Origin of the sequence: Blautia marasmi, assembly GCF_900258535.1 — a bacterium.
GTDB classification, from domain to species: Bacteria; Bacillota; Clostridia; order Lachnospirales; family Lachnospiraceae; genus Blautia; species Blautia hominis.
Window position 1 is genome coordinate 922672 of the sequence record NZ_OIWX01000001.1, and the last position, 57671, is coordinate 980342.

The 57671-nt window shown below is 43.1% G+C and carries 58 protein-coding genes and 3 pseudogenes (2 of these 61 only partly in view); all 61 read right to left on the reverse strand.

Translation table 11 applies throughout. The features are described from left to right. A protein-coding gene (locus C6P39_RS04020) for a DEAD/DEAH box helicase family protein (protein WP_242986905.1) crosses the window boundary here: on the reverse strand, window positions 1-2424 show its beginning. It extends 2826 nt beyond the left edge of the window; the window shows 2424 of its 5250 coding nt (coding positions 1-2424); it begins with the start codon at window positions 2422-2424; the stop codon falls past the left edge of the window. 71 nt (window positions 2425-2495) lie between these two features. Next, the gene (locus tag C6P39_RS27860; RefSeq protein ID WP_242986906.1) at window positions 2496-2885 is read right to left on the reverse strand and encodes a TnpV protein; all 390 of its coding nucleotides are present in this window, start codon (window positions 2883-2885) and stop codon (window positions 2496-2498) included. A 725-nt stretch (window positions 2886-3610) separates the two neighbouring features. After that, window positions 3611-4144 carry a peptidase M14 gene (locus tag C6P39_RS04025; RefSeq protein ID WP_104802900.1) on the reverse strand — a complete coding sequence of 178 codons (534 nt, stop codon included), beginning with the start codon at window positions 4142-4144 and terminating at the stop codon, window positions 3611-3613. After that, complete coding sequence (locus tag C6P39_RS04030; protein WP_233458273.1) at window positions 4141-4698, reverse strand: DpnD/PcfM family protein; 558 nt, start codon at window positions 4696-4698, stop codon at window positions 4141-4143. Before C6P39_RS04030 ends, C6P39_RS04025 begins: the two co-directional genes overlap by 4 nt. A gap of 164 nt (window positions 4699-4862) precedes the next feature. Then, window positions 4863-6896: a C40 family peptidase gene (locus C6P39_RS04035; protein WP_242986908.1), complete on the reverse strand. Its 2034-nt coding sequence runs from the start codon at window positions 6894-6896 to the stop codon at window positions 4863-4865. A gap of 172 nt (window positions 6897-7068) precedes the next feature. Next, complete coding sequence (locus C6P39_RS04040) at window positions 7069-7569, reverse strand: hypothetical protein (protein ID WP_242986910.1); 501 nt, start codon at window positions 7567-7569, stop codon at window positions 7069-7071. Between the two features lie 177 nt (window positions 7570-7746). Next, window positions 7747-8145 carry a HEPN domain-containing protein gene (locus C6P39_RS04045; protein ID WP_104802902.1) on the reverse strand — a complete coding sequence of 133 codons (399 nt, stop codon included), beginning with the start codon at window positions 8143-8145 and terminating at the stop codon, window positions 7747-7749. Continuing rightward, window positions 8133-8462, reverse strand: a complete 330-nt coding sequence (locus C6P39_RS04050; protein ID WP_006567782.1) for a nucleotidyltransferase domain-containing protein — start codon at window positions 8460-8462, stop codon at window positions 8133-8135. Before C6P39_RS04050 ends, C6P39_RS04045 begins: the two co-directional genes overlap by 13 nt. A gap of 81 nt (window positions 8463-8543) precedes the next feature. Beyond that, the gene (locus tag C6P39_RS04055; RefSeq protein ID WP_242986911.1) at window positions 8544-9413 is read right to left on the reverse strand and encodes a JAB domain-containing protein; all 870 of its coding nucleotides are present in this window, start codon (window positions 9411-9413) and stop codon (window positions 8544-8546) included. A 112-nt stretch (window positions 9414-9525) separates the two neighbouring features. Further along, window positions 9526-10215, reverse strand: coding sequence for a hypothetical protein (locus C6P39_RS04060; RefSeq protein ID WP_104802903.1), 690 nt, complete (start codon window positions 10213-10215; stop codon window positions 9526-9528). Between the two features lie 5 nt (window positions 10216-10220). Continuing rightward, on the reverse strand, window positions 10221-10988 hold the full coding sequence (locus C6P39_RS04065) for a DUF6674 family protein (protein WP_104802904.1): 768 nt from the start codon (window positions 10986-10988) through the stop codon (window positions 10221-10223). Window positions 10989-11000: 12 nt separating this feature from the next. Beyond that, window positions 11001-11783 (reverse strand): hypothetical protein, encoded by a 783-nt coding sequence (locus C6P39_RS04070; protein WP_242986913.1) that lies wholly within the window; start codon window positions 11781-11783, stop codon window positions 11001-11003. Between the two features lie 19 nt (window positions 11784-11802). Beyond that, window positions 11803-12228: a DUF4313 domain-containing protein gene (locus C6P39_RS04075; protein WP_242986915.1), complete on the reverse strand. Its 426-nt coding sequence runs from the start codon at window positions 12226-12228 to the stop codon at window positions 11803-11805. Window positions 12229-12245: 17 nt separating this feature from the next. Then, entirely contained in the window at window positions 12246-14642 is a 2397-nt protein-coding gene (locus C6P39_RS04080; RefSeq protein WP_104802906.1) for a VirB4-like conjugal transfer ATPase, CD1110 family, read from the reverse strand. Between the two features lie 111 nt (window positions 14643-14753). Further along, on the reverse strand, window positions 14754-15248 hold the full coding sequence (locus C6P39_RS04085) for a PrgI family protein (protein ID WP_104802907.1): 495 nt from the start codon (window positions 15246-15248) through the stop codon (window positions 14754-14756). Next, the gene (locus tag C6P39_RS04090; RefSeq protein ID WP_104802908.1) at window positions 15249-16217 is read right to left on the reverse strand and encodes a DNA-methyltransferase; all 969 of its coding nucleotides are present in this window, start codon (window positions 16215-16217) and stop codon (window positions 15249-15251) included. An 18-nt stretch (window positions 16218-16235) separates the two neighbouring features. Next, window positions 16236-17078, reverse strand: coding sequence for a hypothetical protein (locus C6P39_RS04095; RefSeq protein WP_104802909.1), 843 nt, complete (start codon window positions 17076-17078; stop codon window positions 16236-16238). Between the two features lie 101 nt (window positions 17079-17179). Continuing rightward, on the reverse strand, window positions 17180-17848 hold the full coding sequence (locus C6P39_RS04100) for a hypothetical protein (RefSeq protein WP_104802910.1): 669 nt from the start codon (window positions 17846-17848) through the stop codon (window positions 17180-17182). A 35-nt stretch (window positions 17849-17883) separates the two neighbouring features. Beyond that, window positions 17884-18183: a hypothetical protein gene (locus tag C6P39_RS04105; protein ID WP_025531137.1), complete on the reverse strand. Its 300-nt coding sequence runs from the start codon at window positions 18181-18183 to the stop codon at window positions 17884-17886. Between the two features lie 619 nt (window positions 18184-18802). Further along, window positions 18803-19223: pseudogene (locus C6P39_RS28680) on the reverse strand (type IV secretory system conjugative DNA transfer family protein); the annotation flags it as partial. Between the two features lie 802 nt (window positions 19224-20025). Next, window positions 20026-20556: pseudogene (locus C6P39_RS04115) on the reverse strand (type IV secretory system conjugative DNA transfer family protein); the annotation flags it as partial. Window positions 20557-20683: 127 nt separating this feature from the next. After that, the gene (gene ltrA, locus C6P39_RS04120) at window positions 20684-22591 is read right to left on the reverse strand and encodes a group II intron reverse transcriptase/maturase (protein ID WP_104802913.1); all 1908 of its coding nucleotides are present in this window, start codon (window positions 22589-22591) and stop codon (window positions 20684-20686) included. 700 nt (window positions 22592-23291) lie between these two features. After that, window positions 23292-24005: pseudogene (locus tag C6P39_RS04125) on the reverse strand (type IV secretory system conjugative DNA transfer family protein); the annotation flags it as partial. Continuing rightward, complete coding sequence (locus tag C6P39_RS04130) at window positions 24005-25210, reverse strand: PcfB family protein (protein WP_242986918.1); 1206 nt, start codon at window positions 25208-25210, stop codon at window positions 24005-24007. The pseudogene C6P39_RS04125 and the gene C6P39_RS04130, both read right to left, overlap by 1 nt. A gap of 5 nt (window positions 25211-25215) precedes the next feature. Then, a complete protein-coding gene (locus C6P39_RS04135; RefSeq protein WP_104802915.1) occupies window positions 25216-25665 on the reverse strand; it encodes a hypothetical protein in 450 nt (149 codons plus the stop codon). Then, window positions 25658-26629, reverse strand: a complete 972-nt coding sequence (locus tag C6P39_RS04140) for a hypothetical protein (RefSeq protein ID WP_008724737.1) — start codon at window positions 26627-26629, stop codon at window positions 25658-25660. Before C6P39_RS04140 ends, C6P39_RS04135 begins: the two co-directional genes overlap by 8 nt. A gap of 56 nt (window positions 26630-26685) precedes the next feature. Beyond that, window positions 26686-27093: a hypothetical protein gene (locus C6P39_RS04145; protein WP_104802916.1), complete on the reverse strand. Its 408-nt coding sequence runs from the start codon at window positions 27091-27093 to the stop codon at window positions 26686-26688. 29 nt (window positions 27094-27122) lie between these two features. Next, window positions 27123-27689 carry a hypothetical protein gene (locus C6P39_RS04150; protein WP_104802917.1) on the reverse strand — a complete coding sequence of 189 codons (567 nt, stop codon included), beginning with the start codon at window positions 27687-27689 and terminating at the stop codon, window positions 27123-27125. Then, window positions 27679-29133 carry a relaxase/mobilization nuclease domain-containing protein gene (locus tag C6P39_RS04155; protein WP_104802918.1) on the reverse strand — a complete coding sequence of 485 codons (1455 nt, stop codon included), beginning with the start codon at window positions 29131-29133 and terminating at the stop codon, window positions 27679-27681. The genes C6P39_RS04150 and C6P39_RS04155 overlap by 11 nt, the downstream gene beginning before the upstream one ends. Before the next feature lie 2 nt (window positions 29134-29135). Continuing rightward, window positions 29136-29459: a plasmid mobilization protein gene (locus C6P39_RS04160; RefSeq protein WP_006567803.1), complete on the reverse strand. Its 324-nt coding sequence runs from the start codon at window positions 29457-29459 to the stop codon at window positions 29136-29138. A gap of 112 nt (window positions 29460-29571) precedes the next feature. Continuing rightward, window positions 29572-30012, reverse strand: a complete 441-nt coding sequence (locus tag C6P39_RS04165) for a hypothetical protein (protein ID WP_242986920.1) — start codon at window positions 30010-30012, stop codon at window positions 29572-29574. A gap of 31 nt (window positions 30013-30043) precedes the next feature. Next, complete coding sequence (locus tag C6P39_RS04170) at window positions 30044-30460, reverse strand: pepsin/retropepsin-like aspartic protease family protein (protein WP_104802919.1); 417 nt, start codon at window positions 30458-30460, stop codon at window positions 30044-30046. Between the two features lie 23 nt (window positions 30461-30483). After that, window positions 30484-31398 (reverse strand): hypothetical protein, encoded by a 915-nt coding sequence (locus C6P39_RS04175; RefSeq protein WP_104802920.1) that lies wholly within the window; start codon window positions 31396-31398, stop codon window positions 30484-30486. Window positions 31399-31421: 23 nt separating this feature from the next. After that, the gene (locus tag C6P39_RS04180; RefSeq protein WP_104802921.1) at window positions 31422-32246 is read right to left on the reverse strand and encodes a hypothetical protein; all 825 of its coding nucleotides are present in this window, start codon (window positions 32244-32246) and stop codon (window positions 31422-31424) included. A 91-nt stretch (window positions 32247-32337) separates the two neighbouring features. After that, complete coding sequence (locus tag C6P39_RS04185; RefSeq protein ID WP_104802922.1) at window positions 32338-33390, reverse strand: hypothetical protein; 1053 nt, start codon at window positions 33388-33390, stop codon at window positions 32338-32340. A 25-nt stretch (window positions 33391-33415) separates the two neighbouring features. Continuing rightward, complete coding sequence (locus C6P39_RS04190; RefSeq protein WP_104802923.1) at window positions 33416-33640, reverse strand: DUF5049 domain-containing protein; 225 nt, start codon at window positions 33638-33640, stop codon at window positions 33416-33418. A gap of 509 nt (window positions 33641-34149) precedes the next feature. Next, window positions 34150-35664, reverse strand: coding sequence for a DNA (cytosine-5-)-methyltransferase (gene dcm, locus C6P39_RS04195; RefSeq protein ID WP_104802924.1), 1515 nt, complete (start codon window positions 35662-35664; stop codon window positions 34150-34152). 181 nt (window positions 35665-35845) lie between these two features. Next, on the reverse strand, window positions 35846-36742 hold the full coding sequence (locus C6P39_RS04200; protein WP_104802925.1) for a DUF5688 family protein: 897 nt from the start codon (window positions 36740-36742) through the stop codon (window positions 35846-35848). Then, complete coding sequence (locus tag C6P39_RS04205) at window positions 36739-37674, reverse strand: DUF5688 family protein (protein ID WP_242986922.1); 936 nt, start codon at window positions 37672-37674, stop codon at window positions 36739-36741. The genes C6P39_RS04200 and C6P39_RS04205 overlap by 4 nt, the downstream gene beginning before the upstream one ends. Before the next feature lie 62 nt (window positions 37675-37736). Further along, entirely contained in the window at window positions 37737-38675 is a 939-nt protein-coding gene (locus tag C6P39_RS04210; RefSeq protein ID WP_104805849.1) for a DUF5688 family protein, read from the reverse strand. Between the two features lie 9 nt (window positions 38676-38684). Beyond that, window positions 38685-39590, reverse strand: coding sequence for a DUF5688 family protein (locus C6P39_RS04215; protein ID WP_104802927.1), 906 nt, complete (start codon window positions 39588-39590; stop codon window positions 38685-38687). 23 nt (window positions 39591-39613) lie between these two features. Further along, the gene (locus C6P39_RS04220; RefSeq protein ID WP_104802928.1) at window positions 39614-40576 is read right to left on the reverse strand and encodes a DUF5688 family protein; all 963 of its coding nucleotides are present in this window, start codon (window positions 40574-40576) and stop codon (window positions 39614-39616) included. Between the two features lie 20 nt (window positions 40577-40596). Further along, window positions 40597-41541, reverse strand: coding sequence for a DUF5688 family protein (locus C6P39_RS04225; RefSeq protein ID WP_104802929.1), 945 nt, complete (start codon window positions 41539-41541; stop codon window positions 40597-40599). A 50-nt stretch (window positions 41542-41591) separates the two neighbouring features. After that, window positions 41592-42485: a DUF5688 family protein gene (locus C6P39_RS04230; RefSeq protein WP_104802930.1), complete on the reverse strand. Its 894-nt coding sequence runs from the start codon at window positions 42483-42485 to the stop codon at window positions 41592-41594. 60 nt (window positions 42486-42545) lie between these two features. After that, window positions 42546-43466, reverse strand: a complete 921-nt coding sequence (locus tag C6P39_RS04235; protein ID WP_104802931.1) for a DUF5688 family protein — start codon at window positions 43464-43466, stop codon at window positions 42546-42548. 23 nt (window positions 43467-43489) lie between these two features. Beyond that, window positions 43490-44494, reverse strand: coding sequence for a DUF3991 and toprim domain-containing protein (locus tag C6P39_RS04240; RefSeq protein WP_104802932.1), 1005 nt, complete (start codon window positions 44492-44494; stop codon window positions 43490-43492). 23 nt (window positions 44495-44517) lie between these two features. Beyond that, window positions 44518-45552 (reverse strand): hypothetical protein, encoded by a 1035-nt coding sequence (locus C6P39_RS04245; protein ID WP_104802933.1) that lies wholly within the window; start codon window positions 45550-45552, stop codon window positions 44518-44520. Window positions 45553-45618: 66 nt separating this feature from the next. Next, window positions 45619-46062 carry an XF1762 family protein gene (locus tag C6P39_RS04250; protein WP_104802934.1) on the reverse strand — a complete coding sequence of 148 codons (444 nt, stop codon included), beginning with the start codon at window positions 46060-46062 and terminating at the stop codon, window positions 45619-45621. Window positions 46063-46124: 62 nt separating this feature from the next. After that, complete coding sequence (locus C6P39_RS04255; RefSeq protein WP_278277993.1) at window positions 46125-46622, reverse strand: phosphoadenosine phosphosulfate reductase domain-containing protein; 498 nt, start codon at window positions 46620-46622, stop codon at window positions 46125-46127. Window positions 46623-46765: 143 nt separating this feature from the next. Beyond that, complete coding sequence (locus C6P39_RS04260) at window positions 46766-47791, reverse strand: tyrosine-type recombinase/integrase (RefSeq protein ID WP_104802935.1); 1026 nt, start codon at window positions 47789-47791, stop codon at window positions 46766-46768. Then, a complete protein-coding gene (locus tag C6P39_RS04265; RefSeq protein WP_104802936.1) occupies window positions 47775-48773 on the reverse strand; it encodes a tyrosine-type recombinase/integrase in 999 nt (332 codons plus the stop codon). The genes C6P39_RS04260 and C6P39_RS04265 overlap by 17 nt, the downstream gene beginning before the upstream one ends. Further along, window positions 48773-50008, reverse strand: a complete 1236-nt coding sequence (locus tag C6P39_RS04270; protein WP_104802937.1) for a site-specific integrase — start codon at window positions 50006-50008, stop codon at window positions 48773-48775. Before C6P39_RS04270 ends, C6P39_RS04265 begins: the two co-directional genes overlap by 1 nt. Window positions 50009-50667: 659 nt before the next feature. Beyond that, the gene (locus tag C6P39_RS04280) at window positions 50668-50997 is read right to left on the reverse strand and encodes a hypothetical protein (RefSeq protein ID WP_104802939.1); all 330 of its coding nucleotides are present in this window, start codon (window positions 50995-50997) and stop codon (window positions 50668-50670) included. Window positions 50998-51025: 28 nt separating this feature from the next. Beyond that, window positions 51026-51670 (reverse strand): phage-shock protein, encoded by a 645-nt coding sequence (locus tag C6P39_RS04285; RefSeq protein ID WP_104802940.1) that lies wholly within the window; start codon window positions 51668-51670, stop codon window positions 51026-51028. Between the two features lie 87 nt (window positions 51671-51757). Then, window positions 51758-53413 (reverse strand): hypothetical protein, encoded by a 1656-nt coding sequence (locus C6P39_RS04290; protein WP_006567825.1) that lies wholly within the window; start codon window positions 53411-53413, stop codon window positions 51758-51760. Window positions 53414-53630: 217 nt separating this feature from the next. Further along, window positions 53631-54221, reverse strand: coding sequence for a DUF6550 family protein (locus C6P39_RS04295; RefSeq protein ID WP_104802941.1), 591 nt, complete (start codon window positions 54219-54221; stop codon window positions 53631-53633). 72 nt (window positions 54222-54293) lie between these two features. Next, the gene (locus C6P39_RS04300) at window positions 54294-54677 is read right to left on the reverse strand and encodes a hypothetical protein (protein WP_330367881.1); all 384 of its coding nucleotides are present in this window, start codon (window positions 54675-54677) and stop codon (window positions 54294-54296) included. Between the two features lie 158 nt (window positions 54678-54835). Continuing rightward, window positions 54836-55231 (reverse strand): DUF4320 family protein, encoded by a 396-nt coding sequence (locus tag C6P39_RS04305; RefSeq protein WP_008724714.1) that lies wholly within the window; start codon window positions 55229-55231, stop codon window positions 54836-54838. A gap of 26 nt (window positions 55232-55257) precedes the next feature. Beyond that, window positions 55258-56133, reverse strand: a complete 876-nt coding sequence (locus C6P39_RS04310; RefSeq protein WP_104802942.1) for a secretion protein F — start codon at window positions 56131-56133, stop codon at window positions 55258-55260. A gap of 4 nt (window positions 56134-56137) precedes the next feature. Next, window positions 56138-57067: a type II secretion system F family protein gene (locus tag C6P39_RS04315; protein ID WP_104802943.1), complete on the reverse strand. Its 930-nt coding sequence runs from the start codon at window positions 57065-57067 to the stop codon at window positions 56138-56140. Next, window positions 57064-57671, reverse strand: partial view of an ATPase, T2SS/T4P/T4SS family gene (locus C6P39_RS04320; protein ID WP_006567832.1) — the 3' end only. It continues 886 nt past the right edge of the window; only the last 608 of its 1494 coding nucleotides appear in the window; its start codon lies off the right edge, out of view; its stop codon occupies window positions 57064-57066. Before C6P39_RS04320 ends, C6P39_RS04315 begins: the two co-directional genes overlap by 4 nt.

The following is a 57671-nucleotide window of genomic DNA, read 5'->3' on the forward strand; positions in this document are numbered from 1 at the left end:
CATGGTATTGGGAAGTTCTTCCTTGCTGTTTACATCAGGGAGCAGCGTTTTTTCCTCTACCGGACAATAATCGGCTGATAGAAAAGAAATAGCATGATTCAAATCTTCTTCAAGATTAAAATTTTCCTCATCTTCTACGATCAGTTCTGTATAATTAGAGTTTTGACCATAGGTATGCCTGTCAAAAGCCATCTTTCCCAGCATCATTTCCGGATGGTTCATATAATACTCATTGACCGGCACCCCATCATCGGTATAGGTGATGTTCATCCATTCCTCTGATTTATTTGTGGACAGTACACTTCCCTTCTTTTGAAGGAAGATAATGTCAGATGTCACTTCTGCTCCCGCGTCCTTTTTGAAGGCAATCCCTGGCAGACGTACCGCGCCGATAAAGTCTGCACGCTCCGCCAAGTATTTTCGTATCGTGGAATTGGCTTTATCCATGGTGAATTTTGTTGTGACAACCGCAATGATTCCTCCAGGGCGAAGCAGGTCCATGGATTTTGCCAAAAAATAATCGTGAATACGGAAACCATACTTTTTATATTCAGGATCAAAAATTTTGTACGCGCCGAAAGGAACATTTCCCACGATGACATCAAAGCTGTCCTTTTCAAACTTTGTCTTTTCAAATCCTTTGACTTCAATTGCGGCATGAGGGTGAAGCTGTTTTGCAATCCTTCCACTGATACTGTCCAATTCCACTCCATAAAGACGGGAATCCCGCATATCTTCCGGCAGGACACTATAAAAGTTCCCGACGCCCATACTGGGTTCCAAGATGGAACCATTTGTGAACCCAAACTGCTCCAATGCTTTATAGATTGACTTAGCGACAACGGGCGGCGTGTAAAATGCGGAATTAATACTTCCCCTGGCCTGCTCATATTCTTCCTCTGTCAACAGCGTCTGCAGTTCCTGATACTCGTTTGTCCAGTTTGGACTCTTAGGATTGAATACATTAGCAAGACCTCCCCATCCTATGTATTTGGCGAGGATATCCTGTTCCTCTGGTGTAGCCGGGCGGGAGGACTGTTCCAGTTCCTTTAACAGACGGATTGCTGCGACATTACTCTTATACTTTGTCTTGTCACCGGAAGGGAATTCCCATCCATCAGGATAAAAAAAATCCGAAACCTGAATGACGTTTTGGTTTCGGTTACTCATTTCCTTATATAATAGGAAGGTTTCTTCCGGACATAGGGCAAATTCTTCTTTGCGTGCCGCTTCATATTCCCCTGGCGGCAGATACTCTCCCACATCAATGGCAGCCTGGATTGCATGCGATACTTCCTGCATGGTAAAAGCCCCATGCCCTTCATTTTCTCCATTCACAAGGCGGAATTCAACGGCTCCACTTTCGCCATATGTGTAATGAATCAATCCCCAGCTTGTATTCAGCGCAGATTTTCCATAGTCCCGTTTAGACTGAACTTTCAAAATTTTTGAAAGAAATTCCTGCTTTTCTTTTTCCCCTGCCTGTTCAAAGAACCTTTGAATCAATGGTTTGGAGGGAATCAATGCCATGGAATGAAGGGCATATGCATTTGCAGCCTCTTCAAATACTGCCTTTAACCGTTCACTTCTTCCATCAGCCTGGGTCTCCTGTATTTCTTCTCCTGTATCCTCTGTTCTTTTGTCATCTTTCTCAATTACGGTATCCGCACTTAAATATGGTATTGTTACTGCCGGTGTCTCGCCGGCCTGTTCTAATAACCCCTGGTATTGGGACGCCAGATTTTGAAACCAGGGAATTCTTTTAATTTCCTCTACAGAGAAATCCTGGCTGGATTCAGGATATTGATCTAATTCGATTATCCGGGCCAGAATGTCCCGGATCACACGCCACGGATAGGTCTGCACCTCATTACCGTCAAAAGAACAAGTAACCTCTCCAGCATGGAAGGTCAGTGTTGAGGTAAATATCCAATCCACATCTGAACCAAGCAGGGAAAGGAAACTCTGCCGTATAAATTCGGTTTCCTGCTGGGGCAGTAAGTTTATGGTCATTACATCATAAATCATGTCAAATACTATCCTGCCATCTGCCGTTGCCAGAAAGTTTTCTACTGTTTCGGCCAATGATTCCGGTATTTCCGCGTCCTTTTTTATTGGCTGATAGTATTCCCCGCTTTCGATTAATAACAGGATTTCTTCTGCCGCTGTCTTAAATGTAAGATACCCGCTTAGATACTGTCCCTGCTCATGCCAGTATAACTGGATTCCCGTATCGTCTGTTTCATATTCAAATTCAAGCCCTTCACCAGTAATAATGGTGTCTCCACCTTCGTAAATCTGATAAAGAAATTCGATACGCTCCCCTATCCCTTCATTTAACTCAAAGAAATCATAGATTTTTTTCTTTAGGATAGGTTCCAGCGCGCCTGCTAAAACCACTTCTCTGCATAATTCATCTGTCACTTCTACAGGCACTGGTTCAACAGAAAAAGAAGGAACCGCAACAGCAGTTCCTTCCTCTATATCAGTTTCTATTACCTCGGCTTGCAGATTACTTCCTGCATCACGGTTTCTTGGGCTATCATCGCTGCTTCGTTCCGAAGTCTGGTCATCTCCATCGTATCCGCTGGATTGATGTTCCTCTCCGCCGCTTTCATCCTCACGTAGTCCTCCACGATCTGGTCGTGCAGCTCCCATGCTTCCGCCTCTATCTGTTTCAGCAGCTCCGGCAGTTTGCCCGTCCGCAGCAACAGGCTGTACCGGCTTTCGTCCTTCTCCAGCAGGTATTCCTGTGCCAGCTTCGCGTATCTGCCCAGCATCTCCAGCCCTTCCGCCTGTTGGCTCCCTGTCTCCAGCATCGGGTACAGCAGCCCGTCCTTTTCTTTCCTGTAATTCAGTTCTACCATCTTGATTTCTCCTTTCATCTTCCCGGATCTCTTTCGCAATCTCTGCAAATCTCCGCAACGTCCTCTCTGCAATATCCGATATGAGGATACCTATTTTGGATAGTATCACCTCTTCCTGGTAGTTTGTTATTGCAGACAGTCCTATGTCAAAAGTATCAATCCCGCATCGCCTTAATACCAAGTATGCGGTGCTCTGCAGGATGAATTCTTCAACTGGTGACATTTGATTATCGTCCAATTCATCCTTGCTGGTAAGAACTGCTATTTCATGAATCCTGTCGTTTTCCTCTTCCATTATAGCACGTACATATGTTCTCGTAAAGTTTTTTATTGCTATCCTGAAATTATTTTCTTCCTGATATTGTTCTGGAAATAGCCTCTTTGCAAAAGCAGGAGCATTTTCTTCATTGATTTCCCATATCCAAGGCATAACCCTTCCGCCGGTGCTTTTGATATCATAGACATACTGCGCACCTCCCAGCATCTCAATGGGAAATGTTGCGATTCCAATCTCACCGCCCCTGACATAACGCTTTGCTTTCTTCCAGTCTGAAAATCCCAGGAGGATTTCTGCCTCCGGGTATTGTTCGTAAATGATACATGTATTCAAAAAGTCAAAACGATATAAATTCCCCCTGGCAGAAAACTCCAGATATTTTCTCCACTGTTCGCCGTCACGCGAGATATCAAAAATTGCAATATCATACAAATCTGATACCTTCATGGTGTGCTGATCCATAGGTTCACCTTCTTTCCCGGTCTGCCATAGTAAATAAACTCATCTGTTCCATTTTGGGTTCTATTTTCTCTGGGCTGCTTTCAATAATCTGTCTGTATTTTTTAAAATCAGGTATCTCACGGTGCCTTCTCATTATGACAAAATCCTGGTTCCTGATTGCATCCTCCAATTCCCTTACATTTCTTAATGCATTTCTGATTTCAAGCCCATTATCCATTTTAGGACTTAGTTCCAGTCCGCATAAATACTGATAGTCCTCATCGTCCCTACACTGACGGAAGATACCAACGGCTGTCCAATAAATCTTTTCCGCCTGTACCATAAAATGTTCCGGCAGCTTCTCCGGTGTCTTTCGGTGGTAAATTTCTGGAAATTCCCCTGCCTCTTTCATATCATACTTCGCGCTAATGATATGGTTTCTTAACAGGTTCATATTTTGCCCGTCAGTATAATAAGGATCACTGCCTCCACTTAATAGTTCCTTGTCCCAGCGGCAAAAAGAGTCTTCCAGTCTTTCTTTTAATGTTTCCCTACTCATCTCCCACCCATATTCCGCGGCTTTTCCCGATGGATACCCACCATTGACAAGGTTACACCCCGCAGGTCGCTGTAATCCAATACATAACCACTTTTTGCGTCCGAATAATTGTCATGTGCCTCTGATAAGGATGATTCCATGCTCTGTGCCCTGACCGTCACTATTTTACTTAATGTTTCGGTTATGCGGATATCATAATCCTGTTCTTTGGTATCGCTTATATAAACAACTTGCTTCTCCCCACATTCTTCTATCCCAAAACGCCCACTCAATTCTTCCAGTAATGTATCTGCAGGCTTCCCTAGCATATCTCTGGATTTTATTTCTGGTATATAGAATTTACCATCATCACACTGGAAAAATGGGATTTTCTCTCCATCCTTTTCTACTCCCAAGACTAGCTGCCTGTTTATCATACCTTCCTGCAGACCGTCCAGAAACGCCTCCCGTGCCTCCCACAGCCCCATCCAGGCTTTATACAGTATTACATGGTATTCCCCTTTCATCCTGACCTTTTCAAGATAATAAAAATTGTCCTCCATATAGTCAGACATTGGCATTCTCCTTTCAAAAAGGCAGTCTTGCCGACTGCCCTCAATTTTTTCTTCATTTCTTATTGATTTCTTCTTTTCATTTACAGCATGTTTATCCCTCCTCAGTTTCATTACCTTTAAATTACATTACGGTTAGAACTTCAAAGCAAATTTGTATGCTGATGCTACCGACATGGCCTTCCGTACAAACCGATGTTAGACGGAACCAATGGCCGGTAAACCACGCCATATGCTGTCCCTCGTGCGTCCACCTGCATCCCATTTCCTACATAAATCGCCACATGCCCAATAGACATAAATTCCCCCGCATTTGTATCACGGGAATGGAAGATCAAATCTCCTGGCCGTAGTTCATTTTCACTAACCTGTAGACCATTGTCTACAATATACTGTCCCTGTGTTGATGCAACGGATGGAAGGTTTATACCAAATTCTGCATATAACCTCTGTACCAGAGAACTGCAGTCATAATATCCTTCCTCATACCGCAAATCCTGGCTATACTGGCAGCCAACCTTATCTAACGCCGCAAGTGCCACCTGCTCGCCAATGCCGCTTGCAGGCATACTGTGCAGGAATTCGTCACTCATGACCTCACGCAGCAACTTCTCCTGACTGGGTGTCAGTTTGCCAAGTTCAATATAATCTTCATAGGTAAGGTTGTACACATATAATGAGGTGTGTGTTACTTCCACCGTGTTGCTGCCATTGGAATCAGCCAAAAATACCTCCATATCCTGATGTCCAAAATTCTGGGCTGTCCCATGGTCTCCAAAATACATATCAAAGTCTACACCATAACGGTCAAAATCTCCGGTATCCTCCACCACATATTCCTTTCCGCCTGCTATGATATGTGTCCCCATAGGAAGCGTGGGATTATAAGCATCAACGGCCAGGGTGTGGTCTGCTTTCGGCATGACGCCGCTTGCCGTAGGACCTCCCGACCATTGGCCACAGCAGATAGAACAGTTGCAATAACCACTGAATGTCATGATTCCAAGGCTTTCACCGGCCCGGATCGTATCTGTCACTGTCTCAGATGCAAAGTGGTTCATTTCATCAAAAATCTCCTTTAAGTGCTTTTTATTCTTATCACTCATGACGGTTGAGAAATTTCCCTGCCCGGTTCCATAACGCACCATATATACCATCATCACATCGGTAAAATTGCTACGAGCCACGCCATTCTGCATATTTTTGTAGGTTACATCCTCATCACTGTCCTCTTCCGCCGCCCTTACTTCCTCGTTAAATTCCCGGTAATACTCCGATAATACGCTTTGTACCGTATCCCCTTCCTGTAATGGCGGTAGAAAGAGAGCCAAAGGGGTGTTATACAGGATTACAATAATCAGGACAAAGGGCAAGGCAATCGTAACCAGCCCTCCCAATAACGGCCCCAACAGCCCCAGAAGATACAAAACAAGCTGTTTGACAACCAATCCAGCCCTCATGACGGCGATATCTTTTGCGGCTTTTGCAAAACTGTCCTTTTGTTCCTCACCACTTAGCTTGTTCACCATAAAAGCATACATGCGCCTCCGGATAGCTTTTTTCATCCGGGTATTTTCCTGTTCCTTTTTTACCCTTCCTCGCCTTACTTCATTCTTTGAGGATATCTTCTCATCTTTTTTTCTGGTCTTTAATGTATCCCGGTCCTCTCCCGACATTTGTTGACTTTGAAATCTGTCCTCCGACTTCTGGTCCACTGCTTCGGGTCCCCGCTCCGTTCGTGTGAGGGTCACGGTATCTTTAAATCCAAAATCATAATCTTTCCGTTTAATATCCGGGCCGGAAACATTGGCTAAGTGAAACTTAGGATCTTCTTTGCTGGCTTTTTGCTTCTGCTTTTCCCGGACAAAGTTCTCTTTTGGTTTCTCCTTCCGCTTCCGCCCTCCATCATCTTCAAAATCTGCGTTCTTCTCACTTCCAGCCGAATATCTGGGATAAGTTTCTTTCCTTGATTCCTGGCGTGATTCCTGATCTGACTTCTTTTTCTCTTGTCTGGTTTGCCTTGTATTTTTATAATCCAGGGAACTCTCTTTCTTTCCTGGCTGCTTTCTAAACCCTGATACAGAATTCGCTGCAAGAACCGCACTTTTCTTATCTTCTTGTTCCTTCGGCTCTGATACAGGATGAATCTCCGTGGACTTCATGTGGATCTTTTTATCCGATAATGAGGCTTTTTCATCCATACTCCCGGAGACAATCTTTTTTCCAAGAAGTCCAGATGTAGAACTTTTTTCAGTTCCCAGGTAATTATGCGTTTGTAATTTTACTTCCGCGTCTGCCTTCAGTTTTATCTGTGCTTCTTTTTTACTTTTAAATCGGTTGTCAATGATTCGTATTCCTCCCTTCAGCTATTACTCATATCTTTTTCACCTGATAATAGAGGCTTTCAAAGTGGAATCCTTTTACACCCTTTAGTGCAGGACAGCAGAATCCAAAAGGAAGCTGATAACGTGGATCATACTTTTCTTTCAACATTTTGTATGCCTCCTCTACCGGCACATCCAGTTCCATGTATTCCGTTCCGTCAGGCATATACTTATCACTGAAAAGGACTACTTCTTCTAAAGTTCCTTTCTCAATCAGTTCACTAACTTCCTCCGGAGTAAGTAAAGCTCCACACTTCTCATATACTTCATCCTTGAGTTTACGAAAATTGTATAACTCCCTGTCTTCCAGCATCATATAATCCCGTTCAAACAGGACAGCGATCTGATTTGGAAACACAATAGCCTCCACATTCATTTCCCTGCAGGCTGTCCGCGCTTCCCTTTCGGAACGGAATCGGTATTCTCTCGGTATTTCGATTTCAACCTCCCACTCATACAATTGAAATCCAATACTGAATCCAAATCTCATATTCTCAACCCACCTTTCTGCAAAAAACGGCTGCAAATTTTCGCAGCCGTTTTTCCAATAAAAAAAGTGGCCACTAGAAGCAACCACTTTTTCTTGTAATACATTCTTCAATTTTTATTTATCCACAGACCGTTTTCCAGACAGCCACAACGTACTGGTGCGCCTGTATTTTATCTCCTATAGAACATTTTTATCCTTTAAATATCTTTCAATCTCACAGATAAACTCCTTTGCCTTTTCAATCTGCTCCTCTGCGTCTTGCCTTGAGGCAATGAAAAAATCCGAGTAATCCGATTGTTCACGCATGATAGAGGCATTTTTGATTATTTTAGAAGTCTCCTTCGCAAAAATCCCAGTTTTCACGAAATTTTGGTTAAAATACGCAATTACGCCGCTATGTTTACTGGAATCAAATCCTTCCAGTGCTGTAATGGCACGCATGGCATGAAAAATAGAATAGTAGGAACGGTTCAGCGATGGTTTATACATACCGCCTGACAACATTTCTTTTGCCGCAGCTAAATCCTCTAACGCACGCTGGTGACGGTACTTTGCTAATGTCTCTAAGCTGCCCACAGTACCACCCCTTCTTCCTTCACATTCTTATAGAATGGTAAAGTATCCTCCCACTCCAAAAAGTTTTTATAGTCAATATACAGAATGGAAAAGACCTGATCATATTCCAAATCCATATCCACCGCCAGGTCCACCATACGGTCATGCATCTCTTTTGTTTCTTTTCCGTTCAATAAAACTGCTATATCAATATCCGATTCCTTTGTATTGGTTTTACGGGCAAATGAACCATATAGTAAAATACTTACCAATTTATCACCGTAAATATCACGCAGGCCCTTTACCAGCCTGTCAAACATTTCCTTATTCTTATCCACGCCGATTCCCTCCTGTCTTATCTTTTATATGGATATTGTACCGTATTTTTTTCTTTTATTCAATGCATATATGAAAGCCTGTTATCTGGCCTGCTTTCGCTCCTTTGGATTTTGTACCCCGTGCTGTACCGGTTCAATAATCTTCACTTCCGGCATCAGTCGTTTGATATCCTCAATTGCTTTCTGTACCAATGGGCTGTCACGATAATATGGGATAGAGTTGATAATATCCACATCCAGCCGGTTTGCTGACACCAGATCAAACTCACCGGAATAGATAGATTCATCGTCCTTGATTGTGAATCCAATCCCATTCCCCATGCACGCCATTTCTTCCGGGAGATTCCTGTATCGTTTCACAGCTTGTTCCAGGCTCCTGCACTGATACACTTTCCCCAACGAGTGAAACTCCATACATTCCGCCACGTAAAATGATATTGTGGGAATCGGCTTCTTTCCATACTCTACTCTGTTTTCTGCAGCTATTTCATTATATATTTTCTTCCCATCGGGCATCATATTCGCCTCCTTCATACTTAAATAGGTTCCCTTTCCTAATATAACGTGGTCTAACACAGTGATACCAATCAGTTCTCCACAAGCCACAAGCCTTTTAGTCACTGAAACATCCTGTTTGGAAGGTGTGCAGTCCCCTGATGGATGATTATGCATTAATATAACACTGGCCGCATTGGAAAGGATACTGGCTTTAAAGATTTCCCTCGGAGAGAGTATGCAGCTATTTAGCGTCCCCATGCTGGCAATATTTACGTTGATCACCTGCCCATTGGTCTGCATGTTAAGGACGAAAAATAATTCCCTGTCAACAGAATCGAATTCCTTTAATAAGAGTTGGACTGCATCATTCGGATTTTGGATTTTATCCTCACTGTATATGGGTGGATCATCAACCAGCCGAATACTTACCATTTTCAGCCCATTTGCCTTCATCCGCTCCCCTCCAATCTATCACCAGTAACTCACCATCTTCAATACAGTTTATACGCATAGTAAGTTCGCTCTGTTTCAGTATTTCCACATTATTGTTATCCTGGCTATCCATCTATCTTTTTGCCTCCTTATGTGTTTGTATCTGTGTGCTACCGTATATTTTGTCCAGATACTTTTCTGCCGCTTCATCTATGGAAGAGTGAATATGGCGAGACACGGCAGAATACAGACTCAAACTGCCCTCGAAGGAATCTCCCCAATCGCGCCCATCACGCACGGCCGACAATATTAAATCTGCTCTACTGGGTGGTATATCCGGATCAAAGTAAATTTTATCCTCTAAGTACCCTATTTTGTTGTCACTCACAAATTTCTCCATAGCATCAAACTTTTGTTCCCAATCCCGTAAAGTTTCCATATTAAGAAGCTGCTTAGAGAAAAGTGGAATACTGCCATACTGTCTGACTGCCATGTACAGCCAGTCCATCTTTTCATTTTCTATGCGTATCACTTCAAATTCATCCCTTCCAGCCTCATTCTTCAGTATTTTTCGTTTCCTGCCATATACCTGGCTTACGAAGGGATAGTCGTGCGAATTAAGGCCGCGGTAACACAATCTGTCAAAATCCCGGTCTGCAAGTTCAACCGTTGCAACTACACTGGCTTTGACTTCCTCAAAACGATCATGTTTCAAATCATCCAGATTAACAGATATCCATCTGCTTCTGTTTCCTGTCTTCAAAACCCTACACTCTATTGGAGGGAATAACTTTTGTACCTCGTTTACTTTCATTTCAGGCATGATGTTTATCTTCCTTTCCCATGTCCAGCCAATTTCATCTTTTCTTCCACACTGTCAGGGACTTTACTATCCCGTCCGGCTCTGTTATCCAAAGCCCTCTGCGTAAAACCGTCCAATGATTTCTGCATATTTTCTGTGTGCCCTGCCATACTTTTCACGATTTTCCCACAAAATTCTATGGCTTGCCTGATCTTTGCCACAATACCCTTATCGTAGTCATACTCAAAAACATCCGCTGCCTCTTTCCCCATAAGAAGATTTTTAGCATTTTTCCGGTGTCCCTTCGCTGCGCTAAGTTCCATCCCAATATCCCCCATGGTCCGTGCTCCATCTTCCAAGTTCTTGGCAGAATGTTCCAGGTGCTCATGAATTACCGACAGCGCCCTGCCTGCTTTTGATTTATCAATAAACGTGTATAGTGCCTGATCTCCATAATACTTTACATGCCCCACTGCCTGTTTAATACCTTCCGATACCTCATTTCTTAAAGCTCCCAGCCATACTTTCGCTGCGTGCACTCTATCTCCGGACGCCTTCACAAAATTGTCTATTTTAGCTTTCAGGGTTTTATCATTTAATTCGTCTAACTGCCCGCGCAGATACAGCAATTCGTCCTGCATATCCTCAAAATACTTTTCCATCTGGTTAAAATACTGTAAAAAATCCTCCAGGTTCTGCGCCTGCGCGTCCATGCGGTTTTCCTCCATCATGGCAAACATTTCTTTTAAATGTGCCTGTTCTCCTAACGGAACATTCAACGATACCTCCATCATAGCTGCCTCCTGTTATCTCTTTTTTTCTGATTTTCCTGAAATACTGCTTACCTTTTCCTTTTTATCCCGATTCTCTGCTTCAATCATACGTTCATTTATTTTTGCATCGTTAAAACACTCAAAGATTGCATCCAGGTCAATATCTTCCGGTTCAAGGACCTGGTAAGAGTTTACGAGGAAAAAAGCATGTTCGGATATCAAATCATAATCGGATTTTGGAATTGATGTTATCTCAAATTCATACTGTAACAGCTCCAAACAGGCGTTGAAAAGCTGTTCTGCCAGGGAATCCCCACGCTTATACAAAAGAGGGATTTCCAGATTCTCCTGCCAGGTCCGCACACTCCGCAGGATACAGTCCAATGTTTCTGTATTGCAGGACCATGTATCCGCTTCTTCTATCTTTCCCTTCTCGCAATGTTCTGGCACAACGGGTTCTGGATCTTCCAATGTTCCTTCGACAATCATCTGCAAAATATCCTTTCCTGTCCCTCCAGCCTTAAGGACCCGTGCCGCTGCCCGCATCTCATACGGATACAAGCACAATTTCTCTTGTGATAAATTCATGACCTTAATGGCCGTTTCCTTGCCGAACTCATACTGAATAGCAGAAAAAACATGATAATAGGAATCCAGCCACTTCTCTACCGCTTTATTTTGCGGTAGCTCCCTAAAACCAGCATACTGTCCCATTGCCACACAGTCCTCTGCCCATTTCACCCAGGTCCTAAGTTCCCCCTCTGTTGGCAGTTCCAGCAGATGTTTTACTACTAACACAAAGATATCTCTATTCAACGATGTTCCTCCAATCTTTCTACCTCGTCTTTGGTGGTTTTTTATTTGCCTTTGTCTGCTCTGGTTTTGCTATCTCATTGATGGCGCAGTATCTCTCTACTCCTGCCTTGTCAAATTCCTGCAGGCGTTTAAGGTCAAACGCCACCTTATAATAACTTTCCATGCCCGAATAACCCATTTCCGGAAGCACCTTTCCAAGTTTGTGCTTTTTAATAAAGTCCAGTTTGCTTTTACTGGCAAAGGCGTCAATGTATGCCTCATTTCTTTCGACAGGCATATGAGCCAAATTGATGGTCAGATCAGCAAAAGATTCCTCATATCCCTCCTCCATATGGGTAAGACCGATATACAGTCTGTTATCATAACGATAGGCATCAACTTCAAGCATCAGCTCCTCATGCCCAAATTCCCAATCATAACCCAGTGTTTTTTTCTCTTCTTCCATTTCCTTACCTCTCATAATTATGAATACTGGTCATCCGTCTTTATTCCCTGTTTGTTTTTTTCATGAAGATTTGTATTGAACAAATCATATATGATGTTATTCTTCTTTACCCTGGCATCAAAAGGAATAATGACTTCACCGTGTTTCAGGATTCCCATACCGGAATTACAGCCGTTCACGTATTTCAACTGTGCTTCCGGAATCCCCGCTACCCGTGAAAGTTCCTGGCTGTCCACATTTGCCTGTTTTAACAAAGCAATAAATTCAGAGTTCGCCAGCATGGTTACGGCTGTATAGTTCTGTAACATATCAGAAATATTCTGGGTGATGGCGGTGCACAAGCCGCCTTGTTTCCTTACTTTCTTCCACAGGGAATAGAGAAATTTCCCCGAATATTCACTGCGTCCAGAATGTTCCCCGGTTCCCAGCAACACATGGCACTCATCTATGTAAAGCCATGTTGCTCTTCCTTTTTCTGCATTTCTGGCAATCCGCGCCCGGACATTTTCCAGCATGACCAGCATCGCAATCGCACTCAACTCTTTTCCAAGGTCACGGATTCCGTAAACAATGAACCGGTTGTCTACGTCTAAATTGGTTTGATGGTTGAAAATATTCAAGGAACCGCTTACAAACAGCTCAAGCCCCAGGGCAATATCCCTGGCTTCCTCCTCTGGCTGCTTCATCAGCAGGTCATAAAAATCCGACATGACCGGCACATATTTTTCCTTACTCATGGCAATATCCAGATACAGCTTACGGATACAACGGTCAATGATGGATTTATGCCGGCTGTTTAGCATTTCCGACATCGCCTGCTCACACAGGCCAAGCATAAATTCTCCTTTATCCCGGATCAGCCCTTTGCTGTCGGCAAGATCCAACTCGTCCACATCAAGCCAGAGTGGATTGATATAGTTCTGGGTGTAATTTGACAGGTTGATGCATACACCCCCTAAGTTCTGGGCGATGTCAAAATACTCCAGTGTCGGGTCGATAACGATGATATCATCACCGGTCTGCAAATATACCCCCAACATTTCGGACTTACAGAAAAAGGATTTTCCACTGCCGGGTACGCCAAATACCATAGCGTTTCCATTGGTCAGTTTTTTCCGGTCTGCCACGCACAGGTTTTTAGAAATCCGATTCGTTCCATAACATAAGCCCGTGGGTTCATAAATCTCCTGCACATTAAAAGGCATTAAAGCCGCGATATCCCGTGTAAGCATGGTGCGCATGGTTTCGACTTGTCGCACCCCTACAGGCAGAGCAGTATTTAATGCCTCTCGCTGTTGGAGATGATGTACCTCCATATTACAGAGATATTTGTTTCCTATCGTCTGGATTGTCTCTGTGATACTGTTAAGTTCTTCCCTGGTATCCGCAATCAGTACCATATTTACACCTGCAAAGAACAGGTTCTGGTCATTCTCCCGTACATCGTCCATCAGCGCTTCCAGGGTTTTCTTTTCCACTTTCTTTCCATAACTGATGTCACTTGCAAAGTCATTGTTTTTATTACGGACACGCTGCTGGCGTAAAATATCCGACTCCACACCCAGATATTTTTTCTGCAATGTTCTTGTTGTCAGGTCCTTTGGCACAGGCACAATATCTATAGAGGTAATACTGTGTACAGGAACATTGGTAAGTTCATTGATAAAGGTGTCCGGCAGGCTTGTCGGATATCTTCTGATGAATACAGCCCTGCAGATTTTCCGTTCTGTTTCAAAATCATTCGGGGAATACTTAATCATGGAACCGCAGATATCATTTTTGTAATCTGTTTTACTTTGTACATACGCATCAAAATCAAAAGAAAATGTTTCTTCGTCACCAATGCGGTAAAAATTATACAGAACCCGGAGCCGTTCTGCCGCGTCAAGCGGCTCCAACTTTGAGCCTATCGCATGGAATTCCTGCTGCATCCCTCCTTCAAAAGTGTTATAAAATGCTTTTGCCTGTTCATAATCTTTCCGTTCCACAGTAACCGTAAGAAAGCGTTCCTGTTCAATCCCCTGTTTTCCCGCTACAATCCGTTCCTCTACGATATCATTGTAAACGTCCCGAAGATGGTCATAGCCATCATCTTTATCTGGTATCAGGACATTCTCCCTAAACTGGCTCATGTTCCTGTTTTTGTTGTATATTGTAATCTTAAAAGCAACATCAATCGCATTAACCAGCTTGCAATACTGCTTTAAGATTTCATACTGGTCTCCCTCCGACACCGTGACATAATTTATGTCAGCAAAACGGTATACCCTGCTGTATCGGTTCTTTGTATTCTCAAAAATACCATCCTTTGCAATCCTCAGAATCTCAATCTGCTGCTGAACACTCTTCGGGACTGCAAACAATGGTTTGTCCGCTTTTTTTAACTGTATGAAACGATCTGTAAAAATTCCCACTTCCGTAAACCTCCTTTAATCCAAGGCAGGCTACGGGAAGTAGTTTAGCGAATCCCGTAACCTGCTGGTCGCTAAACTACTTCCCACATATGTGGGATTATTTCATATCTTTTATTTCATGAACCTAAAGGCAAGTATCCCTGCCACGGCCACAACTAAAGCCCCCACTGTCAGTAGGATCATGCGCTTTGCTTTTTTCTTTACCATGTTAAAATCCTCCTGTCCGTCAGACAGTCCTTTTTTTTCTTTTTTCTGCTGCTGTGTAACAATTTTCTGCTCTTCTCCATAAGCGTCCTTTATCCAATCCACATTTTCCGTGGACTGGTATAAACAGGGCTTATTGAAAAAAGACATCTGGACCATTCTCCTCACCGTCTGCCAGAAACTAAGCCCATTGTGATTATAAAATCCCGTGAGTGCAATCGGCACCACAACTGGCGTTGCCAGATAGCACGCTAATGTCATGCCGATTTTATCGTACAGACCGAGTACAATTCCCGCTCCCGCCCCCAGGGACAGTACACTGAATGTAAATTGCTTCACGGTCAGTCCCATCAGGAAGCTCTCCTTATAGTGCTGTAAATCCCTGCTGATTTCGATATCCATTTATCTCACCTTACCTTTCTTTACATTTTCAATCCTCTTTTTCCCCTCTTCAAAATATTCCTGACTGATCTCAATTGAGATGGAATCCCGTTCTGATTCAAGGGCAGCTTCCGCAAGGGCAAAGGAACCAGCATATTGGTCCAATACCAGTTCTTTTTTATCTGTAACAAATTCCAGTATCTGTTTTAGCAGTTCCACCGGCTTCTCCGATTGATGAACCCTATCAGCTTTTGAGATTGGCTGAATGTCAAAAGCCGTAGGAAGCATCCCTTTCGCTCCGGACATATAGTGTTTCATCTCCGGTTCTGCCTTGTCCTTCTTTGTGTTCGGCCGCATATCACGCGCACGTCCTTTTGAAAAGAACAGGATATCCTCTGTATTTTTTGCCTTCCGCCCCGTATTGGCAACGAATGTCCCCTTCCGCCAAGCCACCTTCGCGTAATATTCAAAGCCGCTTTCCTTCGCCATGGCCTTCACCTGGTAAAGATATTCGTAATTATCACCGTTTTCCTCCGGCAGAAACTCCACGAGGAAGTGCCCCTTCTTTAGAACACGGAATTTTTCGTCCAAATCCTGCTGTGTGTACTGGAACAAATCATAGGAGGCAAAGTCCCGGTTTCCCCCTTTTAAACTTTTTTTCAGCAGATATGGGTGGTCAGTGATAATTGCGTCAATGCTGTTATCCTCAAGGAAACTCAGATCACGTCCATTTCCCTGTATGAGCATGCAGGTAATATCCTCATTCTCTGCATTTTTCTTCGTAACCGTATAGACGCCTTTGGCAACCCGTTTAAAAAGGCCCTTATTAATCCCTTCATAGATCCGCGCCCGGATGCTGGGTTCCTTCACCTCTTTTTCCGCATACTGGTATACACATTCCTTTGCATCTTTCAGAGAAAATTGGTCCACATCCGCAAAATACTCAAATAGCGTCATTTGTATGCTTTTATCCTGCACCGCTGTTTCCAAACCCAAAGCCTCCTTTGCTTACAGCCCCAGGGCCTTGCTCGTCAGGCTCTGGGCGCCCTTTACACTTCCCACAGTCAGGGCAACCGTGAATGTCATTTCTCCTAAATATATCAAAGTCTTTGTCCAATCTGCATAGTCTCCTGCAAATTGTGGTAATCCTGAACTGATAAACGTATTACAAAGAATAATCGCCAAAGCCATAGTCACCGCCTCAAAAACTACACTTATGAAATACTTCGTAAACTGTACGCTTGTGGCACTCACTCCCCGATTTCCTGCAACCGTTGCATAAGCGATACTGCCAAACGGTACGATTACAAGTATTTTTAAAAATCGGAAATAAACATTATAAATAAGGAAAAATCCGCAGATCAAAATAATCAGGCTTAAAAATACCGCCAGGATTAAAAATACAAGGCTTTCCACAAATCCCAGATTCTTGATAATATCTGCCTGCGCCGGGTCTATCGTAACCTGTGTGGCCTCACTCCCTCCAATCAGTCCGACAAGATTTCCAACACTTGTAAATATGGCTTTCATAATATCGACGTTGTATACCACCAGCCACTGCGCGATTCCAATCCTGATCAACATACGGAGAATCACTTCAAACCGCATCTCTTCCCGCACATCTACACTTTCCGAACAAAAACCAATCACAAAAAATAAAACAACCAGGCTTGAACCAACAGCAACGAAAATCGGTTCAATCCCGGTTATAACTCCCCATGGGCCGCCTCCTTTGAAAGAAGTCGGGGACTGTCCCAGCAGTTCAAACACCATGTTCACCTGCCCGTTCCAAAAGCCGAACACGACCTCAAGAAGCGAAAGGATTGCCTCGCCCAAATTAAAAATATCCATTTACCATCACCTCATTTCCGTATTTGGATATTATGATTACTAGAGTATCATTTAAAATAATTCTTTTAAAAGAACAAAAGCCTTGAAATTTGTTTGCATCACTACCTCCTTAGATGCGGCAGCTTATATTTACCCGTCTCCGTGTAAAACTCCGGAAGTGCATACCCCGGTGCGAGCAGTGAATTGTCCGATTTAATTAATCCTTTATCCAACATATCATTGATAACTTCAGCCGTTTTCAAATGAAAAAAACTAATGGCATCATAACCAACACAGATAAGAATATCCTCCTTAAATTCAGCCATAGGATTGTAAAACCATGTTTTTTCACACTTTTCGTGATTTAATTTCATGGCTTCGATTACCTTTTCCTCGTATGCTTCCAGGTTTTTCTCATAATAATCTTTCGCTTCAAGTTCAGTAAGAATATAGGCTGCTTGCAAATCAATGGCCCCTTTATAGTGAAAGGTTTTACCGTTCCGCAATTTTTTCGCTATATCAGCCAGTGAGTCAGGATATATATTACCCGATATCTCCAAATCCCTTATCCGCAAATGTTCCTCTCCCTTTGCAACATAAAACTCGTTTGCATGATATCCTAATTGAGTATAGAAATTTGGGGTTTTATCTCTGTAATCGGTATCCACCTGGAATCCCAGGCTTATGAATAAATTTTTACACTCTTCTCTACATTCCTGACTGGCTTTTGCCATTTCAAGTAAATTGTCTCCTATATCAACAAAAAAAACTACGCGCCTTAACTCCAGCATAGTGTTCCCTCCACGTTTTCATTAAAACAGCACAATCAACTGATGCCCAGGAACGTGAGGACTGTACTAATCCCCGCCATAATCAAGCCGGCAACGATGCCCTTTATCGCAGAATTCATGGAACTCGAATCCTGCTGCTGGTAAGACTGGGCAAACTCCATTACGTTTTTTGCAAGGATAATCACGCCAACGGCACCTATGATGGCAATTACGAGATTCTTCAGATTATTCAAAGGTGCCGTCACCACTTCCGCGCCTGACGCATATACATTTGTTGTATATAACATGGTTGCCATGGCTGCCCCAGCGGTTATACTGCTGATTCTGTTAATCATTTTTTTTGCTTTTTGCTTTTTTTCAGTCAAATTCTTCACTTAAAATCTCCTTTTCTTTAAAAAAGGGCGCAAAAATAGCAGGTATAAAAGAACCTGCTGCGTGCGCCCTCTATTTTTTGCAACAGATTCCCATATATCTGCCATCTTAGGCATAAGAAATATAGGGAAAATTAAGATTCTTGATGGCCGGTCAGTTGTTCGCGTATTTCACGCATTTGTCCGGCACTTTTATCTGATTTAAAGTAAGTCAATATATCCTGGTAGGAAAGACCTCCTACCAATCCAAGACGTATTTCTTCTAACTGCTCTAATGTATAATCATTATTTATTAGCATTTCATTAAACTGCTCTTCTGTAATCTGTCCCAAATCCTGCTTTTCTATATTCTCGATTTCAGTTATTTTGCGGTTCTTTTTCAGTTCATCTTCTGAAAATATCTTTGCCGGCATATCAGGTTCCTGCAATGACAGCAATTCGTCCAGTGTTATTTCATCTATCTGAACATTCAGCCCCTGGTCCCTCTGGCGTTCATAATATTCAAAAGACTGCCGGTTCAGTAATTCGCAGGTTGGCACTGTACTTTTCTCACGGATTGGTGTATGATGATATGGTGGTGCGCCTCCATCAAACGTCTCCTTGAAAAGAGGATGCGCCGGGGTATTGTATTTTGAATCTACAATCGGGTCAAATCCCCGGATAAAGATCAGGCACTTTTTATTATCCAGCTTTCTGGCCTCATCCGGTGTCAGTAGTTCCCTTCCCAGCACATCAAAGTTTCGGCTGCTGCTGCCATTTTTTCCTCTTGTTTCACCAGAACTCCGCTTATCTACCGTAGCCTTCCCGAGCATCTTAGAAATATAATCGTGTGTACTCTGTTCATTCCCGCCAAGGTAGACCAAAGTGTCACAGTTCCCTGGGATGACCTCCCATGTCTTTTCAAACAATGCTTTAATCTGCGCAAGGTTCTGTATAATAATGATCGATGAAATTTCTCGTGACCTCATGGTACTAAGTAAACCGCAATAATCATCCGGTAATGCAAATGGCAATAGGTAAACCTCTGGCACTGCCGCCTCGGGTTTTTCCCCTGCCCCGCACCGTGCATGATAGTTTCCCATCACACGGCGCTCCCCCGACTAAGAACATAATCTCTTAGTATCGGCTTGAGGCTATCCCTCCACCGCTTATTATCACGGTTTCCCTGGTACTGTGCCTCTACTCTCACAACCACTAATGCACTTATTATAGAAGTTTTTCTCCCCCTTCCTTTTCGCTGCAACTACGGTACTTTGTCGCTGATACAGTCAGCTCCCGTATTGGCTGCTTTCCACGTTCCACATAACTTAGGATTGCTACCACTTAGGCCGCTCCTTTAGCCCTGCAAGCATTATCTTCAAGGTAAATCCTCAAGATACCTATACCCTATAAGCACAGAAGGCATTTCATACTAACAAATTTTACTTTGCCCCGCCTGCGTACCCCTGGTACACCTGCATTTCTACAGGCTATTTGTTTAGAGCCGTACATTCGGAACTTTGTCAGACCTCCTTTGGGTCATTCTAGCCATATGGCAGCCCCACCCGCACTGTCACACACAACTCATACCTCTATGAATCTTTCCTCGCCTTTCAGCGTTAGGGTGTGCATCGCACGACTTCCCCGCGCTTATAACCCCAACCATCTGTATCTGGCTGACGCTACGTGGAGTATCAGTGAATCCCCTTCCGGGCGTTACCCCATCATTTGAGATTTCAGTTATGCAGTTCTCCAAAGCCATTCATGGCTTTAGGCTGCGGTTTTGTCGGTTATTTCCACCGTTTTGGACGCAGAACGTGTCACACCATTAGCAAACTCATCAAGCATAAAGGTCACATGGATTGGTAATCTTCCTTCGTAAATAAAGTCAGCCTGGAAGTACAGTTCCTGGAATATCTGGCTGTAAAGCAGCCCTACAATGCTGTTGAACGATTTATCGGAATCCGGAATCACACAAAAAAGAGCTGTTTTTGTCTTTCCGTCACCATTTCTTCCCACCCCTATCTCCGGGATATTGATATCATCATGGTCCAGGATACGGAGGATTTGTGGATTTTCCAAAAAAGCCAGTCTGGAATTTGCACTGATAACAATACTCCGGACCGTATCAGCCGCTCCTCTGATTACTTTATAATACTGTTTGACTGCTGGATGATTGCTGCCCTTTTTACGCTCCAGGCGCTTAATCCTGCGGTCTAAGTCCGATGGCGAGCCATCATCACGTACCTCTGCTTCTCCCAGTAATTTCAGTACCGTGGAAAAGTTCTGTTCACTTTTGGGGCATTCCAGCCAAACATAGTAGAACAGCGCCTGCAGGTATAGCGACTCTGCTTGTTTCGATAGGTAAGCCTTTGATATAATCTCCGGCTTTTCCCCCGACTAGCACCGGACATGCGATTTTCACCGCATCCGGCGCCCCATCGATTGTGTTGGCCTACATTTAAACAGTCACCAAATTATTACGTTACCCTATTGCTGGCAGACCAGCCCGCTCACGCAGACTGTTTATTTTGGAAATCATCTTTTTGGTTATTTCAAGTGTTTTGGTTAAGGCTTTTAATTCTCTTTGAGGTGTCTTCTGTAATAACGGCAGGTATTTCTTGTGTATGAGAATCATATTTCTGTAGCGTTCTTCTCCACCCTGTTCTTTAGATTTCTTGAACCAACATTCTATTGTTGAGGCATTCGTGAACACTTCTCCACTTATCGCACATTTACCCTGTTGTGCAGAAAATAAGGAAATTCTGCTATCCGTGTATTCTATGCTGTGGTCAGTTATCCGGTCATCTTTTAATCCATTCATGACCGCCTTGTTAAGAATGAGGCTTGTATGGATTAGTTCCCTTCCCTCTGGTGTGTAGCTACATACTTTGATTCTGTTAGGCATTGCCACCTTGAATTTCACATATGCTATCGGATAAATCATCTGGTCAATCCCAGCAGCATATCTTATCATCCTGGATTTTCCAAATCTTCCCTTTTCGCTCTGGGTTATCGTTCCGCCCTCACGCTTTAACATACATCCCTTTTCGGTGTTCAGCCTGTTTGTAAGTACCGTCATAACCTGTCTGTGGATTGCCCTGCAATCAAGGCTGATGCAGGTTGCAAGCTGGTAGTAGTTCTGTATGCCTAAAACCATCGAGTTATAAAGCCTTATCTCATTGAGACAGCTTATTTTTTCCCTTGGTCTTGCTATGTTCTTAGCTTGCTCCACTAATTTATCCTTTTCAATCTTTAGCCTTTTATCACAGATTGCCGATTTGACTACATACTTATGGTGTTTGGGAATGACCTTGATTTTGAAGCCTAAAAATTCCGACCATCTTTTACGGGTGTTTACAATCCTCGTTTTTTCTGGTGATACTTCAAGTTTCAGCCTTTCCTCAATCCACTTTGTGACAGCTTCTTTTGTTTTTACAGCGTCTTCCTTGGTTCTACAGAAGATTCTAAAATCGTCAGCATATCTCACGATATGCATTTCCTTGAGATTTGTCCTCCTCATTACCGTATATCCGTGGCTTTTATCTAAGACCTCGGACGTTCTGATAACTCTGTATTTCGCTTTTTTTAATGCCAGTGGGTTTTCTTCCCATTGGCTAGCCACCCACCAGTCAAGTTCATTTAGCACTATGTTTGCCAGCAAGGGGGAAATGATGCCGCCCTGCGGAGTTCCCTCGGTAGGGATGAGTGTTGAACCATCCTGCATTCTTATTGGTGCTGTCAGAATTCGCTTTATTACAAATATAAGCTGTTTGTCCTGTATTCCGAATGCCCAAATCTGTTTTATCAGCTTGCTATGATTCACATGGTCAAAAAATCCTTTTATATCAAATTCAATCACATAATGAAGATTCATTCTCTGTAACATCGTGTAAGTTTTTGATATCGCATGCTCAACCGAACGATTTGGTCTGAATCCATAGCTATTGTTATAAAACTTTGCCTCACATATCGGCTCTAAAATCTGCTTAATACATTGCTGTATCAGCCTGTCCCATATACACGGGATGCCTAAGGGACGCAGTTTTCCATTGGGTTTTGGTATATCTTTCCGTCTTACAGGTTTGGGTCTGTAGCCATGCTGGCTCCCCGTAACAATGAACCTCACTTTCTCCACAACCTTGTCGGGAGACATTCCCCCGATTTCTGTGATATTCCTGTTGTCCGTACCTGCTGTGTAGCTTCCTTTGTTAGCCTTTATGTTCCTATATGCGAGCAGGATGTTATCCCGGCTCAATATCAAATCCATAAGACTTTCAAATGTATCGCCGCTTAGGCTTCTCTGATATAACTCATCGAAGGTATCCTGCATATCATAGTATTCAGCGTGCCGCAAATCATCTACACATAGGTTTTTGTTTTTCTTTGGCATAAGGCATCACCTCCTTTTGAAAGTGACCCTTTTGGTCTTATTCGAATCCTTATGTTGGACTGAATAATGTATGCTTTTTACAACCGACTAGAGGCCATTCCTACTTCTTCCATTACAGAAGCTATCAACAGTTCGACCTCAACCTTTCAGCACCGATTCATCTGCTTATTGTTCTTCGTCAGATTATCCCTGTCCGGGATTCGATACCTTTCCTTGTTCCGATAGTCCTATCTGTACATTTATACCCTTAGGTTTCTGCTATAGTCCTGCCAGCTTGGATATGCCTGTAACATATCATGGTCGTTCGTAGGGAAAATTTCTACTAAACCACACTGGCTGCGCTTTAACGCACCCATACATTTCTATATGGTCTTCTTTTAGAACCGTACATTCACAGATTCGTCAGTTTGCCCGCCAAAGCAAACATACTAACCATAGGTATTTTATAGAGCCTCGGCTTATAGGTAACACACCCCACCTCTGGGGCGCTTTCGTGAGACATTTGGCAGTCTCTTACGGTTACTCTCAGCCTTTGTCATGGAGCTTCAAACCCCGACCTTTACAATCGACGCATGTCCATCAAGGCTAGGCGTTTCCGGACGTTACTCCTTCATTCCACCTATTGAACTATCAGTTCATAGACTGATTTATTAAATTAAATCGTGCCCATGCGCAGGCTTGTTACCGCCTGCGAACAAGTCGCACTCTCCCAGAAGGGATCGTTGCTCTGGGAGTTTTTCGGGGTTGTATTGGCGATCAGGTTTGTAATTAATTTTACGACATCTGATTCCTTCCGGATATACATAAATGGATTATAGCAGTCAGACTCTTCCATGTTCAGCAGATTCAGGACTTTGACAACATAACCGTGTTTCTGTAAGAATCCCCCGCAGGCTTTTAAAATTTCCCCTTTCGGGTCAGTGATTATATAAGAAGAACGGTTAAGCTGTAACAAATTAGGCTTACAAAAGAAGAAACTCTTTCCCGCTCCACTTCCCCCGATGACCAAAGTATTCAAGTTCAGTTTCGTTTTACGCGAATCCATCCTCATACGGACATTTTGGCTTAGTATGCGGTTCTCTGTCTCGTCCTTCTCGGCTAACACCTGATTCACCTGTTTGATATCTGCAAATTTGGCTGTACCATATTCTTTTCCCGGCATATAGTTTTTTCTGCTGGTCAGATACATGGCAATCGCAATCATATATACGAATTCTGCTAGTAATATCCCCTTAAAAGTTGTATCATTGAAGTAATTTCCAAATGGGCGGGCCATAACCATGTTAAGACGCTCCATAAAGGTATTGATATCAATCCCCTGTTCCCAGATGCCATTAAGAAGATACCCGCCATATGCCGCCAGCACACCACCAAGTACAATCAGCCAGACAGAAGTTTTTTTCTTATTTTCCATTACCTTCCTCCCCGCTTTTTTAGTTGGCCTGCCATCTGCAGTTTCCGGTTTTCTTCTTTTTTCTTGTGCAGCATGTCTCTGGTTTCTTTCAAGACTGGATCATAGCTCTGGTTGTATAACTCTTCCCCGGTACGTTTTCCAATTACCTGCCCCTCATTATTCACCACGCTGTATTCTTTATCCTTTCGAAGATTAGTAAATATTGTTCTCTTCTCCTCACTGATATGGGATATGGAATTTTTATCTATCCACAGGTACTCATTCTTTTTGAACGGAATCCGTGTGAGAATTCTCTTTTCAGTCTCTTCCACCGCAAGGCTCCTGGCAATAAAAATCTGATGGATATTGGGATCGTCTCTGACAGCTTCCTTTGCATGCTGCAGTACCTTCCTCTGGCGGCTATTCATCTCAGACATCTGCTTCTGTGCAGCCTCTGCCTTATGCGGCTGCTCCATCCCCCGCACAATAGGCTCCATGTCCTCCGCATGCTGCCATTTCCCCTGTTTCTCATACGCAGCAAACTCCTGTTTGTCCATTTTAAAGGCCATGCTGCCATCGTCATTGATCTCCAGGATTCCCAGGCTTTCCATATGTTTCAGTACAGGCTCTACTTCCGCCCATGGCATATCTATGGCATTACTGATTTCCCCAACACCCGCCCCTGGTGTCTGTGCCAGATATGTCCCAACTGCCTTAAATCCCCATGGAGAGACGGACTGTTCTTTAGGGGCGCTCTGCTTGTTTGGGTCCGACATATCCTTCTTGTCTATCCCGTAAGTCTCTTTCAGTTCCTTCTCCTCCCCGTTATCCAGATAATCCTGGATTGATTCAATCTTGCTCCCCTCAATGTCCCCCATGATTTGATTCACTCTGGGTGTAGCATCAGAATGAAAAAGGATTTCACTTTTACCATCCGCTTTATTGATATCTGGGAGGAGTGCATAGCGGATTTTATATTTATCAGCCAGCTTTTTCACCTTATTAATATCAGTCGTATCAAAACGGAAAACCTGCAAATCGCCTCCTGTTTTAAGAAGGTCTTTTACGGTTGTCCTTCCGGATAAACGTTCCATCTCCACCAACCTGCCAACGAATTTTCCAATATCCTTAGCCGTATGAAGCCCGCCTCCGACAATTTTCATGAATATCTCAATTCCCTCAAATGATACCCGCAGGATTTGGGTAGCTTCCTGTATTTCTCCCATAGAACTCACCTCCTGACTGCTTCATTCTCTTTTTTCTTTTCATCTTCGCGTTTCCGCAGCTCCTCCAGCATCCGGTCCAATTCATAGTCCACATTCTTATCCTGCAGGATTTTCACAAGTAACTGATTTGCTATTTCCTGATTGATATTTGCCACTTCTAACTGTATGATATACTCTTTGATTCTCTCCTGCAGTTCGCTCTCGCCCCGGATGGCATACTGCTCTATAATCCCAGCCTCCAGGTTCCCCTGGGATTTTTCCTTTTCCCTGACCGCAGCGATATGAATGACCGCATCATGCACACAGTCTAAGTCCTGCTGATGGAACGCATAACCTAAAAGTATCCTTTTATCCTCCTGGGTAAATACAAAGTCCTGCTTTTCCATTAAATCCATCATTTGGTAGCACTCCCGGACCATTCTGATATTTAATGACACCACACCAGCCTCACGCATCTGTATGTCTCCTTTCCCGTACCAGCAGCATAATCTCACGCATTTTCCGCATTTTATCAGCAGTCAATTCCTTTTTGATAATCCGCTTTACTTCATCATCGGCCAATCCTGAATCGAAGGCAGACCTGACTTCTTCAAGCTGTTCTGACGATAATCCTTCCGCAGCGATTTTATCCAGAATATCCGATGTCTTCTGCGGGAACAGCTTCTCAAGGATAGTTTTTTTTGTCTGCGGCGGCTGCGGTCTCCAATAAGATGGAGGAACGGTAGGTGCAGTTACCTTCTCTGTCTTTCCCTCAACCACTTCGGCATTTGACCGTGTTCTTGCCGCTGTAAGTTCCTCCTCCAGCTTCTTTATCTGTGTTTCCTGCACCGCAGCTTCTTCCTGCAGTTTTTTGATCAAACTGTCTTTATCTTTTAGGTTCTCATATAAGTCCTTAATCTCCTGGTTTTTCTCGTCCAGGACGTGTTCTTTCACCAGTGTTGAGAGCACCTCAAACTTCTCGTTATTCTCTTTAAACTGCTGCAGAGATGTCTCCATCATTTTTATCAGGTTTTCTGTATACTCCTTAAACGCTGCGCCTTCTGCGGAATTACCAGCATTCTTTTTGGCCTCAATCAATTGTGTCCTCATTTTTTTCATCCGGCTCGCCGGCAGATCCGGTGTCGCATAGGACATGATTTCTTCCTTCGTAAGCCCAGAGACGGAACCAGAAACAATTTCCGGTATCTGGTACTGGTCAAATGTGCCCTGACAGCACAAATCAACCAGTTCCCCGTCTACATCTTCAAGCATTGCAAAAACGGTCTGACGCATCTGCTCCGCATTAAGCTTTGGGATTGCAACCCGCCGCACGTCTTTAATGCCCAGCCCGTATTGGAAAGCCATCTGTATTACTTCAATCTGGTCCGCCCCCAGCTTTTTACGGCACTCTTCTAAATATTTCTGCTCTTCTATTGTCATATCTGCCTCCTGCAATAAAAAAAGACAAACCAATCGGCTGCCTCTCGATTCATTTCTTATCTAACTTTGGGGGAATTTGCTTTATTTTTCTGTTTTTCCGCCTTACCTTCCTGCTGAACCTGGGATACTGGTTCAAACTCGCTTTTTCCATGTTCCTCAAGCCATCCCATAATATCGTCAATCGGTGTTACAATAATTTTTTTCATGAAATCATTCGCAGCTATGGTCTGATATCCTGCACCCTGGTTCAAGATAATCATTTTTTCTGCATATTCCGAAATCTTACTATACTGGGTGTGGCTTTCCAGCAATTTGATTTTTTCCCGAAAAGACGCAATGAATAGCTCATATGGCATGGATAGGCATGTAATGCCTCGCTCCTCTGCAAATTTTAGTGCGTCTGTATAACTTTTTTGTTCTGATTCAGTCACTTTCCCATCATTGTCGAAAAATTGATACTTCAAATTATTCCTCCTATATATCAAGCAATCCCCTACCGTACCTTTCCTGATCGGGCCGGAACCTTATCCGTTATATTCTCTAAAGAAGAAATAAGAGCCATAATCTTTTCACTGTGACCTTTTTCCAAAACAGTCTCTAAATAGTCTATGATGTCCTGGCGCTTTTCCCGGTCTCCAATATCCCTGTAGAGGCGTCTTACCGGATCGGACTGGTTGTCCCCGGCTCTCATGTATCCCGCATCAAGATACTGGATAAAGTCTGTTTCCTTCATCACATCGTTCAGTTCCCATGCCACTTCCGCCATTTCTTCCTTCTTATCTGCTTTCCTGACAGCTCCGACCTCATCTAATTTATCTGCCAGGTTCACTCCCTGCTTCCTGTCCCGGTCAGGTAAGAGCGAAGAACGGTACATCAAAAAGCAGGTTAGATGGTCCCTCAATCTATGATTGTCTAAGACCGCTCTAATCCCAGGTATTTTTTTCCCTGCTGGTACTAAATCACGGAAACTCTCAATATATGCGTCTCCCAGCTTACATTCCAAAAGATATTTTTTTATTTCAGAAGCCAGTTTTTCCAGTTTATCCTGCTCATAGATCACGACTTTCTCCTCCTCTTTCCCTGCTTTTCTGCTTGTCTCTGCTCTGCATTCTCTCCTTTTGCTCCTGCATAATTTTCTTCCCTATCCTCTGCTGTCGCCTTACCTCCGCAAGAACCTCATTGAGCCGACGATTTTTCTCCTGGAAATTCAGGTACAACTGCTCTGCTGAATCAAATGTGTACCCCATATCCAACAACTGCGTTTTTAGCTGCTCTGCCTGCAGGTATTCTTCCTTAAATTCCTCATATCCCTCCTCATATAAAGAAACCTCAACCTTCAGTTCCTGGAGTTTTTCCCAAAGTTCAAATATCTCTGTATTGGCTTCACGGTTCTCTTTTTGGTTCTTTTTCTCCTGCCTAAGCGATTTTGCCTGTTCAGCCAATGCTTTCCTGATATTTTCCAAGTCCTTGTCTGTATGTATCTGATAAGCCGAAATGAAATTATATTTCTCCTGTATCTCATGAAGTTTCCGGATATCTTCTTTATATTTCCATGCATCGGAATAAGGCTGTTTTTTTAGGACGCCCAGCCGGTATAACTTTGTAAAATACATCTTCTGGTATCCAGTCAATAGGGACTTTCTTCTGGGAATATAACCAGTCACTTTTTTGACTCTGGGCGGCAGTTCCAATACTGGCTCCGGCAGTTCCTTTTCCCTTGCAGATATGGGGATACTTAGCCGTTCCCATATTTTTTCTTCTGTGTAATCGCCACCAAGGGTATCCAGCCTGCGCCCCTTATCCATACCTGGCGGCTTTAACAGAATATGCGCTCCCTGTTTTATCTCATATCCCCGTTCTTCTACTCCAATAAGGAACTCATCCCAGTTTTCCGCCTCGGCCGCCACCTGGTCGATGTCACGGCGGATCATATCATTCCAACTAAATTTACCATCTTTACCCTGATCCCAGATGCGTTCCTTTTTTTTCTTTCTGTTCTGGCGTACTTTATCCATATCCAGTGTTGCCATATGGTACTCTTCACAGATTTTGTTGACAAGCGGCTGTATGATTTTGTCCCAATCACCATTTCGGTAATCATATTTCTTCCCTTCTCCAATACAGCGGACACTATTAAATGCAATATGGCCGTGGATATGATCGGTATCATCATGAAGCGCATAGACTGCCTCAAACTCTTTTCCAAGGTACTCCTCTACAAATTTCCCTATAATCTTCATGGCAACATCTTTATCAACGGTATCTGCTGCCTCTTCAAATGAGATAATGATATGGTATCCCTGGCGTCCCCCCATCTTATCGTACCTTCGCTTAGTGTTCAGCATTTGTTTCAGTGCAGTCTCCGGCAGACAGTTATGGCCTGATACATACAGCCCATTTTCAGTTTTGCTGTCCTTCGTAATATAATTAATCGTATTTGCGAGATGCTTTGCCTGAAATCCCGATTTTGCACATCCCATATGCAATATTTTACTGATAGCCATACTTAATTACCCGCTATGTCCAAATGGCTGACTACCTGCATGACTGCCTCCTTGATCTGCTTCATATAAACATACAGACGTTTTTTATCGGATTCATGGTATAAGCCGCTGTTGTTGTTTTTGACAATCTGGTTGATGTTTATCCCAATATGGTTTATCTCATTCGTGAGATTCTGCAATGCTTCAAGAAGTTCCGGATAATCTCTGGGGCGGTTGGTTATCAGCATCCTCAAATACTGCGAATCGGATAGCCCTCTCTCTTTTGCCTTTCTGTTCAGCTCCTCCAATTCTTCGCATGACAGCCGAATTTCCTTCCGGCAGTTCATCTTTTTTACGCTTCTCAGTCTCTACTCACATCCTTTCATCGAATAAACAGCAAAAGAAAAGGAAGGAACCACAGCAATCAGCTATATTCCTTCCCTCTTGATACTTTACTTATCATCTTACTAATCTCCGCCCAGCCGTGATATCCACGGGAGGCAGGATTTCCTGTATCTTTCCACGCAGCTCCTTTTGATAATAGGTCCTCTGGAAAGCGGCATTTAGTATTTTCTCGTCCGCTTTCAATCCTTCCAGGGTTTTATGAAGAACTTGCCATTCAGAGTGTCTGCTTAACTTAAAATAGTCCCTGGTATCAGATATCATCTTGTAGTTCTGCTCACACGCAGCATCAATCACCTGGTCAATATCAGTCTCCAGAGAATCACCAGTTTCCATGTCCACCTTATACAATTGCCCGTGGCCGTCTGTTTCCAATGTATAGCCACTTTTAGTTGTATACCCCACTACCTGTTCAGCCTCCGCGCGGGTAAGAGGAAAAAGTATATCAAACTCATCAAGATATTCCATTAATTTTCCAGATGTTTCAATTCGTCCCAAAATCATCCCCTTCTTTCCATAATTCATACTATCAACGGGAATTTTTCTTCGCCGGTGTCGCTTTTTGATTTACCTGTTTCCATAAGGAGGTCTGTTCAAATATCTCGTCTAACAGCCTCTCATCTTTTTTCAGCTGCTTTATCCTGTCTATGATTTCCCTCGCTTCACTGGTTCCAGCTTTCTCTTCCAGTCTCTGTCTGGAATCTAAGATGAATTCATTGTTCCATTCACAGGCAAGGAATGTAACCTCGTCCATGGTGATTTCTTCTATTTGATCTCCCTCTAAATCCACCCAATAGAGCTGCCCTTTTTCATCTGCATACAGCCCGTAGGCACTTCCTTCCATGTAACCCAACAGAACCTGGGCATGTTCCTCATTCAGTGAAAATGGTATAGAAAAGTCATCGAGATAGGCCAGCAGTTCCGTGGCCGTATTCAACTGTTTCAAATAATGCCTCCTTGCCCGGTATCCTACCGGCTATGTCCTGATGGCGGCTTCTTATCCTTGTTTTCATACTTTTTTAATACCGCCAGAATCTCACTTATTTTTTTACGGGCCGTCTCCGGAAGTTCCCCCATCTCAGCATTTCGCAGAAACCGCGTTTCGGTCTTCCTTCCATATAATGTTGCCAGCCCGCCGTATGTCTCTTTTGCTAGGTCAGCTTCGGTATTTCCAGACTGCAGCTTTTCCGCCCAAACCTCTGGCATATAATCCCGGACTAAAATACAGATATCGCAGGCAGCCTGTTGTAAATCCGTGCGCTTTAAAATAGGTTCCTTTTGATCAATAGACCATATACTATTCAGCATGTCCTGCGCCAATCTCAAATCACGCTCATCTGTTCCATTTAGGATTGTATCTACAACCTTCTGTAGCTGCTGGTACTCCTCATCCATTCCCTGTAAAGGAATACTCTTATTTTTATCCAGTCTCTCCATAATGTCGCACACCTCCAAGCCAACAGCTTTTTGTATGGATTCCTTTGTAATGTTATTTTCCCTGCAATATTCCAGATAGGTTTCCAGTCCCCCTAAATATGTAATTTCCTCCAATGGGGTGTCAGCCAGTTCCTCCCATGTTTCATAATGGCCTTCCATTGTCATGGTTGCTATCGTACAATCATCAAATTCCAAGTCATAGAACAGGTCATCATCTGTACTGCACATTCCAATCCGGTAAATATCAGGCTGGTCTTCCTTAGCGTACACATTGAAAAATAACCTAGCTTCATCGGTGCTCGCAACTGCTGCATATTGATATGGGCTGCCCTTCACCCTGTCCTTGTTCAAGATATACAGCAGGGTGTATTCTCCAAAGTGGTTTCGTTTCAGATACTCCTTACTGTCATAGATCAATCTCTCAATTTCTGTCTGTTTTGCTTCCATATTCCACCTCACCTATTTCTTTATCAACGACTGTTGTGTCTGTTCTCCAGGTGCGGCTTATAGGCAGAATCCTGTTTTTCCAGTTCTGCCATCTTAAATAAATCTAATACCTCCCACCCAGTAGCAGCCTTAATAGCCGCTGCTGAAATGTTGTTCTCTTTACAGTATTCCAGGTAATCCGCTACCCCCTTCTTATGGGGAATTGCTCCAATGCCCCACCTGCTCAGTTCCTCCCAGGCGTCTAAATGTCCATTTATTGTCATTGCAGCAATTTCATACCCCTCCTCCAGCATCCCAAACAGATATTTATCTGTATATGCGTACCCAATATTAAACTCAACAGTCTTATGCGCAGATGGAAAAAAACTAACTGCCCTGTCAGGTCCATATTCTGCCAATCCCTGATAAGTGTCCTTTCCGTGCGCCTCCATTTTTAAAATATGATAGATAATGGCTCCCTGGTACTTTTGCGAATCCAAAAACTCTTTGTTTTCACAAAGCACTTTGAGTTCATCCATCTGGGGGTTTTGTATCTTTGGGGGCAGACTATTTAATTCCGTCAGGACTCTTGCAATCTGTATTTCCAGCCCATATTCTGGCTGCTTGCGTTTCAGATAGTCAAGCCAGAACTGCATAAATTCCTGTTTCTTCTCTGGATTATTTATTTCCCTGCACATTCTTTCCACCGCATGTGCTTCTGATTCTCCTGGTAAGCGCGCTACATTCCATTCCCCACCCCCAACAGCGTTCAGCATATTACAGATATCCCTGGATAAATCCTTCTCCATTCCCAGTTCTCTCTCCACACGTTCCCCTGATGATTCAAACTTTTCCGGTTCATATTTCAATATCTTGTCTCCTCTTTTCTAAAAACCGTTATGGTGAGTTTCCTTACCCTGCTCTTTAAATGGCGGTTTATCTGCCATTCCAGTTTTTTCACTATCTAGTTCTTTTTTTGTCTGTCTGGTTCACATGATTCTTATAATCCTGCATCTGTGATTCTGCCTCACCAATCAAATCTCCCACACTCCATCCGATAGACGCTGTAATAGATGCCGCTGTGATATTTCTTTCTTTACAGTAAATAAGGTAATCCTCGAACCCTTCTCTATAGGGCAACGTGTCGAGGCCCTCCCTGTCAAGTTCGTCCCAGACATTAAAGTGACCGTCCATCGTAACCACCGCTATTTCATAGCCTTCTTCCAACGGTTTAAACAGATCCTCATGAACAGATGTATCACCTATATAAATTTCAGTAACTTCTTCCTCAGAAACAGAAAAATAGACTGCCATTTCCTGCTCATATTCAGCAACCCCTTTGTAACTGATGGTCCCATCCTGTTCTTTTTTTAGGATATAGTAAATACTGGCATCATGATACTTTTGAGAATCCAAAAAGTTTTTATTTTCTACGAGTACAGTGATTCTCTCCATAAAAGGAGTTTCCATGTGCGTAAAACCTTTGTTCAGTCTTGTTAAAACTTCCGCAGCCTGTATTTCCAGTTCATATTTTGGTCTCATACGTTCCAAATAGTCAATCCAGAATTGCATGAACTCACGCCGCTTCTCCGGATTCTTTATTTCCTGATAGGTACGTCTCACTACGTCCGACTCCGATTCTCCTGGTAAACGCATCGCTTCCCATTGCCAGTAATCAACAGATTTTGTCATTCTACAGATATCCCAGGCCAGATTTTTCAAAAAGTCCGGCTCTCTATTTTTGTCAGGATATCCATATTCCCACAGTTCTCCGATCAAGCCTTCTGTCTGCCTTGTAACCTCAATGCTTTTTGCACGGCTGACCTTATATAAGTAATCAATAAGCAGCTTTCTGGCATCCGCAAACCGGAGCGTATCCAGAACATTTTCGGTTTGGTTGTAAGGATACGGCTTATAGAAAAATGGGGTAAAAATGTCTCCCAATGGTCCTCTCTTCATGAATTCGTCCACGTAATCTTTTAATCGTTCAAATTCCTCTGGTTCATACCTCAATACTCTGTCTCCTTTACATTCTGTATTATCTATTTTTCTGTCTGTCCTGTTTGGGAATGTCCTCCTTTTTCTGCTGTTCTTGTTCGGAAGTTTTCCCCCATATAATAAAATGGCAATATTCACTTTTATGGTTCTGCAAATATTCCGCCAGTTCGAGAAATCCCATTTTTAATGCAATTTTCGTAACTGCAATCACATCAAACATATTGGTTTCACCAGTATCCCTGACCACCAATATCTGCTCTTTCACAATCGGTTCTATTACAGTTTCAGCTCCTTCCCTTTTCTAAATCTAAGGGGCCGGTCCGGACTGGCTTTGCCAGTCCTCTGCAAGATACGGATTTTGCCGTACAAAATCCATCTTGTTAGGGGAGATCCCCTAATACCCCCGTATCAGCCTCAAAAAGCTGATATCATTCACAGTTTTTTGCTATCAATTCCGCTGATATTACGCGGAAATCTGATATCAGAAAGGGGAAACTGACAGCAGTTTCCCCTCAAATCACATATTGCCCTGCTATCAGCTTTATATATCTGATAGCAGGCAGTATGGAATGTGATATCATCAAAGGCTATGTGATATCACATTCCACGGTTATCTGCTATCAGTCAATATAAACTGATAGCAGGATTCCACTTTTGTTTTTGATATCAGGTTGCTGCATTTGATAGCAGCCCCTGACCTGCTGTTTAAAATAGTTCTGTTTTTCCCAATCCATTCTGCATTGATGTTCTTTATATTAAGATTTTATATCTCTGTCACTGATGGTTCCCATAAAATCGTTCCAGTGCTTTCTCGAAGGCACCTATGCCAGAAAAAAAGCTTCCTATCTTTACATCTTCAAACAGGTAAGGCATAGCCGTATATAACGCTTCAAAAATACTGGTTAAGACATTCACTACAATCGAGTTTCCTGCCTGCTTATATGCCTGGCTGTTACTGATGCCCGCTTCCAGGACCTTCTGGTAATCTTCATCATCAAAACCCATCAGCCGGAAGCACTCTAATGGTGTAAGCCGCCTGATACGAAGGATTGATTCCAGTCTGCACAGGGAATTTCCCTGCGCAGTGATTGTCGGGCAGATGGTCCCATGTCCCTGTACCCGGCCCCGTTTTCCGGCAGCATTCGGATAGGCGATATTTACAACTCCCTCTGCCATACATTCCTCGTAGCCTTTTACGGTGTCCTGCCGCACCAGAATGATGTTATCCTTCTGTACGGAGGTAATCGCATAGCTGCACCAAGGTTTATCCTTTAGTTCCAGGTGCTGTTCGACTCTTCCCTCTTCATTATACCTTCCACGGATTGCCCCCACTTCCAGAATCTTTGTCTGGTCGTGGCTCGCAAGCTGGGTATTGGCAGTTCCCATCCCTGATAGTATAACACTCTGTTGGGAATTTCCAATACTTCCGACCACGGTTATTTTACTTCTTCCGGCACCGCTTGCCAGCAAAGTAGGGCTGGAACCGATTGCAGAGTATACCCTGCCAGTCTGGGGATCGCCAAGATACCCCTGAACCTGTCCAACTTTATACAGTTTATTTTCCCACTGTTTCAGTTCCTCTTCCCCAGGCATATACAGAAGCGCTTTCCGCTCCTTCATGTCTGTAATCAGTTTCTGCACTTTATCATCTGACAGATAATATTTCTCATCTACCTCATCTTCAAGGATATCCATCAGCCGCCTCCCGTTTTCCATTGGCTCTGGGAATACAAATTTTCCATTATCACATTCCTTTTTAATCAGGACGAGGTATACCCGTTCCCGGTTTTGCGGAATCCCATAATTTTTCGCGTTCAGCACCTTCCAATAGGTGTTGTATCCATATTCCTGCAATTCCTGCTCAAATAGACGGAATGTGCTGTTTAGAAACCTTGCCTGAACAATATTCTTTACATTCTCATAAATTCCAAACATCGGCTTTACTTCCCGGATAACCCGAAGCCACTCTACAAGGAGAGAGGACCTTGTTTTATCCAGATTCTTTGAGCCGCATTTTTCACAAAAATCCCGTTTGCTCCAATGTACCTGCAGCGGGTTTACCTCATGCCCGCAATCTCTGCACCTCCAGACGGATCCGGCCAGCTTCCCACTTAGGGAGAAATCCTGACACGGGCTTCCACCGCAGATAAAGTTGAAATAAGGTAGCTTTTTCTCATCAACTTTCGTAATATCTCCAAGGTTGGCACTCTCGTCAACCCCATGTATGGCGCAATAACTTTTTACTGCATATTTGTCAAACTCACAAAAATTTATTAATTTATAATCCAATTCCCTTCTTAGAGGGTGTAGCTACACATTTTACCCGGGATTACCTCTTACCTCCTTTCAAATTTGAATGTAATCAGTTTCCGAATAAGTTACGAGCTACTGGTACAAATTAAATTTCTATGACTGCTGAATTTTTATTGGATTGGGCTTCACCACCCCCTTTCAAAGATTTGCCTTCATCTTATCTTGCCTTATGTCTCGTTTTTTTCTCTATCTGTGCCGCCGGTTGGATTGCAAGGCTCCCGGCATCAAACTGGTAAACCATATTAGAGACCTGGCCAGGGAACACTTCTGCTCTTTTATCCATCTCATTTACTATTTCCTGCAAAGTTTCCAAACTGTGTCCTGATATTGGACAGACAAGGATTTTATCATTTGATAACGGCATAACATACAGATCATCATCCAAACGCCTTGAGATTTCACTCAAACCCTCGGGATAGAACATGATTGCAATCCCATTCTCGCTGTACACCCCGTAATAGTCTTTTGTGTCTGGAAGCGCCCCGCTTAATGCCCCTAATGTATGAGCCAGAACAGCTCTGCTCGTATCCAAAACCGTCTGAAAGCGTTCATTTATATCGAAATATTTGACTTTATCAAATAATTCCTGCACCGTAAGTCCCCACTGCTTTAAATGATCATTTAAGACAGGTCTTTTATAATACAGAGGCCACTGCTCCTCCTCGTCATAGACCTCATCAAAAAACTGAAAATATACAGCCATATCCCCAACAGGCAGATATGGTATATCATTCCCTTCCAGCTTTTCGGCTGCCTTTTCAAAATTAGCCGCCCAAATCGTAACATTTTCTAACTGCTCAATCGTTTCAATAGCACGCTTTTTTTCAAAATAATCGCAGATACTGCTTGCCTGGGCCGTTAATTCTCCTTCTTTCCACTGTCTATATAAGGTCTGGATTGACAGTGACTGGCTACACACAGACGGCTGCATAAGTTCAAGGGCTATTTCCTCATTGTCCGTACCTTCTGCTATTACTATCAATTTCTGATGCTCTTCATCAATGTGACGCCCAAGTTCTGTGATCAGTCCCTGTTTATATTCTTCATATGTCATTCATTTACACCCTTCAACCATGCGCGTATGGTCAGCAATTTGTTCTCCGATGGTGAGTAGTGGAAACCATGACTTGATATGGCATACCCAGCCAGGCTGTGTCGAACCTGACGGTTCCCATTCTTGTGGACATCTTCAATGGAAAATGCCGGTGCCAGTGCTCCCATAGTATCAGGCAGGATATAAGCCTCCCTCTCTGAATATGGCAGGATATAGAAGCTATCCGGCATCAGGCGGCTAAGTTCCTGTAAGGTATCCCAGTATAATACACTTGCCGCTCCTCCTGGTCCCGTGACCCTATAACCAAGGCTATCCTCTGCCTCTCCATTGTTCAGACAGCACGAAATACCTTCCAGAACGTTTTCGATCTTCTCACACAACGGATAGATTTTACTCTCCATGGAAACCAGCGAATGTTCCAGTACAAAATTATGAAAATCACTTTTTCTCATTTTCCAGGATGCCAGATGTTTATTGGTTACTTCCGCCTGATAATAACGCCCGTCTCCCAGCGGTGCGTGAAACATATAGTAGAGCACCATGTCCCCCATAACCTGGTAAGGCATATCATTCTTTTTCAGGGCTTCCAGGTCACTTCTATGGTTTGCGGCATATACAGCGACATATTCCGGCTGTTCCAACTGGCCTACTGCAATACGCAGGTCTTCCGCTTCCGCATCAGAGAACACTTCCATCGCCCGGTCTGCCAATTCCTCTTCCCAGGCATCAAACATCTCCGCTCTCAAAAAAGCTTCCCTTACCGGAATGACAGGGCAGTACCGTCCCTCCTGCTCAAATAAAATTGTGATTCCCTCTGTCGGGAGACCCCTGGCTACCGTTCTAACTTCCCCACGAATTGTGGAATCCTCAAAAGCGGAACGAATACATTGCTGGTAAGCATCTGAAAACTGTTTATATAATTTGAGGTTCATATTCTTATCTCCTTTATGATTAAATGAAAAAAGCAGGTTCTTTTCTGAATCGCTCTGAAAAGTCACCTGCTATGGTTTTTATTCACTTTTGGCTTCTGCCGCATCCTTTGACTTGTTTTACGGATCTCATCTGTTTTCCGGCTATAAACATAAATATAATCGGATAAATCTTTTTCCCTCTGCTGAAAACCATTTTGTTTAGAGTCGTAGAGGGTTTCCTGAATCAATTTTCTTCCGTCCCTGTTTTTATTTGATAATGCCACGCATTGATTGATACTTGTAGGAAACAGTACCATATCGCCTCCCAGTTTATCTGACAGCTCGTGTACTTTTTCTTTGTACAAAAAAGCAGAAGCACCCCAATAAAAGCTCTCTGTTGTCATAATGTAGATATCCTTCTTTTCCGGTTCTGTCCCAAACGGTTCCACGGAAACAGCCCTTTGATTTTCCGGATTATCAAGCGACCATTGATAAAGGGTATCAAAATCCATTCCAAACTCATTCAGCATTTCACTTGTCACTCTTAAATTAAGGTGCATATCTTCAAGCAAACAATCTGTTGAATGATAAATAATCCTCAATACAATGGCAAGGTCCCCGTCTCCATATAGCTTATGTGGGAAATTGTCCAATACCTCTTGATTTCTTTTCGCATTCATCAATGTTGGAACTACCAGATTTGGCGATAACACCCCCATCTCTTTAAATGCGGCTTTGGTGATCCGGTCATCCCGCAATAAAAACTCTAGTGAATTCCTGACTACCAGCCACAGGGGTTCTCCCAACTGTGTATGACGGTTATATGCTACAAAAGGAAATATTTCCGGGCCTTTCTCCGGACTGCCCTGTAAACTGATCACACAGCCATCCGAAATATGGTCAGGCAGCACCACCTTCCACCCTAATCCCAGCTTTTGTATATTATCGTTTAATTCATATACAAAGGTTTCATAAAATCCCCTTTTCTCTTTCTCTATAACTGAATATCTATCGTTTCTCAAACCATCCACCTATCTGCCTCGTTTTTTCGTTTCTTTTAACTGGCTGGGAGTAAACATACGAAACTGTGCGGTTTCACAATTATAATGGTATAGATTCCCAGACAGAGGCTTTATACTTCCAGTGATTACCTCTTTACTATTGTGTAATGCATTAGATATATAATCTATGCCCTTTTGGTCTAAAAGCGGCATTGCCAAAAAATGGTCAACGCTCATAGGAACCAATAAGATATCATCCCCCATAGTTTCTGCAAGTTCATGCATTCTGGTTTTGTAAAGAATACCTGCAGCGCCTAAATGTTGACCGGTATTCGTCACCACGTAGAAGGGAGGTAAATCCTCTACTGTTTCATCGGGTGATATAATATCCATCATCTTGTACAACTCTATCATCTGTACAGACTCAACATTCCTCGGATTATCCAGGGCCATTTGATAAAGTTCATCATACCTCAGCCCCCATCCCTGTAGGATATCGTCTGTTACCACAAGGTTGAGATTGATACCGCCCAGGGACTGATATGCAATTTGAAGTATAACTGCTAAATCTTCAAACCTTGAATATGGAACGGTTTTCAATAGTTCCTCATTTTCCTCTGTGTTCATAAAAGTGGGAATTACCATATCTGCATGAAAAATCCCCATATCCATCAGTGCACATTTTGTGATCTCATCATCAAAAAAATCCTGTGTTGCTTTCCGTGCAGCGACACCCCAGGGCATCCCCTGCAAAAACTCCTGGTAATAATCGTAAACTTTAATCGGAGGAAAATCATGCCCTCCACCATGGATTACCACCAAAACTATTTCTCTGCCGCCTGTGTTCTCATACTTAGCCCGCCATGGAACACCCAGCATTTTTAAATTATAGCTGACTTCATGGGTAAATAACTGAATGAATTCTTCATATTCCATCTTTGTCTATCCTCCTTGAGATTTTATCTGCTTTGCTTTTTACCGACCAGCGTTTTCTCATGATTCTTAGTTGACTCCAATTTCTGATCAATGACCACCTGTAATTGTTCTATACCACCCTTGAACCTGTAAAACTTCCCCTCTGTATACGAATAAACCTGTCTGGACAAAAGTAATCGTGCGTCCGTATCCTCCGTATATTCCCGGATTTTTCTTTGTACCCACTTATCCTGTATCCGACTTTCCGGTAATATGGCCGCTTTTCGTTCTGAATACGGTACGATTATGACCCGCTCATGAAAAGCCTCTTCAAATTGACGCAGCACTTCGGGGTAAAGTATCGCCCCGGCACCGTTCAATCCATACAGCTCATATGGCGCATTGTAGATATCTTCTGCTCTTGCAATCACAGGTATATGGCCAAAATCATATGGTTGAAGGCTTTCCACCCAGTCATAAGCGCAGGCACCGATTTTCTGTGCCTCGCATTGCCTAACAATATTGAATAATTCTTCGGCTGAAAACTTCCATTTCAGGAGATGGTCTTTTGTTACAATACTTTCCATTGTACCGCCGAAAGGCAGCTCATAATCAAACCTGAAATATACTGCCATGTCACCTACTGCCAAATATGGTATACCCTTACCCCGCAGAATTTCTTTGCTTTTCTCAAAGTTTGTTACACAGGCTAAAACACTTTCTATGCATTCCACCTGTTCTCTTTGTACTGTACCAAACTCCCGGAAACAATCCAATGTATCCTTCACAATAGAAAACATCGGTCTAGCATTTTTGCAATAATCCGAATAAATTTCCTGAAGGTCTATGCAATGACAGATTTTATCGCCTAAATCCAGGGTTGCCTTTTCCAGCGATAACCCTTCCCCTATCACGACCGGTCTGATGGAATAACCATGCTGGTCTAAAAGTTCTGCTATTTTTTGTAGATAAGCAACCTTAAATTGGTCATAGTTTATTAAGTTCATCAATCCACTACCCCACCTACCTATCTCAATTTTTGTTTCTCAATTTTCGGAGGAACTGCATGAATCAGGTTTCTGCTTTCCAGATCGTATTTAAAAACCCGCTCAGATAGTTTATGGCGTATTTCCCCTGTTTCTTCTTTCATTATGTTCTCACTGGTCAGGCTCTCATATAAGTCTGACAGATTCCCAACACTTTGCGCATGGACATAAGCACCAAAGGCATCATTGGGAATAATCAGCATCTCGTCCCCTAATTTATCATGCACCAGTTCCATAACTTTCGGATAGAAGATTGCACCAAAGCCATTCACACCATAGACATTGTAGACTTGCTTCAGTTCCAATGGCACACCATCCGCCGGTCTAAAAAGGATTGTTTTATCATTTTCATATCTGTTTGTAAGTGAATCGTACATATTTACGATACCCACTCCTATTTCATTTGCATCCTTGTATCTGACTTTCTCAAAAAGTTCCTCCACACCGATTCCCCATTTTTCCAAATGCTCTTTTGTAACATCTCCGCAGTACGATCTCTCCCCTCTTTCAATACAGAATTGGAAAGTGACCGCCATATCCTGATATGGCATATATGCAATGTTTCCCTCCACCAGTTTATCCTCATATTCTGCCAAATTCATAGGATATATAAGTACATGCTCTATCTGCTCTAATTGTTCGCGCGGTATCCACTCATCCCCATCAAATATACCCAGAATCTGCGTGACCGCCTCGTCTAACTCGTTGTTCTCAGCAACATAGCAGTTAAGATACACCAATTCCATCGGAATACTGGGGCAAACTAACTCCCCTCCACCTTTCAGCATAATGGCTTCAAATGGCGTGCCTTCAGCTATCAGCTTCAGTTCCTCCCCTCTGTCTCTTTCTTGTAGCTGGTCTTGAAATTCATCAATAAAATCCTCTCGCAATTCGTCATATGCTTCGTTCTCACTATAATAATACATCTATCTCCTTCCCTTCTGGCCGTCTGCGCTTCTCCCGTTTAAAGCGGTTTTCATTTCACTCTATGCTTTTCAATGGTATGTTCCATTGCCGGGACCAGGTTTTTCCTGCCGGTATCGTACTTAAATATCTTCCCAGAGAGTACAAGGTGCCTATCGCCAGTCACCAGTTTCACACGATTGTCCTCCTGTAATTCTTCTTGCAGTTTTGCAGCACTCATAATATCCGGTGTCTGAATATAAGCCGTATAGGTTTCTTCAGGTACAATCAGCACTTCACTGCCCATTTTTTTTACTACCTGCTCCATCACTTTTGGATAAAGGGCAGCACCAAAGCCATTGACGCCATACAAAGCAGCCTGCTGTGAATCCTCTGATTTTTTTCCCACCTGCTCTACGGTCTTAATTTCGCCCCAAATTTGCTCCAGGTCTTTATACCTTACTTTTTCAAAGAGTTCCTTTGCATTTATCCCCTGCTTATTCAGCCATTCCCTTGTAACATCCCTGCGATACGACCTCTCATTGTCCTCAATGCAGAATTGATAAGTGATCGCCATATCTTCGAAGGGAAAATATGCAATATCATTTTCTTCCAGCTTATCCCTGCAATGTGATAGATTTACCGGAAACACTATTACATGTTCCAGTTGTTCCAGCCGCTCCTGGGATATCCATTCTGCCTCATCCTGAATCTCCAAGATAGTAGATACGGCCTCATCAATCTCTCGAATGGCAAAAATATAGCAATTTCTGTACACCAGTTCCATAGAGATACTGGTACATAATAAAGGTCCATTCCCTTTGTATGTAAAGGATTCAAAAGGAGTACCTTCCGCCACTATTTCCAACTTCTCCCCATTTCCTCTGCGTTCTAGCTGTGCCTTATATTCTTTAATGAAATCCTCCCGGACTTCCTCATATGCATGGTTTTCATCATATTCACGCATTTTGGTTCTCCTCTTAGTCTATTTACCATTTCCTGCATCTGTAGACTCCCGTATCGACTCTTAGACCAGGGTTTTTTTCACCAATGAAGACTGGTGCACCGTCAGGGTTTTACTCTTGAGGCTATAATACAAAACCGACTCTGACAACGGATGGCTTACAAATCCCTTTAAAGATTTTTTTCTTTCGAGACGCATCTGAAGGTCAGCAGGTGTATACTGGTCGGCGGCATAGATAGCGGTTTCCTCTGCTGTTACTGGAAGCAGGTACAGATCCGTGTTGACCATTTCCGCAAATTCATCCAGAATATTCCTATAAAGCATGCCTGCCGCGCCTCCCGGACCTGTCAACCGCCAGGCACTTGCGCGTTCATTTGTAATCTTTCCTCTCCCAAGCGTAAAGCCTGCCTCCAAGCCTTCCCGTATAACGGCTGCAACCGGTTCAATCTGCACACTATACTGGGAGATAGCATTGTCTGACACGCACGCATGCAGTTGATCTACATGCATTCCCCACCGCTGTAAGTCCTCTTCATCTACGGGCATGGTGTATACAAGTTTTTCACTTTCCTCTTTCACACGAAACCGATAAAAGATACACATATCTCCCAGTCTGGTATACGGCAGCTCCAATTCTTCCAGCCTCTTCTGGTATTTGTTTGCATTCACTGCATGGAACTCTACAAACAATGGATTCTTGACCGTATCCATCTTCAATCGGATACCTCCGGTTTCCGCCGTCTGAAATTCCTGCAGTGTCTCCGAAGCCAATATCCTGACTGGCAGCATTTCATACTGGCTTCTCAAAAACAGTTCCTCTATGCTGACCATAGGGCAGTACCTATCATGCTCCTTGAAAGTCATTGTGATTGATTCACCTGGTAGTCCTTCCATAACCAAGTTCAACGCTCCTAACGTTTTGCTTTTCTCCATCAGGTCAATGAACTGATAGAGAAACTCTTCTTTGAAATTAAAATAATCCATACTATCTCCTTGCTTTTATGAAATTATCCGATTGCCTGTTTCCGGTCCAGATTGCTATTCCTATTCAAATATTGAATCACTGCCTTTTTTCTTTCTGCAACAAGAAATTCATTCCAATCTTTCCCATATGGCGGGAACCGGACTTTAACGTGATATCCCATCTCTATATATTTCTTGCGTATAAGTGCCGCTGCTTTCCGGCCTGCCTTATCATTATCAAGATACAGGCTTATTCGTTTAATCTGTGGATTTTCCAGCAGGAATCGGTCCAATGCCCCGTCCCAGGTTGACCCTAATGCCAACTTGTTTGACTGCCCATCACGCTTATAATCCATATAAGACATCAGGTCAATGGCTGCCTCAAATACCTTGACTTCTTTATTTTTCTTGTTTCTTACATTGAAACCATAGGTTTTATCGTTGTTCTCCACGTCCCCTTTAAATGGGTTTCCATAATTATCTACCGTTCCCCTCATACTGGCAAACCGTGCTGTACCAAAGGAATCCCTGCCAATAAAAACCACGTTATGATATCTGCGTGTTTCATAAATCAGCTTTTTTTTAACGAACCAGTCAACTACTTCTTTGCTCAGGCAGCGCGTTTTTAACAGATAGGCATATAACCTACGATAGTTGTCGTTTGGTTCGGGAAGCACAAATTCCCCTTTCCCTTCTGGTTCTTTATTTTGCTCTTCCTTTCTTCTCTCGTGGTTTTTCCTGCTTGTATCATCTTTAAATGTTTTATCCTCATACCGATAACCGGCCTCGTTCAACAAATAGATAACCGCCTCACGAAAATCCATATAGCAAAATTGTCTCAGAAACTCAATGTTATCCCCGTTGTGACCGTCCTGGCCCTCGGGTACGGAAAAACGCAGCCAGCTCCTACGATTTTTAATCCTTATAGAATCATGTTCTTTCAATGTATAGTAACTGCCTACCCGCTTCACCGTGAAGCCCTGCCTTTCAGCAATAGACACCAGATCCACGCTTCTGGCTATCCCTAATTCTTCATCTGTAAACTTCATAGCACCACCTCCTGAATCAGAGTTTAAAATTTCATGTCAAAGTAACTGCTGATTTCCGGAAAGTCTCTTTCATACTCCTCCAGATACGTTCTGCAGGCGCTCCCTTCTTTTGACAAGTGGCAAAATTCACGGAAGCTCATCTGCTTATACATCTGGGGCTGGTTACACCACCTGGACAGGTTTACATACATTCCCCGGTAAGGTGATTCCTGATATTTCTCATACCGCATGATATATGGATACGCACGCACCCCCATTAGAATCCGGATACGCTCAAATACCTGTAAGATATCCCGTTCCCAGAAAGTCCGGTCATATCTTCCACCCGCATCAAACCCAACCAATACGTAAAACTTGATCCTTTTGGAACCCTGGAATATTGGGTTTATGATCTTCATCTTTTCTATGACTATTTCTTTATCCTTGATATTGTCAAAAGCAAATAATAAGTCGCCATCCAATCTACAAGATGCCAGTTCCCTGGCTTTTTTCCTGGTAATAAGCCTTATATCCAGTCCTTGCCGGAACTGGACCGGACGTCCGGTTTCCCGTAGATACCCCAATAATGCGCTCCACTCCCCACATGCCAGGAAATTATCATCCAGCAGACAGATCTTCTTTTTCTGTGGATTGTAGAATTCGTCCACTGGGCTTGCAGGAACGGATACTGTTTTATTTCTGTTCACACAAAAGGGGCATTGCCTGAAGCAGCCCCTTGTTAAAAACCCAATAGAATAATCCCGGTAATACTTATACTTCTTACTCTTTTTTCCTTCTTCTCCCTTGCATTTAAGCCAATCCGCATACAGGCTGTAATCTGGCATGGCATGTTCTATCTCGTAGGGCAGCTCGGGAGCCTGGTCTAAATAAAACCCAGTTCCTCCATATTCTACATTCCCCATCTTTAAAACTTCCGGCGGATACCTCGTAGCCGTAAATACCTTTGACAGATATACCTTGTCAAACTCATTGAAGCCTGAATACTCCGTCAGCAAATGTACCTGATCCCCCATCTGCTTATGGAATCCGCTGATCTTCATGCATGCCAGATTCGGCATGCGGTGCCTGTTCTTATCCAATAAGTCAGCATCTATAATTCCGATTCTCGACTCTCTTCACCTTCTTTACACCAATTTTTTTATCCATCTTTGCTTTTTACATTGCGGTGCTGTTGTATGTCTGCGCCTGGCAGGTGTATCCCAGGAACCGCCTCCTGCAATCTCTTTCTCACATTCCCACCCCGCCGCTTTTAAGGAAGCGCCGGATTCAGAGATAAGGATATAAGTGATGATTCGCTCATACCCCATCTCTTTTGCGATCCGGGCTGCCCGCCCGTACAGGAAACTGCAGGCGTTGGCTGTACCGTCTGTGCAGCAGCGTGTTACTTCCAGCGTTTTTCCATCGTCTAAATACCTGGATACCGGCCTTCCACACTGTATCACACCACACATTCTGCCATGCTCGATACATGCGACACGGAATTTATCCCGGTATATGGGACTGTGGTGCCTGTGATTTTGCGCGACATATTCATTTGCCGCCTTTAACTCAATCGGTACTGCTTTCATTCACTTTTTCATATAAAATTGTTCCGGTTGGAACGTAAACCTCCTGTTGTTGATTTATTGTTTTAGTCTGGTCCCATGTCCATAAAATCCGCGAGGCACAACTGCCCTTCAACATTTTTGTCCTCCATCCACCACCTGAACACGTCTTCTCCGTTCTTCCACTTAGTAGGTTTTCCCGCCGCATGAATTGCCACCAGCATTTTATCAAACGCCCGGATATAAGCTGCCTTGTACTTTGGGAAGTCAGCAAACTCTTTGTAGCGGTTTTTTCCAGCCATCGGGCACCCTACACAACCAACTCTTTTATAACCCATATCATAAAGCGGGTTATAAGACATATCGTTGGTACGGATATAATCCCAGATGTCCTTATGTGTCCAGTCAATGATTGGGTTGGACACTACCCTGCCACGGATTGCACACCGCTCAATAACCAGCCGCTTATCATCGTTATCGTTCATCAGAGTGATCCTGTTCTCGACTTTTGGGGCAGCCGCTTCTAACTGTCCTCTTTTAGGCCGTTTGGTGCTTTCGTCCCAGCGCACACCCGTTGATACCAGTCTGTCCGGCGTTGTGTTCTCTTTTCAAATTTTATGGAAAGCTTTCCATAAGATACTTTATGAAAAGAAAGTAATTATGGAAAGAAACAGGCGAAAACACTGCTATTTCAAGATATTTCGCCTATAATCTTTCCATAATACATTTACTTATCCTGTCCCAGACTGGTCAGCCAGGACATAAGATTATCGTTCTTTTGCCATGAGGTCGCTTTATCTGTTGAAATTCCTATGTTGGCTTTTTCAAACGCTGCTCGTTTCATTTCGGCATCCGCTTTGGCATAAATTTCGGTTGTGCTGATATCAATGTGTCCTAGAAAGTCACGGATATAATGCAGATCAACATCAGCTCTTAATAAGTGCATGGCTTTTGTGTGACGCATGACATGAGGCGTCACCATCGCATTTGAAATGTTTCCATCGGCCTGCAGTTCATTGGCATACTTTTTTAAGATATAAGTAACTCCAGGGCGGGTAAGACGGTTTCCCTGATGATTACAGAATAAAGCCTGATCTGGATTCCTTTGGGGATTCAATCCGTGTCTTTCCATATAACATTTTAAAATCTCTGCTGTCTGGTGCAGGATAGGCACGGTCCTCGTTTTCCTTCCTTTCCCTGTCAGACGGATAACACTTGGTCCATCAATCCTCACATCACGGACTGATAAATCAATCAATTCCTGAACCCTTGCACCGGTGTCATACAAAACACATAGCAGTGCTGCATCCCTCCTTCCATAGATGGTGGCCTGATCCGGCCTGGCCAAAAGATTTTTTAATGAGTCTTCCGATAAATAATTCACCACAGCCTTTTCATGTTTTTTCATGCGTATTGACAGGATTTTCTGGCATTGCAAAAGCATATCTGGTCTGTCAAGCTGGAGATATCGAAAAAAGGCATGGATTGCCGCCAGTCTCTGATTACGGGTTGAAATGGAATTACGTCTCTTGTCCTCCAGCCAAGCCATAAATTCGTTGATGGTCTGGTCTGTCAGCTTACTCAATTGTACTTTTTCCGGCGGGCAGTTTTGTTCCTCTTCTAAATAGGTCAAAAGAAGACAGAACGTATCACGATAAGAACGGATTGTATTCGCACTTAAGTTTCTTTGACCTGCCAGATAGTTAGTGAAATAGTCTGCCAGACTTCGGGCAAAATCAGTCGGTTTGTTCATCAGCCTCCATCCTTTCCGGCAACAATCCGCCAAATGCGGCTTCCATTTTTTCCAAAATTTCAGGATATAATTCGGAAGTCAGATGAAGATATTTTGAAGTTCCTTTGTATGTTTTGTGTCCCATATATGTGGATAAAATCGGCAGGACCTCAGCGGGCCTCTTCCCTTCTTCAAGAAGTTTCTGGAGACTGTGTACTGCAAATGTATGTCTCAGGTCATGGAGGCGCGGCCCAACATTTCGTCCTCCGTATGAAATACCGCTGTTCCAGAGGATATCCCGGAACGTTTTACGGATTGTAAAAATGTGATAGGTAAGGCCATCAGGCGCCGGAAAGAAATACCCTTCCGGACTAAGTTCGGATAATACATGTTTCTTATAATTCATGCACCGCTGGCACAAGTCCTGGTTTAACGGAATCAAGCGGTCCCTATAGTCCTTTGCATCGTGGATAAAAATAACGCCGTGTTCAAAATCAATATCGGAAACTCTCAGATTCAATGCCTCTGAAACCCTAAGTCCACAGCAATAAAGGAGACGGAATAGTAAAGGAAAGATTAAATGACGGCGGACTGAAAAACAGGATGGTGAAAGACTGTCAATCGTCTTGAATACACGTCTGACTTCGTCATGGCTAAAAATATAGGGGATATGCTCATAGGTCTTCTTTGGAATCATACTGCTGGGATATAGATAGACCTCGCAACCATTCCGGGACATAAACATGGCAAGCTGCCGGATTAAGTTGACTTTAGAACGGATTGTCTGCGGGCTATGGTTTGCCTGGCGTTGTGTCCAGGCAAGTACAAGTTCTCTGGGAAGCCTGTCCATACAGTTGTAGTCAATCGAAAACCTGTCCAGGTTTTTCAGCTCAAAATATTCTCGCTCATATTTATAACCGAGGCGGTGCTTTTCTTCCAGAAATCCGATGATCCATTGTGAAAGACCACTGGTGAATTTATAATCTTTTTCTTTGGCCTGCATTAGAACACCTCCATTGATAGCGTGCAGTTACGCAGCTGCTCGGTATCCACACGAAGATAGTTCGCCGTAGTCTCCACTCTTTGATGGCCGAGTATTTCAGAGATAACCGGAAGGGGCACTTCTTTTTTTAATAATTCGGTAGCCAGCGAATGGCGCAAGGTATGCATCCCATGGGATTTTTCTGGTGTAACCACAATCCCGGCTTTGTAAATGTAGGTGTTTAGCATATGGTGGAGACGGTTGTTTTCATTAAAAGCACTATACGGAACCCTATGGCAAATAAAAATGTTTGGTACTGGCGATTCAGGCCGGCCATTCCTTAAATACTCAATGACTGCGTTGCCTACATCTTCAAACAGAGGAAGCGTCAGTGGCTGCTTAGTTTTAAACTGCACAAGCTCTATGCAGTTTTTCTCCCATTTAATGTTTTCATATTTCATATGGATGATATCCCTTACCCGAAGTCCCAGGCGGGCAACCATCAGTATGATGGCATAATCCCTTTTCCCGATTGGATTACCAATATCGACACAGCCCAGGATTTTTTCCAAATCTTCAGGACTCCAGATGGAAGGAAGATGCTCCCTGGAGCGCAAGATGTTTGATTTAGGTATAAAAAGGGATAAATCCTTTTCATGATATCCATTGAGATACAGATAATGGAAAAACTGCCTCAGTTCACTTAACAGGGCAGCAACAGAACGGCCATGATAACTAGCAACAGACGCAATAAAGGGGGTGATATATTCCGGCTTAAGCATACGAAAGGATTCGACCTGCTCCTGCTGGAGGAACTTAGTCAGGCGCCGCAGCGTTCTGGCATAGTCTGTAATAGTAGACAATACACATCCGTTTGCCTCTAAATGCTGTAGGAATAGGTCCGTAATAGCACAAAATGGGGCAGGGATTGTTTCCGTATCTGACCGGACCAGACTCCAATACTGCAGACGGCCCTCTTTATAAAACTGGTAAAGTGTTTGAAAAGCTTCCCGTGCGGTGCGCTGATTGCGCGTAAGTTCTCCCTGCAATTCTTCAATTCCATAGACCTTCTTCAAAAAATCATGCCAGTCCTGTAGCTGGAAGTCTTCTTTATTGGAAAACTTAAGATAGCGTTTCCAGACTTCCCAGCGATGTCGGATAGTAGAATCAGAATAGCGGAGTTTCCGGAGCTCATTTTCAGCTCCAAGCATAAGAGAATATAGCGCAGAGTCTGATTGAAGATTGGGTTTGTTCATTTGTGTTTACCTCCGATAATATGATAGGCTTAGCCTTCCATTTGAGTAAACACTACCCACATTAAAAATACAATCAGAATTATGGAAAGTAAAAGCCCTGTAAAGCTTATCGTTGCTTAAATTTTCTTAGAAACTTTCCATAATATATAACTTTTCATAAAGGATTTCACAACAGTAGCGCTGCATCCTGGTGGGTGGCATCTTCTTTTTAACAATCAACTGCCACATGCTCAGTGGCGGCATATGGATATAACATGGGATTCCCTTTTCTTTTAAACCTCGAAATTTCTCCCGAATGTAATATACTGTATCGGGAGCATCGACCGTTGTGTGAGAATTGTGGGCCTCAAATTCAACTCCTGACCGGATAAATAAATCCAGAAGTACGTCTGAATCCTTCCCCCCGCTGTAAGTACAGATTATGGGGGCATCATAGTACCTCTTTGACATTTCACTTGCTAATTTAATCCGTTCAATGCTCTTCGCCTCTAAATCCAATAAGCGCCGAAGAGACTATCGTTTTACGTGGCCACAACTTCTTATCCCTCCTTTTTGCATTTCTATTTAGATTTTTACCAGAGGAATCTATGAAACCTCTCTACTTGAAGGGATTCTGTTTCCTTAATCTGTCCTATATCATGGACATATCCAGGCCCTGGTCATCTGCGACAGCTGGGACTGTTTCTAACAGTTACTTTTTCTTTCCATGGCTTTATTTCCTGGACCTTTTGGATTCTTTCACATATATCAGCGATTCTTTGATACTCTGCATCCGTCTTATCCAGTATTGCAAGCAATTCCTTAAAATACTCGGACGCCTCTTTGCAGCCCTTTGGTTCGGACAGCCATAGATACGTCTCATGTATCCGGTTTTGCGGTGTTTTTATCACTTCATCGTCGTCCGTAAGCCCAAATGGTCCAAGGTCCATCACAAGGCTGTTTACATCCTCTGCCAACTGCAGGACATAATCAATTGCTTCTTTCTCCATTTGTTCGTCCTTCCTCACGATTACAGATTTATTTTTCTTTTTTTCGACGCTGCGCTACTATCTCATTAATCTCCTGGCGCATTTTCTTTGTGTTATTACTGGGTAAGGCGAAAATTGCAGCTTCCTCGACTGTCAGATTATCGTATAAAAATGCCCTTTTTATGGTCCGCATCTGGTAACAATCAAATTCTTCTTTCGCATAAAATGCCACCTGTTCATAGGCAAGCCCATAGCGAAAACCCGACAGGATTTCTTCAATCTGCTCTTCATCAAACCGGTTATCTGTTGCCAGTTCCATTTCCTGTATGCTTCTGCCAGTATAAAACCCATAAAACACTAAATCCATTTGTCTGTAATCGTGTTTTCCATCTGCCACAATCTGAATTTTCTGGATTTCCAGTTTCCGTTCCAGTGCCCCAGCTATTGACCTGATTTCCTCCGGGCCGTCTGAATCATGTACAAGACCGATAAGGCTGTCAAAATTTACACCCATCAAATACGCTTTGCGCAAAGCATTTATTTTATTTCTATATCCTCCAACCTCCATAATCTTCTTTACCGTTTCATAGGGTATCTGATCAGAATTTAACGCTTCCTCCGCTAGATACAGGTTGTCTTTTGACAAGAAGATTTCATTTTTCAGGGTATCCAAAGTTTTGTTTTTATCGTACATGCCACTTCATTCCTTCCTAATAACAAAAAGAGAAAGATCTCTGCGTCTCCCTCTTTGGTAACTGTTTATTTATTTTTACTTTATTTTCTAATCTAGTCTCTGTGGTGCGATATGCCAGTCCGTCCACAAATTACCGCTGATTGTCAGATTATCGGTCAGGTTTAGTGATAACATTCCTGCTGGTGTCCAGGCATCTATTAACCATGTATAGGGTGTATATTTGCCATCTGGCATCCATATCGGAGTGAAATGTGTCCTCCGCTTAAATGTACTGTATTGATTTTTTTTGAACTCAAATTCGGAATGATACCCACCCGACATCCGCTCCAATAAACGCCAGTATTTCTTGTATTGAAACTCCGGAAAATACGTCACGGCATTTTGGGCTCCAGTCACGGCACTGGACTGATTCGTGCTCACAGAACTGTTCACATATTCGTTAAATCCGTATCCGCTTTTTAATGTTTTGCCATGGGCCGTAGGGGATTTATCATCTGGCTGGACGCGCATTGTTGCGTTCAAACTTGCATGATATCTATCAATATTGAACTTCCACCAGCCATGATCACACCAGTATCCATCATCATCATCGTCACCACTATGCCATACCCAGTAAGAATACCAGTATGGTCGCCAAATACTCCAATCAGCGGACGTTTGCTGACTCTTTGATGGGACTGCCGGCCTCGCATAACTGTCATTACGGTCATCTGCAACTGGATTCGGCGGTGGATTCTTGTCCAGGTTTACTATCTTGACCCGTATAGTCCCTTTGTCTGTACGGCCACCACCTCTTACTGTTACTGGAATTTCCATAGTCTGCTCTGTAGATGGTGTTGTCCACCGAACCCAGGCAAGTTGACTTCCTCCCTCGGGATAATATACGCTGTCCACCTTATAATTTCTCCCTTGTATTTTAAATGTCACAGATACCTTATGGTCCGGATCACTTTGACCGCCACTCACGCGGATACTGGTGATAACCTCCGTGTTAGTGCGGTATTCATAATCAAAAGTCGTAACCTCCGGTGATGGTTCTGGCAACTCCCCATTAAAACGTATGATTCCAAGTCCCAACGAAGTTTTGATTTCCTGATGTGAACGCAATCCGGTAGTTGGACCGTTCCACGCAGGATATCCTAAATCAGATTTTTCGAGAAACATCGCAAGGGGCAGATTTTGAAAGGTAACTGAACGTAACCAGGAATATACCACCCCGCCTGCAACCTCATCATATAAAGCCGCTTCCGTTGCTGTCATAGCAACTCTTACTCCCTGCAATGTCACATACGCAATCGGCTCTATCATAATTCTGTACTCGCCGCTGATAAGTATATCAAAATCTATTCCCATATAACCTGCTATCCCACGTATCGTCTGCTCGTCCGTAAAGTACCGCTTTATTTCCGCAATACTTGATGGTCCCAGACTTTGTGAACTTATAATTATAGGAAGTCTCTGTGCTGGTCTTATGTACTGGTATCTTGAACCGGATATACCAATTCCATGACCTGATGTATAAGACATCTTGCTCACCTTTCCAAAATGAAGCCTAATATCAGATGGGCTTTTATTGGTAAGGTCAATAGGCGTGCCTACTACTTTATGGTCACTTGTACTTATCACCGATACACGTACCCCTTCATCACCTGGGGACCAAAAATTTTGCGAAGAACCTTGTCCCATGCTGCCGCCTCCGCCGTCCACATTACCTTCCCCTGCCGCATACGCTGGAACCGACATGATCAAAAAACACAGGCTGAACAGTACAATCCTTGTCAGCCAACTTATTCTGCTTTTCAAATTCCCAAATGTTCTCCTTTCCAATGAAAAAGCACAGCCATAAATAGCTGTGCCGAACGATAAAATTTATATCTTTGATTTCTCTCTATGCCTAGCAGGAGGGCGCTACAGTTCATAGCCTTTCTGTCATGCATCTATTTAACCAACCTATTGATAATTAATCCATTATCCCAATTTTATTACCGTTTTCATAAATGTTACTGTCTTCAATGCCTTCCCCTTCCCCAATGTCATCAATCCATCCAAAGCCTGGGGCATATATTTTTCCTTCCTGTGACTCACCTTCTGGTGCGGCTCCAGGAACCGTGTCTGTCTCCGGCTGTTTTACTTCATCATGGTTTTCCGGAACCGGCGTGCCCTGCACGCTCTCCCCATCTGGTTTCTGATTAGGATTTTTTAATACTTCTGGATCTGGTTCTTCCGGTTTAGTCACTCTGGGCTGAATATTCTGTACAGGCTGCCCGTTGTCCTTATTTCCCTCTTTTCCCTCCTCTGATTCTTTCTGCTCCTCCGTAGTTTCCGGTTCTTTCTTCGATTCCTCTTCTTTACTTTCAGTCTCTTTTGACTTCTTGTCTAATTCGGACTTTTTGATTTCCGGTTTCACTTCTATTTCTGTAGACTGGCTCTCTGCTAATTTATCCTTTGTTTTTGCTGGCTTTCTGAAATTACTTGCAATCATCACTGCAAGAATAACACAACACACCACGCAACCCGCAATAATCATACCTTTTTTCACTTTATCATTCATATAGTTCTCCTTCCTGGTTCACATTCTGTCGCATCAAACATACTACATTTTTCCAATTCTGTCTATTGAATTCTAAAACACTTCTATATATCCAGCCTGCACTTTTAGCCTGATTTTCATTTCAGGTAGACGTTTTCCCGCAAACTGGACCGGTACTTTTAATGTTACGATTGCATCAATTTCAAATCTCTGTTCATTTTCCGGTGTTCCAGGGGCGAGCGGCGCATTACGTGCAGTAACACTTAAATCCGATATGCTATATTCCAGAACCCCACCTGTATATTTTACATGCCGCCCGGATTCAACTTTTGTTCCAAGGATTTTATCCATTTTTGACAGCACATTTCCTTTATCTACACTATACTTAAAACCTCCATTATTGGGCTGATATCCTCCACTGTATCCTTCCCTGACACCGTGATAAACGTTTGCATAATTATCATTTACAGTTATCATGATAGCCTCCTGTGCCGCGTCCCTTACGCCATTGGCTATGATCTTTAGCCGATAAAACTCCAAAAATCCGCACATTATTAACATCAATACCAATGTAACCGCAATCACAAATGGGAAAGAGGAACCACGCCTATCTTTTAAACAGCAAATCAGGCGCTTCATTTATGATATACCTCACTCTTTCCTGTAGCACTAGCCCTTAAGGTAATTGGAAAGGAACCAAAATTCCCAAATAACCCAAGGTCCCGCTGCAACGTCAATTTTACAGTAATCTCCTGATTTAGTTGGATATTACCCTTTTTTGACCACTCAACTTTAGGATTTAGTCCGGTCCTTTCTCGTAATACCTGTTCCCGCCTAGTGGTCTCAGTTCCGACTCTGCCACTCATTTCAGCCTCACGGCACAATTCCACAGCAAATGTATCTAACTGATTCTTAGCCAAAAAAACCGGAAATACGCTGACCGCCAATGCAATCACCAGCATGGCACACAATACCAGTACGCATATGTCTATATATCCCTCTCCACGATTAGTTTTTAATATTTTTTTCAAGTTCCTTGACCTCCTTTCATTTGGAGCTAGAACATACCTCCTAATGACTTAATGATTTCAAACACGATAATCGCAAGGTAAGTCAATAAGAAGCACATCAGCATGAGAAACGAAAAAACCCTGATTTTAGGCGGTATTTTCTGGGCCTCACTTTTTAATTTCTGTAATTCAAGCTGTTTAAAATCATGAGCAAGCATCTGGAAATATACCACGCTGTTATCTCCACGCAAAACCCCAATCAGTCCTCTGACAACATCAGACAACATTGGAGAGTTTAACCGTGCTTCAAATCGAGTAAGTGCCGCCTCATAACTGGAGGATCTCATGTCTGCCACAAGTACACCTAGCTCCTCCCCAAATTCCGCACCGGCATTTTTTCTAAAATTCTCTACCATTGAAAGCACATCACGGTTATTCTGCAGCTCCTGTTCAAGATTAGCAACAAAACGTGGCAGTTCGTCTTCAATTGACTTTCTTTTCGTCTTTAACATCTCGTCTGCGCGCTGAATTTCCTTAAAGTAAACCATGACAGCAAGAAACACAATAACAGGTGTTAGGAGCGGAAAAAGAAACAAACACGGAATAATGCCAGCCATCAGTAAACCAGCTTTTGTAAGTGCATACGCCTGATATACTTCCGGTGTCATTTTAATCCCTGTTGCTTTCAGCACATTTTTCATTCGGCTTTTCCGATATTCGTCCATTCGGATTACATGAGACAATTTCATGGCTCCTTGCAGTAAAAACGTATCTAACGCCGCCGACCCTTTTTTACTATTTCTTCCCCTGTCCAGTAATGCCTTTTCTGTCTTCATATATGGCATTTTTAACAAATCCGCTGCCAGGAAGAACATTCCCAGAAAGAGAAATCCTCCAAATAATAACAGTAATATCACTGACATCTCCCTACCTCCTGTATTCTATCGGTTTTGTCAGCCTGACAACGACCGCAGTAGAGACAAAGATGATTGCCGCAGTAATGGCAAGTATCACCTGTCCCATTGGTGTGTGCATCAAAGTGTCATACCAGCTCTTATTCAGAAAATAAAGCAGCGGGATATTACCAATCACAAAGATTGCCATCGTGATAAATTCTTTCCTCGGCTCCACAATCAAATATTCCAGTTCAGCATTGACGATACGGATATCGCTTAATTTTGTTACGATTGGTGTCAATGTTGTCTTCAAACTCCGATCATACTGACAATCACACAGGGCATCGCACCATTCCTGGAATACATCATTATCAATTTTCTCCCTCAACTCCTTTAGTGCTTCATGAACATCCGGATTTACTAAGTTGATCCGCACAATAAAATCCTGGAATACCCTCTGGACTGGCGGATTCAAATACTGAATATTTTCCTCTATCGCAGTTAGAATGTCCTCCGTCCGCAGATAGCCCGTCGTAATAACGCTTAATGCTGTCTCCAGCTCTGCGGCTACATTTTTTTTGTAATTACTGGCTGACAGAATTACATACCAAAAAGGGAAGAACATAAATCCAACAGCCATCACCGGGGCCAGAAAAAAATTTCCAATCATGATGGCAACCGAGGCCCCCACAGCAAACAACACCAGGGCGGCAGCACAAATAACCGAAAATTGCTTTTCCCTACCCGTCATTTTAAGTACCTGCTGTGCCTCAATGATTGCCTTTTTCAGAAATCTTGCTTTTTTCCTTTTTGTTACTGTATGGATTTCATTCCGAATATTCTCAGGTTCTTTTGCCAGAAAGCCGAACAGTCCATCTGTAAATTCTATTGGTTGAATCCCCAAAAGAAGAAATCCACCCACTATCATACCAAGGCATGCAAGAAGCTGTATACTTGTCAAGATTCCTCTCCTCCCTCTCCCTTTGAACGGAACCGGTTAAGTGTCTCCATTGGCATCCCATTCTCCAGCAAACGCTTATAAAGCCCATCCGAAATGGAATTCATTACCCTGTGTTTCCCATTAACCACAAAATAATCTCCTTCCAACTGGTTCTCCATGATCTCGTACTGATACAGTGGACGATATCTCCGTGTACCGTCAGGCTTTATCTCGCATTCCATAATCTCCATGATTACCCTCTGCCGGTTTTCCAACTGCTTACAAAAGACTATGATAGGGTATGCTTCGGTCACATATCCCATCAATGTCTCGTCCGACATATCCACGGCACGCTTACACAAGGACACCATACGGCGGTATGTAGCCTCACACGAATTGGAATGGATGGTTGTAACCACCGCTACACCAGTTCTTGCAGCTTCCTGGGCGGCGTTTGCTTCCGCCCCTCTCATTTCTCCGACCACCAGAATATCAGGATTAAATCGAAGCGCAATATCCAAAAGGGCAATCTGGTCAATTCGCTGCCGGTCATTCTCACTGTCTCTTGTAAGAGTGTGGACAACGGAATTTAACACTTTTCCACTTTCCTCCCTTATTAGATCAA

Excerpts from the sequence above, each read along its gene's own strand:
- C6P39_RS04270 (WP_104802937.1), bottom strand. The coding sequence starts at position 50,008 with ATGAACAAACCCAATCTTCAATCAGACTCTGCGCTATATTCTCTTATG.
- C6P39_RS04095 (WP_104802909.1), bottom strand. The coding sequence starts at position 17,078 with ATGGATATTTTTAATTTGGGCGAGGCAATCCTTTCGCTTCTTGAGGTC.
- ltrA (WP_104802913.1), bottom strand. The coding sequence starts at position 22,591 with ATGCCAAAGAAAAACAAAAACCTATGTGTAGATGATTTGCGGCACGCT.
- C6P39_RS04285 (WP_104802940.1), bottom strand. The coding sequence starts at position 51,670 with ATGTACGATAAAAACAAAACTTTGGATACCCTGAAAAATGAAATCTTC.
- C6P39_RS04250 (WP_104802934.1), bottom strand. The coding sequence starts at position 46,062 with ATGAAAGCAGTACCGATTGAGTTAAAGGCGGCAAATGAATATGTCGCG.
- C6P39_RS04245 (WP_104802933.1), bottom strand. The coding sequence starts at position 45,552 with ATGCCGAATCTGGCATGCATGAAGATCAGCGGATTCCATAAGCAGATG.
- C6P39_RS04160 (WP_006567803.1), bottom strand. The coding sequence starts at position 29,459 with ATGAACTGCCGGAAGGAAATTCGGCTGTCATGCGAAGAATTGGAGGAG.
- C6P39_RS04025 (WP_104802900.1), bottom strand. The coding sequence starts at position 4,144 with ATGAGTAGGGAAACATTAAAAGAAAGACTGGAAGACTCTTTTTGCCGC.
- C6P39_RS04225 (WP_104802929.1), bottom strand. The coding sequence starts at position 41,541 with ATGTATTATTATAGTGAGAACGAAGCATATGACGAATTGCGAGAGGAT.
- C6P39_RS04075 (WP_242986915.1), bottom strand. The coding sequence starts at position 12,228 with ATGGAAGAAGAGAAAAAAACACTGGGTTATGATTGGGAATTTGGGCAT.
- C6P39_RS04035 (WP_242986908.1), bottom strand. The coding sequence starts at position 6,896 with ATGGATGAAAAAGCCTCATTATCGGATAAAAAGATCCACATGAAGTCC.
- C6P39_RS04215 (WP_104802927.1), bottom strand. The coding sequence starts at position 39,590 with ATGGAATATGAAGAATTCATTCAGTTATTTACCCATGAAGTCAGCTAT.
- C6P39_RS04240 (WP_104802932.1), bottom strand. The coding sequence starts at position 44,494 with ATGAAGTTTACAGATGAAGAATTAGGGATAGCCAGAAGCGTGGATCTG.
- C6P39_RS04220 (WP_104802928.1), bottom strand. The coding sequence starts at position 40,576 with ATGAACTTAATAAACTATGACCAATTTAAGGTTGCTTATCTACAAAAA.
- C6P39_RS04055 (WP_242986911.1), bottom strand. The coding sequence starts at position 9,413 with ATGAAGGCAAATGGGCTGAAAATGGTAAGTATTCGGCTGGTTGATGAT.
- C6P39_RS04040 (WP_242986910.1), bottom strand. The coding sequence starts at position 7,569 with ATGAGATTTGGATTCAGTATTGGATTTCAATTGTATGAGTGGGAGGTT.
- C6P39_RS04310 (WP_104802942.1), bottom strand. The coding sequence starts at position 56,133 with ATGTCAGTGATATTACTGTTATTATTTGGAGGATTTCTCTTTCTGGGA.
- C6P39_RS04135 (WP_104802915.1), bottom strand. The coding sequence starts at position 25,665 with ATGCGTGAGGCTGGTGTGGTGTCATTAAATATCAGAATGGTCCGGGAG.
- C6P39_RS04030 (WP_233458273.1), bottom strand. The coding sequence starts at position 4,698 with ATGTCTGACTATATGGAGGACAATTTTTATTATCTTGAAAAGGTCAGG.
- C6P39_RS04295 (WP_104802941.1), bottom strand. The coding sequence starts at position 54,221 with ATGAATGATAAAGTGAAAAAAGGTATGATTATTGCGGGTTGCGTGGTG.
- C6P39_RS27860 (WP_242986906.1), bottom strand. The coding sequence starts at position 2,885 with ATGAAAGGAGAAATCAAGATGGTAGAACTGAATTACAGGAAAGAAAAG.
- C6P39_RS04200 (WP_104802925.1), bottom strand. The coding sequence starts at position 36,742 with ATGACATATGAAGAATATAAACAGGGACTGATCACAGAACTTGGGCGT.
- C6P39_RS04290 (WP_006567825.1), bottom strand. The coding sequence starts at position 53,413 with ATGTCGGTTCCAGCGTATGCGGCAGGGGAAGGTAATGTGGACGGCGGA.
- C6P39_RS04085 (WP_104802907.1), bottom strand. The coding sequence starts at position 15,248 with ATGGATATCGAAATCAGCAGGGATTTACAGCACTATAAGGAGAGCTTC.
- C6P39_RS04265 (WP_104802936.1), bottom strand. The coding sequence starts at position 48,773 with ATGCAGGCCAAAGAAAAAGATTATAAATTCACCAGTGGTCTTTCACAA.
- C6P39_RS04175 (WP_104802920.1), bottom strand. The coding sequence starts at position 31,398 with ATGGAAGCAAAACAGACAGAAATTGAGAGATTGATCTATGACAGTAAG.
- C6P39_RS04130 (WP_242986918.1), bottom strand. The coding sequence starts at position 25,210 with ATGGGAGAAATACAGGAAGCTACCCAAATCCTGCGGGTATCATTTGAG.
- C6P39_RS04105 (WP_025531137.1), bottom strand. The coding sequence starts at position 18,183 with ATGATTAACAGAATCAGCAGTATAACCGCTGGGGCAGCCATGGCAACC.
- C6P39_RS04100 (WP_104802910.1), bottom strand. The coding sequence starts at position 17,848 with ATGCTGGAGTTAAGGCGCGTAGTTTTTTTTGTTGATATAGGAGACAAT.
- C6P39_RS04065 (WP_104802904.1), bottom strand. The coding sequence starts at position 10,988 with ATGATGGAGGTATCGTTGAATGTTCCGTTAGGAGAACAGGCACATTTA.
- C6P39_RS04235 (WP_104802931.1), bottom strand. The coding sequence starts at position 43,466 with ATGGATTATTTTAATTTCAAAGAAGAGTTTCTCTATCAGTTCATTGAC.
- C6P39_RS04155 (WP_104802918.1), bottom strand. The coding sequence starts at position 29,133 with ATGGCTATCAGTAAAATATTGCATATGGGATGTGCAAAATCGGGATTT.
- C6P39_RS04280 (WP_104802939.1), bottom strand. The coding sequence starts at position 50,997 with ATGGAGAAAGAAGCAATTGATTATGTCCTGCAGTTGGCAGAGGATGTA.
- C6P39_RS04060 (WP_104802903.1), bottom strand. The coding sequence starts at position 10,215 with ATGCCTGAAATGAAAGTAAACGAGGTACAAAAGTTATTCCCTCCAATA.
- C6P39_RS04205 (WP_242986922.1), bottom strand. The coding sequence starts at position 37,674 with ATGAACCTCAAATTATATAAACAGTTTTCAGATGCTTACCAGCAATGT.
- C6P39_RS04260 (WP_104802935.1), bottom strand. The coding sequence starts at position 47,791 with ATGAACAAACCGACTGATTTTGCCCGAAGTCTGGCAGACTATTTCACT.
- C6P39_RS04300 (WP_330367881.1), bottom strand. The coding sequence starts at position 54,677 with ATGATAACTGTAAATGATAATTATGCAAACGTTTATCACGGTGTCAGG.
- C6P39_RS04230 (WP_104802930.1), bottom strand. The coding sequence starts at position 42,485 with ATGCGTGAATATGATGAAAACCATGCATATGAGGAAGTCCGGGAGGAT.
- C6P39_RS04140 (WP_008724737.1), bottom strand. The coding sequence starts at position 26,629 with ATGACAATAGAAGAGCAGAAATATTTAGAAGAGTGCCGTAAAAAGCTG.